This window comes from Streptomyces sp. NPDC093094, assembly GCF_044754345.1.
GTDB lineage: Bacteria > Actinomycetota > Actinomycetes > Streptomycetales > Streptomycetaceae > Streptomyces.
In genome coordinates this window covers 352,966-408,385 of sequence record NZ_JBIVOX010000006.1, presented here as the reverse complement: position 1 = coordinate 408,385, position 55,420 = coordinate 352,966, and the positions used below count along the sequence as shown (strand labels likewise).

52 protein-coding genes and 2 pseudogenes (2 of these 54 running past the window's edge) are annotated in these 55,420 nt (G+C 75.0%); 26 read left to right on the top strand and 28 right to left on the bottom strand.

Annotated elements, in window-relative coordinates; all coding sequences use genetic code 11:
• Positions 1–729 carry the 5' portion of an aromatic acid exporter family protein gene (locus ACIQGV_RS15405; protein WP_402494766.1) on the bottom strand. It extends 498 nt beyond the left edge of the window, so 729 of the gene's 1,227 nt are visible here — the first part of the coding sequence; it begins with the start codon at positions 727–729; the stop codon falls past the left edge of the window.
• Positions 730–768: 39 nt separating this feature from the next.
• The gene (locus tag ACIQGV_RS15400) at positions 769–1,263 is read right to left on the bottom strand and encodes an FBP domain-containing protein (RefSeq protein WP_402494765.1); all 495 of its coding nucleotides are present in this window, start codon (positions 1,261–1,263) and stop codon (positions 769–771) included.
• A 315-nt stretch (positions 1,264–1,578) separates the two neighbouring features.
• Here ACIQGV_RS15400 and ACIQGV_RS15395 point away from each other — a divergent pair, with 315 nt between their 5' ends.
• Both ACIQGV_RS15395 and ACIQGV_RS15390 read left to right on the top strand, forming a co-directional pair.
• Positions 1,579–2,868 (top strand): ROK family protein, encoded by a 1,290-nt coding sequence (locus tag ACIQGV_RS15395; protein WP_402494763.1) that lies wholly within the window; start codon positions 1,579–1,581, stop codon positions 2,866–2,868.
• Between the two features lie 98 nt (positions 2,869–2,966).
• Positions 2,967–3,254 carry a hypothetical protein gene (locus ACIQGV_RS15390; protein WP_402494762.1) on the top strand — a complete coding sequence of 96 codons (288 nt, stop codon included), beginning with the start codon at positions 2,967–2,969 and terminating at the stop codon, positions 3,252–3,254.
• A 19-nt stretch (positions 3,255–3,273) separates the two neighbouring features.
• Here the strand turns inward: ACIQGV_RS15390 and ACIQGV_RS15385 are convergent, their stop codons facing one another.
• On the bottom strand, positions 3,274–4,302 hold the full coding sequence (locus ACIQGV_RS15385; RefSeq protein WP_402494761.1) for an SDR family oxidoreductase: 1,029 nt from the start codon (positions 4,300–4,302) through the stop codon (positions 3,274–3,276).
• Between the two features lie 95 nt (positions 4,303–4,397).
• Here ACIQGV_RS15385 and ACIQGV_RS15380 point away from each other — a divergent pair, with 95 nt between their 5' ends.
• On the top strand, positions 4,398–6,032 hold the full coding sequence (locus ACIQGV_RS15380) for a helix-turn-helix domain-containing protein (protein ID WP_402494759.1): 1,635 nt from the start codon (positions 4,398–4,400) through the stop codon (positions 6,030–6,032).
• 200 nt (positions 6,033–6,232) lie between these two features.
• On the opposite strand, the pseudogene ACIQGV_RS15375 reads toward ACIQGV_RS15380, so the two are convergent.
• Positions 6,233–6,427 (bottom strand): annotated as a pseudogene (locus ACIQGV_RS15375) (oxidoreductase); the annotation flags it as partial.
• Between the two features lie 848 nt (positions 6,428–7,275).
• On the opposite strand from ACIQGV_RS15375, the gene ACIQGV_RS15370 reads away from it, so the two are divergent.
• Positions 7,276–7,512 (top strand): hypothetical protein, encoded by a 237-nt coding sequence (locus ACIQGV_RS15370; RefSeq protein ID WP_402494757.1) that lies wholly within the window; start codon positions 7,276–7,278, stop codon positions 7,510–7,512.
• On the opposite strand, the gene ACIQGV_RS15365 is transcribed toward ACIQGV_RS15370, so the two are convergent.
• Complete coding sequence (locus tag ACIQGV_RS15365) at positions 7,493–8,041, bottom strand: VanZ family protein (protein ID WP_402494755.1); 549 nt, start codon at positions 8,039–8,041, stop codon at positions 7,493–7,495. The genes ACIQGV_RS15370 and ACIQGV_RS15365 overlap by 20 nt on opposite strands.
• 225 nt (positions 8,042–8,266) lie before the next feature.
• Here ACIQGV_RS15365 and ACIQGV_RS15360 point away from each other — a divergent pair, with 225 nt between their 5' ends.
• The 6 genes from ACIQGV_RS15360 to ACIQGV_RS15335 are packed head-to-tail and all read left to right on the top strand — an operon-like array spanning position 8,267 to position 12,001.
• Positions 8,267–8,449 carry a hypothetical protein gene (locus ACIQGV_RS15360; protein ID WP_402494754.1) on the top strand — a complete coding sequence of 61 codons (183 nt, stop codon included), beginning with the start codon at positions 8,267–8,269 and terminating at the stop codon, positions 8,447–8,449.
• Complete coding sequence (locus ACIQGV_RS15355; RefSeq protein ID WP_402494753.1) at positions 8,446–8,898, top strand: monovalent cation/H+ antiporter complex subunit F; 453 nt, start codon at positions 8,446–8,448, stop codon at positions 8,896–8,898. Before ACIQGV_RS15360 ends, ACIQGV_RS15355 begins: the two co-directional genes overlap by 4 nt.
• Positions 8,891–9,151 (top strand): Na(+)/H(+) antiporter subunit B, encoded by a 261-nt coding sequence (locus tag ACIQGV_RS15350; protein WP_402494752.1) that lies wholly within the window; start codon positions 8,891–8,893, stop codon positions 9,149–9,151. The genes ACIQGV_RS15355 and ACIQGV_RS15350 overlap by 8 nt, the downstream gene beginning before the upstream one ends.
• A complete protein-coding gene (locus ACIQGV_RS15345; protein WP_402494751.1) occupies positions 9,148–9,888 on the top strand; it encodes an MnhB domain-containing protein in 741 nt (246 codons plus the stop codon). The genes ACIQGV_RS15350 and ACIQGV_RS15345 overlap by 4 nt, the downstream gene beginning before the upstream one ends.
• Positions 9,889–9,893: 5 nt before the next feature.
• Positions 9,894–10,244, top strand: a complete 351-nt coding sequence (locus ACIQGV_RS15340; protein WP_402494998.1) for a sodium:proton antiporter — start codon at positions 9,894–9,896, stop codon at positions 10,242–10,244.
• The gene (locus ACIQGV_RS15335; protein ID WP_402494750.1) at positions 10,244–12,001 is read left to right on the top strand and encodes a complex I subunit 5 family protein; all 1,758 of its coding nucleotides are present in this window, start codon (positions 10,244–10,246) and stop codon (positions 11,999–12,001) included. Before ACIQGV_RS15340 ends, ACIQGV_RS15335 begins: the two co-directional genes overlap by 1 nt.
• A gap of 42 nt (positions 12,002–12,043) precedes the next feature.
• Here ACIQGV_RS15335 and ACIQGV_RS15330 read toward each other — a convergent pair whose 3' ends face one another.
• Positions 12,044–12,706, bottom strand: coding sequence for a DUF4230 domain-containing protein (locus tag ACIQGV_RS15330; RefSeq protein WP_402494749.1), 663 nt, complete (start codon positions 12,704–12,706; stop codon positions 12,044–12,046).
• 67 nt (positions 12,707–12,773) lie between these two features.
• On the bottom strand, positions 12,774–13,154 hold the full coding sequence (locus ACIQGV_RS15325) for an anti-sigma factor antagonist (protein WP_402494747.1): 381 nt from the start codon (positions 13,152–13,154) through the stop codon (positions 12,774–12,776).
• A gap of 233 nt (positions 13,155–13,387) precedes the next feature.
• On the opposite strand from ACIQGV_RS15325, the gene ACIQGV_RS15320 reads away from it, so the two are divergent.
• Positions 13,388–14,242 carry a hypothetical protein gene (locus ACIQGV_RS15320; protein WP_402494745.1) on the top strand — a complete coding sequence of 285 codons (855 nt, stop codon included), beginning with the start codon at positions 13,388–13,390 and terminating at the stop codon, positions 14,240–14,242.
• 119 nt (positions 14,243–14,361) lie between these two features.
• Positions 14,362–14,751: a VOC family protein gene (locus ACIQGV_RS15315; protein WP_402494744.1), complete on the top strand. Its 390-nt coding sequence runs from the start codon at positions 14,362–14,364 to the stop codon at positions 14,749–14,751.
• A 464-nt stretch (positions 14,752–15,215) separates the two neighbouring features.
• On the opposite strand, the gene ACIQGV_RS15310 is transcribed toward ACIQGV_RS15315, so the two are convergent.
• Both ACIQGV_RS15310 and ACIQGV_RS15305 read right to left on the bottom strand, forming a co-directional pair.
• A complete protein-coding gene (locus ACIQGV_RS15310; RefSeq protein ID WP_402494742.1) occupies positions 15,216–15,527 on the bottom strand; it encodes a DUF4235 domain-containing protein in 312 nt (103 codons plus the stop codon).
• A gap of 40 nt (positions 15,528–15,567) precedes the next feature.
• Complete coding sequence (locus ACIQGV_RS15305) at positions 15,568–16,587, bottom strand: glutathione S-transferase family protein (RefSeq protein WP_402494741.1); 1,020 nt, start codon at positions 16,585–16,587, stop codon at positions 15,568–15,570.
• Between ACIQGV_RS15305 and ACIQGV_RS15300 the strand changes: the two genes are divergently transcribed.
• Positions 16,586–17,680 (top strand): cation diffusion facilitator family transporter, encoded by a 1,095-nt coding sequence (locus tag ACIQGV_RS15300; protein ID WP_402494739.1) that lies wholly within the window; start codon positions 16,586–16,588, stop codon positions 17,678–17,680. The genes ACIQGV_RS15305 and ACIQGV_RS15300 overlap by 2 nt on opposite strands.
• Before the next feature lie 84 nt (positions 17,681–17,764).
• Here ACIQGV_RS15300 and ACIQGV_RS15295 read toward each other — a convergent pair whose 3' ends face one another.
• Positions 17,765–18,217 (bottom strand): nitroreductase family deazaflavin-dependent oxidoreductase, encoded by a 453-nt coding sequence (locus ACIQGV_RS15295; protein WP_402494737.1) that lies wholly within the window; start codon positions 18,215–18,217, stop codon positions 17,765–17,767.
• Between the two features lie 239 nt (positions 18,218–18,456).
• Between ACIQGV_RS15295 and ACIQGV_RS15290 the strand changes: the two genes are divergently transcribed.
• Entirely contained in the window at positions 18,457–18,915 is a 459-nt protein-coding gene (locus ACIQGV_RS15290) for a nuclear transport factor 2 family protein (protein ID WP_402494736.1), read from the top strand.
• An 8-nt stretch (positions 18,916–18,923) separates the two neighbouring features.
• Here ACIQGV_RS15290 and ACIQGV_RS15285 read toward each other — a convergent pair whose 3' ends face one another.
• Both ACIQGV_RS15285 and ACIQGV_RS15280 read right to left on the bottom strand, forming a co-directional pair.
• A complete protein-coding gene (locus tag ACIQGV_RS15285) occupies positions 18,924–19,556 on the bottom strand; it encodes a LysE family transporter (protein ID WP_402494734.1) in 633 nt (210 codons plus the stop codon).
• 95 nt (positions 19,557–19,651) lie between these two features.
• Positions 19,652–20,227: a TetR/AcrR family transcriptional regulator gene (locus tag ACIQGV_RS15280; RefSeq protein ID WP_402494732.1), complete on the bottom strand. Its 576-nt coding sequence runs from the start codon at positions 20,225–20,227 to the stop codon at positions 19,652–19,654.
• A gap of 108 nt (positions 20,228–20,335) precedes the next feature.
• Here ACIQGV_RS15280 and ACIQGV_RS15275 point away from each other — a divergent pair, with 108 nt between their 5' ends.
• The 3 genes from ACIQGV_RS15275 to ACIQGV_RS15265 are packed head-to-tail and all read left to right on the top strand — an operon-like array spanning position 20,336 to position 22,347.
• A complete protein-coding gene (locus tag ACIQGV_RS15275) occupies positions 20,336–20,794 on the top strand; it encodes a nuclear transport factor 2 family protein (RefSeq protein WP_402494730.1) in 459 nt (152 codons plus the stop codon).
• A gap of 9 nt (positions 20,795–20,803) precedes the next feature.
• Entirely contained in the window at positions 20,804–21,337 is a 534-nt protein-coding gene (locus tag ACIQGV_RS15270) for a flavoprotein (RefSeq protein WP_402494728.1), read from the top strand.
• Positions 21,338–21,378: 41 nt separating this feature from the next.
• A complete protein-coding gene (locus ACIQGV_RS15265; protein WP_402494727.1) occupies positions 21,379–22,347 on the top strand; it encodes an aldo/keto reductase in 969 nt (322 codons plus the stop codon).
• 81 nt (positions 22,348–22,428) lie between these two features.
• On the opposite strand, the gene ACIQGV_RS15260 is transcribed toward ACIQGV_RS15265, so the two are convergent.
• Both ACIQGV_RS15260 and ACIQGV_RS15255 read right to left on the bottom strand, forming a co-directional pair.
• The gene (locus tag ACIQGV_RS15260) at positions 22,429–24,810 is read right to left on the bottom strand and encodes a SpoIIE family protein phosphatase (RefSeq protein ID WP_402494725.1); all 2,382 of its coding nucleotides are present in this window, start codon (positions 24,808–24,810) and stop codon (positions 22,429–22,431) included.
• A gap of 56 nt (positions 24,811–24,866) precedes the next feature.
• The gene (locus ACIQGV_RS15255; RefSeq protein ID WP_402494723.1) at positions 24,867–27,707 is read right to left on the bottom strand and encodes an ATP-binding protein; all 2,841 of its coding nucleotides are present in this window, start codon (positions 27,705–27,707) and stop codon (positions 24,867–24,869) included.
• A 104-nt stretch (positions 27,708–27,811) separates the two neighbouring features.
• Here ACIQGV_RS15255 and ACIQGV_RS15250 point away from each other — a divergent pair, with 104 nt between their 5' ends.
• The 5 genes from ACIQGV_RS15250 (at position 27,812) to ACIQGV_RS15230 (ending at position 33,357) form a co-directional block, all read left to right on the top strand.
• On the top strand, positions 27,812–28,264 hold the full coding sequence (locus ACIQGV_RS15250) for a pyridoxamine 5'-phosphate oxidase family protein (RefSeq protein ID WP_402494722.1): 453 nt from the start codon (positions 27,812–27,814) through the stop codon (positions 28,262–28,264).
• A 131-nt stretch (positions 28,265–28,395) separates the two neighbouring features.
• Positions 28,396–30,639, top strand: coding sequence for a glycoside hydrolase family 9 protein (locus tag ACIQGV_RS15245; RefSeq protein ID WP_402494720.1), 2,244 nt, complete (start codon positions 28,396–28,398; stop codon positions 30,637–30,639).
• A gap of 91 nt (positions 30,640–30,730) precedes the next feature.
• Positions 30,731–30,976, top strand: a complete 246-nt coding sequence (locus ACIQGV_RS15240; RefSeq protein ID WP_402494718.1) for a hypothetical protein — start codon at positions 30,731–30,733, stop codon at positions 30,974–30,976.
• A 3-nt stretch (positions 30,977–30,979) separates the two neighbouring features.
• Positions 30,980–31,357, top strand: a complete 378-nt coding sequence (locus tag ACIQGV_RS15235; RefSeq protein ID WP_402494717.1) for a toxin Doc — start codon at positions 30,980–30,982, stop codon at positions 31,355–31,357.
• 434 nt (positions 31,358–31,791) lie between these two features.
• Complete coding sequence (locus ACIQGV_RS15230; protein WP_402494716.1) at positions 31,792–33,357, top strand: RICIN domain-containing protein; 1,566 nt, start codon at positions 31,792–31,794, stop codon at positions 33,355–33,357.
• 68 nt (positions 33,358–33,425) lie between these two features.
• Here ACIQGV_RS15230 and ACIQGV_RS15225 read toward each other — a convergent pair whose 3' ends face one another.
• On the bottom strand, positions 33,426–34,595 hold the full coding sequence (locus tag ACIQGV_RS15225) for a lactate 2-monooxygenase (protein WP_402494714.1): 1,170 nt from the start codon (positions 34,593–34,595) through the stop codon (positions 33,426–33,428).
• 91 nt (positions 34,596–34,686) lie between these two features.
• The gene (locus ACIQGV_RS15220; RefSeq protein WP_402494712.1) at positions 34,687–35,211 is read right to left on the bottom strand and encodes a hypothetical protein; all 525 of its coding nucleotides are present in this window, start codon (positions 35,209–35,211) and stop codon (positions 34,687–34,689) included.
• A gap of 322 nt (positions 35,212–35,533) precedes the next feature.
• Between ACIQGV_RS15220 and ACIQGV_RS15215 the strand changes: the two genes are divergently transcribed.
• A complete protein-coding gene (locus ACIQGV_RS15215) occupies positions 35,534–35,965 on the top strand; it encodes a protease inhibitor (RefSeq protein WP_402494711.1) in 432 nt (143 codons plus the stop codon).
• Positions 35,966–36,129: 164 nt separating this feature from the next.
• Here ACIQGV_RS15215 and ACIQGV_RS15210 read toward each other — a convergent pair whose 3' ends face one another.
• From ACIQGV_RS15210 to ACIQGV_RS15195, 4 genes are all read right to left on the bottom strand, one after another.
• On the bottom strand, positions 36,130–36,375 hold the full coding sequence (locus ACIQGV_RS15210) for a CDGSH iron-sulfur domain-containing protein (protein WP_402494709.1): 246 nt from the start codon (positions 36,373–36,375) through the stop codon (positions 36,130–36,132).
• Positions 36,356–37,006 carry a HemK2/MTQ2 family protein methyltransferase gene (locus tag ACIQGV_RS15205; protein ID WP_402494708.1) on the bottom strand — a complete coding sequence of 217 codons (651 nt, stop codon included), beginning with the start codon at positions 37,004–37,006 and terminating at the stop codon, positions 36,356–36,358. Before ACIQGV_RS15205 ends, ACIQGV_RS15210 begins: the two co-directional genes overlap by 20 nt.
• Positions 37,007–37,120: 114 nt before the next feature.
• Positions 37,121–38,122: an iron-containing redox enzyme family protein gene (locus ACIQGV_RS15200; protein WP_402494706.1), complete on the bottom strand. Its 1,002-nt coding sequence runs from the start codon at positions 38,120–38,122 to the stop codon at positions 37,121–37,123.
• A 455-nt stretch (positions 38,123–38,577) separates the two neighbouring features.
• A complete protein-coding gene (locus ACIQGV_RS15195; protein WP_402494704.1) occupies positions 38,578–39,585 on the bottom strand; it encodes a Ppx/GppA family phosphatase in 1,008 nt (335 codons plus the stop codon).
• Between the two features lie 125 nt (positions 39,586–39,710).
• On the opposite strand from ACIQGV_RS15195, the gene ACIQGV_RS15190 reads away from it, so the two are divergent.
• On the top strand, positions 39,711–40,238 hold the full coding sequence (locus ACIQGV_RS15190) for an SRPBCC domain-containing protein (protein WP_402494702.1): 528 nt from the start codon (positions 39,711–39,713) through the stop codon (positions 40,236–40,238).
• A 10-nt stretch (positions 40,239–40,248) separates the two neighbouring features.
• Here ACIQGV_RS15190 and ACIQGV_RS15185 read toward each other — a convergent pair whose 3' ends face one another.
• From ACIQGV_RS15185 to ACIQGV_RS15165, 5 genes are all read right to left on the bottom strand, one after another.
• Positions 40,249–43,059 carry an NHLP bacteriocin export ABC transporter permease/ATPase subunit gene (locus tag ACIQGV_RS15185; RefSeq protein ID WP_402494700.1) on the bottom strand — a complete coding sequence of 937 codons (2,811 nt, stop codon included), beginning with the start codon at positions 43,057–43,059 and terminating at the stop codon, positions 40,249–40,251.
• Between the two features lies 1 nt (position 43,060).
• A complete protein-coding gene (locus ACIQGV_RS15180) occupies positions 43,061–45,256 on the bottom strand; it encodes an NHLP family bacteriocin export ABC transporter peptidase/permease/ATPase subunit (protein ID WP_402494699.1) in 2,196 nt (731 codons plus the stop codon).
• On the bottom strand, positions 45,253–46,059 hold the full coding sequence (locus ACIQGV_RS15175; protein ID WP_402494697.1) for an HlyD family efflux transporter periplasmic adaptor subunit: 807 nt from the start codon (positions 46,057–46,059) through the stop codon (positions 45,253–45,255). Before ACIQGV_RS15175 ends, ACIQGV_RS15180 begins: the two co-directional genes overlap by 4 nt.
• Before the next feature lie 121 nt (positions 46,060–46,180).
• Positions 46,181–46,396 (bottom strand): type A2 lantipeptide, encoded by a 216-nt coding sequence (locus tag ACIQGV_RS15170; RefSeq protein ID WP_402494695.1) that lies wholly within the window; start codon positions 46,394–46,396, stop codon positions 46,181–46,183.
• Positions 46,397–46,805: 409 nt separating this feature from the next.
• Entirely contained in the window at positions 46,806–47,219 is a 414-nt protein-coding gene (locus ACIQGV_RS15165; protein WP_402494693.1) for a PaaI family thioesterase, read from the bottom strand.
• A gap of 187 nt (positions 47,220–47,406) precedes the next feature.
• On the opposite strand from ACIQGV_RS15165, the gene ACIQGV_RS15160 reads away from it, so the two are divergent.
• Entirely contained in the window at positions 47,407–48,849 is a 1,443-nt protein-coding gene (locus ACIQGV_RS15160; protein WP_402494691.1) for a S1 family peptidase, read from the top strand.
• 273 nt (positions 48,850–49,122) lie between these two features.
• On the opposite strand, the gene ACIQGV_RS15155 is transcribed toward ACIQGV_RS15160, so the two are convergent.
• Positions 49,123–51,273 (bottom strand): SpoIIE family protein phosphatase, encoded by a 2,151-nt coding sequence (locus tag ACIQGV_RS15155; protein ID WP_402494996.1) that lies wholly within the window; start codon positions 51,271–51,273, stop codon positions 49,123–49,125.
• 207 nt (positions 51,274–51,480) lie between these two features.
• Between ACIQGV_RS15155 and ACIQGV_RS15150 the strand changes: the two are divergent.
• Positions 51,481–52,104: pseudogene (locus ACIQGV_RS15150) on the top strand (LuxR C-terminal-related transcriptional regulator); the annotation flags it as partial.
• On the opposite strand, the gene ACIQGV_RS15145 reads toward ACIQGV_RS15150, so the two are convergent.
• Together ACIQGV_RS15145 and ACIQGV_RS15140 are read right to left on the bottom strand one after the other, a co-directional pair.
• The gene (locus ACIQGV_RS15145) at positions 52,024–53,877 is read right to left on the bottom strand and encodes an ATP-binding cassette domain-containing protein (RefSeq protein ID WP_402494993.1); all 1,854 of its coding nucleotides are present in this window, start codon (positions 53,875–53,877) and stop codon (positions 52,024–52,026) included. The pseudogene ACIQGV_RS15150 and the gene ACIQGV_RS15145 overlap by 81 nt on opposite strands.
• An 88-nt stretch (positions 53,878–53,965) precedes the next feature.
• Positions 53,966–55,420, bottom strand: partial view of an ABC transporter ATP-binding protein gene (locus ACIQGV_RS15140; RefSeq protein WP_402494690.1) — the 3' portion only. Its footprint extends 222 nt past the window's final position; 1,455 of the gene's 1,677 nt are visible here — the last part of the coding sequence; the start codon falls outside the window, past its right edge; it ends in the stop codon at positions 53,966–53,968.

Genomic DNA, 55,420 nt, shown 5'->3' with positions numbered 1-55,420 from the left:
CACGATCCGGTGCAGCAGTCCCTCGCGGACGCGCGGGTTGAGCCGCAGGCTGTCCTCCGCCTGCCGCAGGGCCGCGTCCACCCCGACGATGTCGTGGTCGAGGCGCCGCGCCTCGTGCAGCCGGGCCGCCGCGCGCTCGGGAGGGGTGCGGCCCGCGGCCTCCTCGCCGATGTGCAGCATCAGCTGCCGGACCCGGCGGGCCAGTCCCTCGATGGACTCGCCCGCCTCGCCCACCCACACCGGCGGGGGCAGCAGCACATTGACGGCGAGCCCCACCACCGCCCCGATCAGCGTCTCCAGCACCCGCGCCCAGGCGTAGTCGCCGACGGCGGTGACGCCGAGGACCAGCATCGCGCTGATCGCCACCTCGGGGACGTACTCGTCGACCCGGACCAGATGGCCCACGGCCAGCGAGGCCACGATCAGCAGCGCCAGGCTCCACCAGGTCAGGCCCACCAGCAGGCTGAACGCGATGGCCACCAGGACGCCCGCGACCACGGAGTTCACCCGGCGGACGCTGTTGGTCAGGGTGGCGTAGAGAGTGACCTGCACGACCAGGAGCGCGGTCAGGGGAGCGGTGAGCGGGGCGGCCTCGGGACTGAGGTGCAGCGCGATGACATACGCGACCGTCGCCGCGGCCGTGGACCGCAGCGCCTGTACGACCACCGGTTCCCGGCTCCATCTCGCCATGCGCACCAGGGGCGCCGGCCACTCACGTACCACGTGCATCCCTTCGGCTGTTCCCGTCGAAGGGCGGTCGAACACCCCTCAGCTGTACAGCTTGTCCAGGAACGCGGTGAGATTCCCGGTCGTGCGGGCGATCTGCTCCTCCAGAGTGAGGCTCTCCTCGAAGCGGGCGCCGGTGTCGGGGTCCTTCTTGCCGCGGATGTAGAGCGAGCAGGCGAGGTCGGTGCACATGTACACGCCCACCGAGTTGCCCTCGCGGCCCGCCGTGCCCGCCTTGCGCGCGGTCATCAGGGACACGCCGCCGCCGCGGTGCGTGGTCAGACAGAGCGAGCACATGCTGCGGTGCAGGAAACCGCGCTGCGAGGCGGGAAAGCGCATGGAGAGGCCCACGAGCCGCCCTTCCCGCTCGGTCACGAGATAGCTCCGGTCGGGCGCCCCCGGGTCCCGCCAGCCCAGGAAGTCCAGGTCCCCCCAGGGGCGCTCCTCCAGGTCGCGCGGCACGGCGATGCGCTTCGCCTCGCCCTTGGAGCAGTTCACGAACGAGTCGCGGATGTCCTGCTCGGTGAGTGACCTCATGGCCCATCCTCCATAAACCTAAAGCCTTTAGGGACTGACCTAGAGTAGATAGACAGGGGGAAGGGATCCAGCGGATTTCGGCCGGGCGCACCGGCGATGCCGCCCGCGGCGGGTGCCGTGCGGTGCAGGGCCGGGCGGCGGCCCGGCGTACCCTCGACCGATCGGGCGTCCCGCCGGGCGGGGCCGGTCCCGCCCGAGGGGGCGCGGCGGGGCGGCGCCAGGCTTTGCTCATTACATGAATTAAGTGCTGTCGAATGTCGCGTGCGAGCCCGTCGTGAGGGTATGTTGCAGGTCGGCGGGGTTGAAGGGAGCCACATGGCGGGGCGGAACGGGCGTACGGTACGGGATCTGCGGCGGGCCAACCGCTCGGCCGTACTGCAACGGCTCTACTTCGACGGACCGCTCAGCCGCTTCGAACTCGGTCCGGCCACCGGGCTGAGTTCCGGCTCGGTCAGCAATGTCGTCGCGGACCTCGTGGCCGACGGGCTCGTCGAGGAGGCCGGCAGCGTCGACTCCGACGGCGGCCGCCCGCGCACCCTGCTGCGCGTCGCGCCCGGCAGCGGCCACATGATCGGCGTCGACGTCGGCGAGACCCGGGTGCGCGTCGAACTGTTCGACCTCACCCTCACCGAACTCGCCCGCACCGAGCGTCCGCTGGCGCCCCGGCGCTACGACGCCGATGTGGTCGCCGGCCATATCCGCGACGGTGTGGACGAGGTCCTCGCCGCCACCGGCATCGCCCCCGACCGGCTCCTCGGCGTCGGCATCGGGGTCCCCGGCATCGTCGAGCGCACCTCCGCGCAGGGAGCCGTGGTGCACGGCCAGACCATCGGCTGGAACGCCGTCCCCCTGGAGGCGCTGCTGCGCGAGGGCTCCCGGCTCCCGGACACCGTCTCCTTCTTCATCGACAACGGCGCCCGCACCCTCGGCCAGGCCGAGATGTGGTTCGGCGGCGGACGCGGCGCCCGCAACGCGGTCGTGGTCCTGTTCGGCTCCGGTGTCGGCGCCTGCCTGGTCACCCCCGAGGTGGAGCACGGCCGGGCCGTGGAGTGGGGGCATCTGACCGTCCGGGTGCGAGGACGCCGCTGCCGCTGCGGCGCGCTCGGCTGCCTGGAGGCGTACGCGGGCGCCGAGTCCCTGCTGGAGCGCTGGCGCGAGGCGGGCGGGCAGCCGCCCGAGGGCACCGACGAGGAGACCGCCCTCACCGCCATGCTCGGCGCCGCCTACCCGGCCGACGGGACCGAGCCGGACCCGGTCGCCCTCGGCGTGCTGGAGGAGACCGCCGAGTATCTGGGCGCCGGCCTGTCCGACCTGATCAACCTCTTCCAGCCCGAGCGGATCCTCATCGGCGGCTGGGCGGGCCTCCAGCTCGGTCCGCGCTTCCTGCCCGCCGTGCGCCGGCACGCCGTCTCCTACGCGCTGCGCCACCCGGCCGAGAAGGTCACCGTCGACCTCGGCCGCCTCGGCCCCGACGCGGTCACCGTGGGTGCCGCGATCCTGCCGCTGGCCGACTTCTTCGCCCGCGGCGGCCGCCGCCGCGAGCCCGTCCCCGAGGAGCCCGCTCCCGCTTGGCGCGCGGCACTGGAGGAGCGGGCCCTGCACTGATCCCCGGCGCCGGCTCCGCGCCGGGCGCGTTTCGCCGGGCGCGGGCCGCGGTACCCGCGTGTGGCCCGCCGCAGGACGCCGGGCGGAAGGAGCGCGCCATGGACGACCACCGGGAAGAGACACCGGGCGGCGAGGGCACGCCCGTGCCGCACGACATGCAGGACCAGGAGGCCGGGACCGGGGACCGCTGGGACGCCCGTCCCGAGCCGGCCGCCGCAGAGCCCCGGACGTCCGACGGCGACGTGCCGGACACCGAAGCGCCCGACGGCGACGTGCCGGACACCGACGTACCGGACACCGACGAGGCGGGCACCGGGCGCCGCGGCGCCCCCCACGCCGCGGGCACGCGCCCGGACCAGCCGGTGCCGGACGAGCCGACGGGGTAGCGCCCCGGCCCTCCTCCCCTCAGCCCGCCTTGCGGCCCCGCAGCGGCTCCGTGTCGGCACCCGCGCCCTCGCGGAGCCCCTGGAGGAACTCCCCGACCGCCTCCGCGGCGGTGCGGGCCGGCTCCCAGCCCAGCTCGGTACGCGCCCGTGCGCAGTCCATCAGGGGCAGCCGCAGCACCGCGTCGAACAGATGCGGCGACGCCGGCAGCAGCCGTACGTTCCAGGCGGCCGCGATGGCGGAACGGACGGCCGAGCGCGGCAGCCGCACCGGACGGGCGCCGAGCATCCCGCCCAGCAGTTCCGCGTCCACCGGCGGGTCCGCGGCCAGGTTGAACGCCCCGCGGACGTCGGAGTGCACCGCGAGCCGGTACGCCTCCGCCGCGTCGTCCGTGTGCAGCGCCTGCACCCGCAGCCCCGGGACGTCGGGCAGGAACGGCAGCAGGTCGGGACGCGCCAGCGACCCCGGCAGGAAGCGGCCGCCGAAGATGCGCAGCTGCTCGTCGGCGGCCTCCCGCTTGAACAGGAACGCCGGCCGCATCCGCACCACCCGCACCTCGGTGTGCTCCCGCTCGTACGCGTCCAGCGCACGCTCCAGATACGCCTTCTCCCGGCAGTACGCGGCGTCCGGCCAGCCGTGCGTCGGCCACGACTCGTCGACCGCGCGGTCCTTCGGCCCCGGTGAGTAGGCACCGACCGAGGACGCGTGCACCAGCACCGGCACCCCGGCGGCGGCCACGGCCTCGAACACGCGGATCGAGCCGAGGACGTTCGTCCGCCAGGTCGCGGCCGGGTCGTGCGTCGGCTGGAACGCCCAGGCCAGATGGATCACCGCCGAGGCGCCCGCGAACTCCCCGGCCGGATCCGCCCCCTCGTCGGCCAGGTCGAGCGCCGACCACTCGGTCTTCGCCGGCGACCACTCGGGACGCCGGCGGGCCAGCCCCCGCACCGACTCCACCCGTGGGTCCTCCGCGAGCAGACGCACCACGCTCGTGCCCACGTTCCCGGTGGCCCCTGTCACGACGATCCTGCTGCCCGCTGTGCTGCTCACTGTCGGCTCCTCTCGGCCGTACGCTGCGGCGGGTCACCGAGTACCCGGCGGCGGGGGGCGCACGCGGTGCGCACGAGGGTCGATAGGGTGGCCCGATGACCGGCTTCGACGCCATCGACGCCCTGCTGGCGAACGCCCGCCGGGAGGTGCCCCTGCCCCCGCCCGAGGAGCGGCGCCCGCTGCGGGAGCGGCTGAACGTCTCGCGCGCCCAGGTGGCCCAGGCCCTCGGGGTGAGCCCCTCCACGGTCGCCGGCTGGGAGACGGGCCGCGACCCGGGCGGCGAGGTGCGCGAGAAGTACGCGTACTTCCTGGAGGGAGCCCGTACGAAGCTGGCCGAGCGGACCGGCGTCGAGGAGGCCGGTGTCGAGGAGGCCGGTTCCGGACGGGTCGGCGCCGAGGAGGCCCACGGCACGCAGGCTCATGACGCGCAGGCCCACGGCACGCAGGCTCATGGCGCGCAGGCCGTCGCCGACGAGAGTCCCGACGACGTGGAGCCGCTCCCCGCTCCCCGCCCCTGTGTGCTCTGCGGCGCCCCCGCCCACCACCAGGTCGCCGGGTTCCCCCAGCACCTCGACCCGGCCGACTGCCGTGCGGCCGCGCCGGTCGCTGAAGCCCCTGTCACCCCCAGGACCCCCGTCACCCCCGGCCCCCCGGCCGCTCCCGGAACCCGGACCGCCTCCGGGGCCCGGGCGGCCGCGCGCCGGGCCCCGGGCAGGCCGGTCCGGCTCGTCCCGGTCGGCCGGCGTGTGCGTACCGCGGCCGCCGACGCGCCTGACCGGATCGGGGAGGCCGTCGCCGTGGCCCTGGACGAGCACGGCGGCGATCTGGAGGCGGCCACCGCGGCGCTGGTCAAACGGGCCATCCCGGACGCGATGGCGTTGCTCGACGAGAGCCGCAAGGGCGGCCGCTACGACGTCGTGGCGCATCCCTGGATCCCGGACGTCCTGCGCAAGCAGACCGCGCGCGGCGCGGACCAGATCTGGGAGGCCCGCCCCAAGTGGGCCCGCCCCGCGCTGCCGGAGGGCGCGCACGAGGTGACCGCGCTGGACGTCAACGGCGCCTATCTGTCGGCGCTGAAGACCCATCTGCCGATCGGTCAGCTGGAACACTCCACCGGCTTCGGGCACGACCGCCGCCGTGCCGGCGTCCACCTGATCACGCCGCCCGACTGGGAGCACGGCGACCGTCTGCCGAACCCCATCGGCAACCGCGACGAGCCGGGTCCGCTGTGGGTCACCGAGCCCACGCTGCGGCTGCTGCTGCGGCTGTCGGGACCGAAGTACGGGCTGTGCGACCCGCCGGAGATCCACGAGTCGTTCACCTCGGGCGCCACCGAGAGTCTGCTGGAGAAGTTCCGCGTCGCCCTCAAGGACGCCCGCGACCGGGCCATCGCCGAGGGCGACGAGGTGACGCTGGAGTACGTCAAGGCGATGTACTCCAAGTTCGTCTCCACCATGGGGGAGTCGAACTACAACCGGGAGCTGTACCGCCCGGACTGGATGCACATCATCCGCTCCCAGGCGTTCGCCAACCTCTGGACGAAGGCGTACAAGGCGCACGAGGAGGGCCTGCTCGTGGTCCGGGCGATGGGCACGGACGAGCTGCATGTGACCGGCGACTGGCGGAGGGTCTTCCCCGAGGGGCGCGGGGTCGCCGAGGTGAAGATCAAGGACGTCTACACCGTCGGCGAGGACCCCGTCCCCGCCGCCCCGGGCGAGCCGGAGGAGTGAGCGCGCGGCCGGGCGGGCCCCGGACCGGTCGGGCGAACGCGTCCACGCCGGTGCGTTCGGCCGACAGGGCCCACAGCCGGGCCGCCTCGTCCGGGTCGACCGCCCGGTCCCGGTCCCAGTCCCTGACCCCGGCCGGCAGGCCGCTGTCCGTGTCCGCGGGTCCGGCGATGTCGCAGTCCTCCAGGCAGACGGCGCCCATGCCGTCCGGCCGGGGCGAGGTCGCGGGCGCCGGCCCGTGCGAGGGCACGGGTGGTCTCCAGGCCGATCCCTGAGCAGCCGCCGGTCACGACGGCGAGCCGGCCGCCGAGGCCGATGCCCTTCAGGGCGTCGTCGGCGGTGCCGCGGGCTCCGAAACCCGAGTCGATGCTGTGCTGCGGTGTGATCGGTGCGGTCATGCCGGAACGCTGCGAACGGGAGCGCGCTCGAAGCCGAGGAGGCCGGGCATGAGGAGCCCCGGCCGCGACGGGGGAATCACGGCCGGGGCGGCACTGAGGTGGGTACGCACGGCGGTCGCCTCTCGGCGAAAGGCTCCACAAGGCTTCAGCCGGACGATCGTCCTCGTGGGCGAAAGGTGAGGCCCGGGGACACTGTCCCGTCCGCACCCACGGTCTGTTCAACGGACAACCACCCCTCTCTGTTCCGTCGAACGCACCGAAGAAGGGTGATCCCGGTCACCGCCGGCCGTCAGCCGCCCGCCCGGGCCGGCGGTTTCTCCTGTCGCCGGGCGGCGGTCACCCGCTCGGCGGGCGTCCCGGGCTCCTCAGGCCGGTGCGGCCGGGGGGTCGCCCGTCCGCCCGTTGCCCGTGCGCGCGTCCGTCCGCCCGTCCGGGCCGGCGGTTTCTCCTGTCGCCGGGCGGCGGTCACCCGCTCGGCGGGCGTCCCGGGCTCCTCAGGCCGGTGCGGCCGAGGGCCTGCGGGTCCGCCCGTCCGTCAGCGCGTTCGTCGCCCGTCCGGGCCCGGTGGCTTCTCCGGTGGCCGGGCGGGTGGCTCGGCGGCGGTCACCCGCTCGGCGGGTGTCCCGGGCTCCTCCGGCCGGGTGCGGCCGAGGGGCTGCCGGTCCGGGCGGCCGGCCGAGGGCGTGCGCGCCGGTGGGTGCGACCCGCTCCGGCGCCCGCACGGGGTCCGTGCCCGACCGCCGCCTTCCGCGGGCCGGGTCAGGGTTCCGTGTCCGGGGCCGCCCGGCATCCCGCGCCCCGCACCGTGGACCGGTCATATCGGTCGATTCCGCTCTACTCTCTATGACATGACCGAAATCGCGAGCCCTCACATCTCCCAGCCGAGGATCATGGTGCTCGGTGTCCAGCCGGGCACACCGCCGTTCCGGATCATGGAGATCGACGGCGAGGTCGTCGGTATGGCCCGGGCCGTCACCGACGTGCTGGAGACGGCGGCCGCCTTCGGCATCACGGTGCACGACCTGGACGACCCCGACGTGGTCCGCTGGGTCGGCGGCGACAAGTTCACCTGGACGCTCCGCTAGCCGGGCGGGTCCGCCGCCGGGCGTGCACGGCCCGGCCCAGCCTGCGGCCGAGCAGCAGGTGGCCGAGCAGCGCGCCGGTGGTGTTCAGCAGCACGTCGTCGATGTCGAAGGCGCGCCCGGTCACCATCGCGCCCTGCGCCAGCTCCACCAGCAGCATGACCGTGGCGGTGAGCAGCAGCACGCGCAGCAGCCCCCGCGCGCCGGGCGCCACCACCGGCACCAGCACCCCGAACGGGACGCCCAGCAGCACGTTCCCGCCGATCTGCCGCACGGCGTCCCCCGGCTCCGCGGTGTCGAAGTAGAAGCGCAGAGAGCTGCCGGGGCGCAGGTTGCTGTGCGTCAGCGCCTCCGAGGCGGGAGAGGGCTCCAGGGTGAGTCTCGCCAGCACCACCGCGAAACCCACCATGCACACGAACGCGAGCATCATCGCGAGCAGGCGTACCGGCAGGGGCAGCGGGCGTCTGTCGTCCACCGGGCCCGTCGGGCGCGGTCGGGCCCGCAGGCGGGCGGGCAGTACGGCACGGCCCATCAGATCCTCCCCATGTCAACTTCCGTACGTGAAAGCCCTGTTACCCGGGGCATGCGGACACATGCCCGGCCCCGCGCGGCCGCTGTTTCCTTTCCCGTCGGCGGGGCACTCCGGCCGGGACCCGCGCGCGCCGCCGCCCCGGCCGTCCCGGCCGGTGCTTGGATGACGCGCAGTGACCGACCGCGACGCGCGGTGACGAGCCGTGCACATGGAGGTGCGACGACCATGACCCGCCGCCCCGGTCTCCTCGCCGTGGCCGAGTTCCTGGCCTGGTGGACGGCGCTCGCCGCGCTGTGGCTGGTCCTGATCGGCACGGTCGACACGCTCGAACTGGCCGTCGGCGCCTGCGCCGCGGCCGTGGGCGCCCTCGCGGCCGGGGCGGCCCGGCGGGCGGTGGCCCGCCCGTGAACGGCTGGACGTGGACGGCTGCCGTCGTCCTCGGCTGCGGACTCGCCGGAGCCCTGTGGGGCGTGACGACCGGACCGCTCGCGCGCCGTGTCGCCGCCCAGAACCTGGCCACCGCGGCGATCTGCCCCGGCCTGCTTCTGCTGGCCCAGGGCTACGACCGGCCGTCCTACATCGACCTCGCGCTGGTCCTCGCCGTCCTCGGCCCGGTCGGCACCCTCGTCTTCGCCCGCCTCCTCGCCGACGAACTCACCGCCGCCGCACCGGCCGCCGAGTACGCCGGCCGGTGCCTGGCCGCCCTCGGCGGGGGCGTCGTTCTCGCCGTGTGCGCGGCCGCGGACCCGGGCCGCGAGACCCTGAAGATCCTCGTCACCGGCGCCCTCCTGATCGGCGGCAACCTCGTCGTGTCCCGCGCCCTGTCGGGCGGCCTGCGGGAGGTGCCCCGTGGGTGACCCCGTGGTCGTCGTCTCCCTGCTGGGTGTCGCGGCCGCCGCGACCGCCGCCGTCGCGGTGCGCGATCCCGTACGGCAGGCACTCGTCCTGTCCGTCCTCGGCCTCGCCCTGGCGGTGCTGTTCACCGCACTCCAGGCACCCGACGTGGCACTGTCCCAGCTGGCGGTGGGCACCGCGGTGACCCCGCTGCTGCTCCTGCTGACCGTCCGCAAGGTCAAGCGCCGTGCCCGAGGCGAGGGAAGGCGGGAGTGACCCGGCGCGCACGGCTGTGGCTGCTCCTCACCGGCGGCACGGGACTCGCCGTGCTGCTCGTCGCCGCCTGCCTCGACCTGCCCCGCTTCGGCGGCGCCCACCACCCCTACGGCGACCGGGCGGTGCACGAGTCCCTCGCCCGCAGCACCGCCAACACGATCGCCTCCGTCAACTTCGACCAGCGCGCCTTCGACACCCTCGGCGAACTGGCGATCCTCTTCGCCGCCGTCCTCGGCTGCGTCGTCCTGCTGCGCCAGACCCGCGACGAACACCGCGCCCGCCCCGAACCCGCCGAGGTCGCCCCGCCGGTGCGCCGCTACGCCCTCGCCGTCCTGCCGGTCGCCCTGCTCACCGGCCTCTACGTCGTCGCGCACGGCCAGCTCAGCCCCGGCGGCGGCTTCCAGGGCGGTGTGATCGCCGCGACCGCCCTGCATCTGCTGTACCTCGGTGCCGACTACCGCGCCCTGGAACGCGTCCGCCCCGTCGGCCTGTACGAGGCGGGCGACGCCCTCGCCGCCTGCGCCTACGTCGTCACCGGGCTGGCCGGCCTGCTCGGCGCGGCCGCGTTCCTCGCCAACACCCTGCTGCCGTACGGGACGTTCAACACCCTCTCCTCCGGCGGCACGGTCCCGCTGCTGAACGCGGCCATCGGCATGGAGGTCGCCTGCGCGGTCGTGGTCCTGCTGGCCCGCTTCCTCGACCAGGCCGTCGAGATCGACGAAAGGAGGGCCAAGTGAGCTCCGTGACGGACGCGTTCCCCTGTCTGGTCGCCGTGTGGGTGTTCCTGGCCGGCTGCCACGGCCTGGCGACCAGCCGCAACCTCATCCACGCCGTGGGCTGTCTGGCCGTGTGCCAGGCGGCCACCTATGTGCTGCTGCTGGCCGTCGGCTACCGCGACGGGGCCACCGCGCCGGTGTTCTCCGACGTGACGCCGGGCTCGCGGCCCGTGGTGGATCCGGTCGTGCAGGCGCTGGCGCTCACGGACGTGGTCGTCGGGGCCACCGTGACCGCCCTGCTGCTGGCGCTGGTGGTGCAGATCTCCAAGCGGCACGGCACGGTCGACCCCGACGCGCTGTCGGAGCTGCGCGGCTGATGCACCGACTGCTGCCGCTGCTCGTGGCCGTCCCGCTGCTCGGCGCCGCCCTGCTGGTCGCCGGAGGGCGGCGGATGCCGCGCTTCGCCGCCGAGACCACGGGCTGCGCGTTCTCCGCCGGCACCGCCGCCCTCGCGCTGACACTGCTGCCGGACTCCTCGCCGCCCATGACGGAATGGGTCGGCGGCTGGACCCCCGAGGGCGGCGAGACCGTCGGCATCGTCCTCGTCGGGGACGGCCCCGGGCTCGGCCTCGCCGCGCTCGCCTCCCTGCTCACCCTCGCGGCCCTGGTGTACTCCTGGCACTACTTCGACGAACCGCCCCGCCGGCACGCCGGGTCCTTCCCCGCGCTGCTGCTGGCCCTCCAGGCGGGCATGTGCGGATTCGCCGTCGCGGGCGACCTGTTCGACGCGTTCGTGTTCTTCGAGCTGATGGGCGTCGCGGCGTACGCGCTCACCGGCTACCGCGTGGAGGAGGCGCGGGCCGTGCAGGGTGCCCTGACCTTCGCGGTCGTCACCTCCCTCGGCGCGTACGCCATGCTGATGGGGATCGCGCTGCTGTACGCCCGTACCGGCGAACTGGGCATGGAGCGCATCGGGCGGGCGCTGGACGCGCACGGCCGGCCCGACGCGCTCGTCCTCGCGGCCTTCGTCCTCGTCCTGACCGGCCTGCTGGTCAAGGCGGCCGCCGTACCGTTCCACTTCTGGCTGCCGGACGCCCACGCGGTGGCGCCCACACCGGTGTGCATGCTGCTGTCCGGCGTCATGGTCGAGCTGGGCGTGTACGGCGTGTGGCGGGTGTACGGCACCGTGTTCGCCGGCCCCGGCGGAGTGCCCGCGGCCGAACTGACGCGTGTCCTGGTCGTGCTGGGCACGCTGACGGCGGCCGTCGGCGCGGTGATGTGCTGGTACCAGCGGCACATCAAACGGCTGCTGGCCTACTCCACCGTCGCCCACACCGGCCTGTTCCTGGCCGGCGCCGGCGTGCTGCGGCCCGGCGCCGACGAGGGCGTCGCCCTGTACGTCGTCGGGCACGCCGGGGTGAAGGCGGCCCTGTTCGCCTGCGCCGGCATCCTCCTCGACCGCTTCGGCAGCGTCGACGAGCACGCCCTGCACGGCCGCGCCCGCCGGCTGCCCGGCGTCGGGGTGATGTTCGCGGCCGGCGGGCTCGCCCTCGCGGGACTGCCGCCCTTCGGCACCGCGCTGGGCAAGACGGCCACGGAGGAGGCGGCCGGCGGGCCGCTCACCGTCCTGTACGTGCTCGCCTCGGCCGTCACGGCCGCAGCCGTGCTGCGGGTCACCGCCCGGGTGTTCCTGGGGCTCGGCCCGCCACCGCCGGACGAGAGCGCCTACGAGACGACGGGCTCCGGGGAGCGGCCGGAGACGGGCCGGCCGCTGCGGCGGGTCCCCGACACCATGACGGCCGTCCCCGCGGTACTGCTGGCGGGCGCGCTGGCCGTGGGCGCCCCCGGCTTCGGCGGCGTGGTGACCCGGGCGGTCGCCGCGGCCCGGCCCGGCACCGAGGCCGTGGCCGTGCACTGGTCGGCCCACGGCATCCTCCTCGGCCTGGTCCCGGCCGTGCTGGCCGTCGCCCTCGCCGCGGTGGCCGTCGTACGTCCCCGCGCCCTATCGGCGACCGACCGGATCCTGCCGCTGCGCCGTCTGCAGTCCGGTCACGTCGGCGACTACGTGGCCTGGCTGCTGGCGGGCGCGGCGCTGCTGGCCGCGCTGGCGGTGCCGGGTCTGCCGCTCGGCTGACGGCGGGGGCCGGAGGACCGCACGGCCGGCCGGGCGGAGCCGTCAGCGGCCGTAGACGACCTTCACCCGGCTGAAGCCGAGGGAACGCAGCAGGCCCTCCAGCATGTCCGTGGTGTTGCGCTCGGCGCGCGCGGTCAGGCCGCTCTCCTTCGCGGCGGCCGAGATGTGCCGTACGGCGAGCCGCTGCACGGCCTGTTCGCCGTTGGGGTTGTCGGAGAACAGGTCGCCGAGCCGGTCCAGCAGGCCGCGCTGCTTGGAGACGGCGTAGGAGCGGTCGGGGTCGAGGGCGGGCCTGCCGAGCGCCGCGTGCGGCAGCCGCAGTGTGGCCGAGGCGCGGTCCTCGTCGACCTGGACGTCGTCCTCGCCGACCTTGCCGAGATCGACGTAGGCGTCGACGGTGCCCGCGCCCACGTACAGGGTGCGGCTGCCGCGGACGGCGTCCGGCAGGAACTTCGTGTCCTTCTCCAGGTCCACCACCACCTGGAAGTTTCCCGAGGCCGCCTCGTAGCGGCTCATGTCCTGGACGGACTGCAGCAGGGCGGGGCCGGACCGGTCGCGGGTCTCGGTGCCGAAGACGTCCTTCAGCGCCGGCAGCGCGCTCAGACCGAGCCCCGCGGCCAGCAGGGCGAGCACCAGGACCGCGGTACCGGCGGCCCAGGCCCAGCCGGGCAGGCGCCGGGGCGTGCGTTCGCGGGTCGTCGTCACGGGGGGCCTCCTTCCTTCGTGCTCTCCGGATGCCCGCCATCACCCGCTCCAGACAAGCGGGTCGGCGTCAGAGGGAGCCGGACGCGGCCTCCCGCCGGCCGAGGGCCGCCTCCAGCGACGGCTGCGGCGGCAGCAGCCGGGCCAGGCCCGTGACCCGCAGCACGCGCAGGGTCAGCGGATGGACGCACACCAGGTGCAGCCGCCCGCCCCGCTCCAGCACCCGGACCCTGGCGCGGGCGAGCAGCCGCAGCCCGGAGCAGTCGAAGAACTCCACCCGCGTCAGGTCGAGGACGACACGCGCGCCGAGCGGGGCCGTGGCGGCGTCCACGTGCGGCAGGATCTCCGCCGCGGCGGCGATGTCGATCTCACCGAGGAACTCCAGGACCGTGTGACCACGGTCCGTGCGGACACGCAGATGCCGGGTGAGCGGCGCGGGACTCTGCTGCACGACGACTTCCCCTCCGACCCGGACGGCCTCAATTCCGTTCCCTGTTCCGCAAGTTACCCTCGAACGCATGCATTGCAGCATGTTCGATTGACATATGTCGTCGAATTGCGACCGGGATCGCCCCCGGCGTTCGCCCCGGGTTCGCGGACGGCGGCGCGAGGGGAGCCGGGACCGAACGTTTCCCGCCGCCGCGGCGTCGTAGGAGGACAGGACGGTGTCGGACAGGGGGAGACATGCGCGCAGGACTTCCGGCCGCCGGGGCGGCACTTGCGGCGGTCGCGGCACTCGCGGCGATGACGGGGTGCGGGTCCGGCGGCGAGGACGTCGTCGTCGACGGCACACCGCCCGCCACCCCCTATCGCGGGCCGCTGTCCGTGCCGGCCGTGAACCTCGACGAGGACGGCCCGCAGGCCGTGCGCGCCGAGTCCGGCGCGGCCGGCCGGGCCCTGGAGTGCGACGGGGAGATCTTCTCCGGCGGCCCGGGCGAGAGGTGGAGCGAGGGCGACGGCGGAGACACACCGGAGGAGGGGCTGGAGACGTACTTCGCCGTCGAGCAGCCGGACCTGCCCCGGCACGGCTACCGCGTCGAGCGCCGGGAGAAGGACCGGGTGCTGTTCTCCCTCGACGTCGGCGGCCGCACCAAGGTCGCGGTCGTCGTCGCCGAGGACCGTGCCGGCGCGCCCGGCTGGGGCCCGGAGACCAGCGCGGCCTGCGACCCGTCCGAGCTGCCGGACGACTTCGTGGCCGGTATGCCCTACGACCTGTGGACCGGCGCCGACGGCAGGCGGCTGCCGTACACCACGATCCACAGCCACCGGGGCGCGGAGCACTGCGACTGGCAGGACGCCGACTTCATCGCGCTCGGGCCGCACAGCTACGGCCGCGACCCGCACGGCGTCCTCCCCCCTGGGGGTCTCACCGGCCCCTACGACGCCGACGCCCGCCTGCCCGCCGACGCCCGGCCCACCGGCTACCACCACGGCGACGACACCCTCTGGCGCACGGACGACCCCTCCCGCGTCTACGTCCGCACACCGGACGGCGTACAGGCATGGCCGCGGGTCCGGGACGACTTCGGCTGCAAGTGACACGCGCGGGGCGCCGTCCGGACGGCGCCGGGCGCGGCCACGGGCCCGGGATACAACCGCGGGTGCGGGATATCCGGGACGACAGGGCGCGACCGCGTCCCGGACCCTTCGGAGGAGACATGCCCCTGGTGACCGCGGGCGTCGTGGTGCTCGACTGCGCCGAGCCCGAGCGACTCGCCGAGTTCTACAAGGAGTTGCTGGCGGCGGAGGAGACCCACACCACCGCCAACCGCATCGAGATCGAGAGCCCCGCCGGCACCCGGCTGGCCTTCCGGCGCGACGTCAACGCCACGCCGCCGAGCTGGCCGCGTCCCGAGAACTCCCTCCAGGTGCATCTGGAGCTGGAGGCCGACGACCTCGACGAGGCCGAACGCCGGATCGTCTCCCTCGGCGGACGCCCCACCGAGACCAGCGCCCCCGGCTCCCACGAGGAACGCGGCTACGCCGACCCCTCCGGCCACTCCTTCGTCCTGCGCCGGACACCACCGCTGGAACCCAAACGGGGCTAAGGGCCTGTCCGACCGTTCCCGTCTGCCGCGCGACGCCGTGCACGCGCTCTCGCCGCACCGGCCCCGGACCCGGGTACGTCCGGTACGAGGGCCTGGGGCCGGCACGCCGAGAGCACGCACCTGACGGCGCGCGGCCGCCCTTCGGGCGACGACGCGAAGGGGCGGACAGGCCCTGGCGGCTGCCGTCCGGATCAGGTCGGTGTCGCGACGCACGCACGCCGCACGGTGTGAAGGGCCAGGTGGCTCCGCCGCACGACCGTTCGCACCGCACGCCGCTCCCGCTCCCACGGAGATCCGTCGGAAGGGCCCCGGGGGCCGCTGTCCGGACCGGGCCGGCCGTGAAGGGGCCGCCTTCGGTGGCTCCGGGAACGAGGCGCGGCGTCCGGGGCGGGCCGGGGAGAGCCCGAAGGCCCCCGGCCCGCCCCGGACGGCTCCGTGCCCCGTCCGCCGGGTCCGGGTGCGGACTACGCCCGGCCTGTCTTCGGGTCGCCCGGCCAGACGCCCGTGGAGCGTTCGATGGCCTTCGCGCCGCTGCGGTCCACGGCGCTGCGGACCGCGGCGAAGATGGCGCCCTGGATGGCGGCGGCGAGGATGATCTCGCCCCAGCCGCGGTCGCGGTCCAGGGGGTCGGGGGCGTCGTCCTCGTGCCGGATGGCCCGCCAGGTCTGGCGGAACGCGAGACCGGACAGCGCGCCGCCGACCCAGCCCAGGGCGAACCCGAGCGGCTTGTACACCAGCGGGAGCTTCTGCTTCTTCTTCTTGTTCTTCTTGGCCACGTAGGACTCCTTTCCGGCACCGACCGGCGGCACCGCGCCGTCAGGGGCGCCCGGCCGCGGGGACCTTCTCACCGGCCGGGACGGGGCCGGGCGGCGTTCCGTCGCCGAAGGGGCTCCCGCCCAGCTTCTCCCGGTGGTGCGGGGTCAGCCAGCCGGACGGGTCCGGCCCGAGCGGCACCACCCGGGTCGGGTTGATGCCGGTGTGCACCTGGTAGTAGTGCCGTTTGATGTGGTCGAAGTCGACGGTGTCCCCGAACCCCGGCGTCTGGAACAGATCACGGGCGTACGCCCACAGCACCGGGTTCTCCGCCAGCTTCCAGAGATTGCACTTGAAGTGCCCGTGATAGACCGCGTCGAACCTGACCAGCGTGGTGAACAGCCGGATGTCCGCCTCGGTGACGGTGTCGCCGACGAGGTAGCGCTGCCGCTCCAGCCGCGCCGCGAGCAGCTCCAGCCGGCGGAACACCGCCGCGCACGCGGCCTCGTACTCCTCCTGCCCCGTGGCGAAACCGGCCCGGTACACCCCGTTGTTGACGTCCTCGAAGACGTCCGCGGCGACCTTGTCGATCTCGTCCCGCAGGTCCTCGGGGTACAGCCGCGGCGCACCCTTGCGGTGCAGGGCCGTCCATTCGGTCGCGAGGTCCAGGGTGAGGCGCTGGTAGTCGTTGGTGACCAGCTTCCCGCTGGGCACGTCCACGACCGCGGGCACGCTCACCCCGCCCGGCGGGTCCGTCTCCCGGCGGGCGTACGCCTCACCGAGGAACCGGATCCCGAGGACCGGGTCGCGGCCGCCCGGGTCCAGCGTGAAGCGCCAGCTGCGGTCGTCCTGGACCGGGTCGGCGACCGCCATCGGCAGGGCGTCCTCCAGTCCCAGCAGGCGCCGGGAGATCACCGCCCGGCTCGCCCAGGGACAGGCCCGGCTGACGACCAGCCGGTAACGGCCGGCCCGCACCGGCCAGCCGTCCCGGCCGTCCGCCGTGATCCGGTCGGTGAAGTGACTCCTCGACCGCCGGAACGACTTCCTGCCGTACGCGCTGTTGCCGTCGCCGCTGTCGCTCATGCCGGTTCCTCCCCGCACACGCTCCGCCGGTCCGGGCGGCCCGGCACGGCTTCTGCCAGGCCGGGTTCCCCCGTTCCGGCGGACGGAACGGTGTGATCCGCACCCGCCGGGGCAGTCGGCGGGGGTGACCGATGCCCCGAAGCCTCGGAAGGCCGACCGCAGGACCCGCGTCACCGTGCTGGTGGCCCTGGCCGCGAACCTGGTGATCGCCGTCGCCAAGGTGCTGGGGGGCCTCCTCGCGGCCTCGCCCGCCCTGCTGTCGGAGGCGGCGCACTCCGTCGCCGACAGCCTCAACGAGGTCTTCCTGCTCACCGCGCTGCGCCGCAGCCGCCGCCCCGCCGACCGCCGCCACCCCTTCGGCTACGGCAAGGAACGCTTCTTCTGGACGCTGCTCGCCGCCGTCGGCATCTTCGTCACCGGCGGCTGCTTCTCGTTCTTCCAGGGCGTGGAGGCGCTGCGCGGCGGCGGCCAGGAGAACTTCGACGGCTATGCCGTGGGCCTGGCCGTGCTGGCCGTGGCGTTCCTCGCCGAGGGCGCCTCACTGGTGCGGGCCCTGTACCAGGTGCGCACGCACGGTGCCCCCGGCGGGCTGCACGACCCCGCCCTGCGCACGGTCGTCGCCGAGGACGGCACGGCCGTGATCGGTGTGACCCTCGCCTTCGCCGGGATGGCGCTGCACCGGGCCACCGGGCAGGCCGTGTGGGAGGGGGCGGCCTCGCTCGCCATCGGCGCGCTGCTGGTGTTCGTCGCGTTCCGTCTCGGGCGCGACGCCCGGGACCGGCTGATCGGGCAGGCCGCCGACCCGGAGGCGAGCGGCAGGATCCGGGCCCTGCTGGCGGCGCAGCCGGAGATCGACAGCGTGGAGGCGCTGTTCACCATGCAGACCGGGCTGGATTCGGTCCTGGTCGCCGCCCGGATCGATCTGATGCCCGGGATCGACAGCGAGCGCGTCGAGCGGGTCTCGGTGCGCATCAAGCGCTCGATCGCCCACACGGTGCCCGAGGCCACGCAGATCTTCCTCGACGTGACCGACCGGACCGCGGGAGAGGCACGGGAGAGCCCCGCCGCGACGGGGGAGCGCGGCGGGGCCTGACACCCGGATGCCCGGCCCGATGGCCTTCATGCGCGCCCGGCGCGGAAAATCTCCGGGTCCCGCAGGACCGCCCGGGTCCGGGGGTCAGTCGTGGGCCACGACCGGTTCCAGCACGAAGACGGGGATCGTGCGGTCCGTCATCCGCTGGTACTCGGCGTACTGGGGGAAGGCTTCGACCGCCCTCTCCCACCACGCCTGGCGCTCCTCGCCGGTGACCTCGCGGGCCTTCATGTCCTGCTTCACCGGACCGTCCTGCAGCTCCACCCGGGGGTCGGCCTGCAGGTTGTGGTACCAGACCGGGTTCTTCGGGGCGCCGCCCACGGAGGCGACGGCCGCGTAGCTGCCCTCGTGCTCGACCCGCATCAGCGGCGTCTTGCGGATCCTGCCGCTGCGGGCACCGACCGTGGTCACGACGACCACCGGCAGCCCGGTGTCGAACAGGGTCGTGCCCTCGGTGCCGCCGGAGCCCTCGTACAGCTCCACCTGGTCGCGGACCCACTTGGTCGGGCTCGGTTCGTACTCGCCCTCGAGAGGCATGGAAACTCCGTTCCGTCGTCGGGTTCGGGGTGACGGGCACCGTGCTGCAACAGCGGGCGGCGCCGGAATCATCCCTACCGCTCCTGCCGTCCGCCACGGCCGGTTTCGGCCACCGCCGCAGGCCGGCGGGGGTGCGGCGGCGCGGCGCGATTGTCACCGGCGTGATCGCGCCGGACCGGACGGGTCGGGCACAGTCGTGATCATCGTGTGCGAGACCGGCCGAAGGAGAGCGAAAGCCCATGACCGCGACCACCGACCCGACGACCCGCGCCGTCGTCGGGGAACTGCTGCGCCGCATCGGCCAGGGCGACCCGGACCGCATCGCCGAGCTGTACGCCGGACACGTCGACTGGCGGCTCGACTGGCCGGAGGACGAGCACGGCGGGGCGCGGACGCCGTGGATCCGGCACCGCTCCACCCGCGCGGACGCCGCCGCCCACTACCGGGAACTGGCGGAGCACCATGTCGCCGACCAGGTGGCCACCCGGGTGGAACGGATCCTGGTGGACGGGGCGGACGCGGTGGTCCTGGGCGAGATCCGGCAGACCTCGAAGGCCACCGGGCGTCCGTATCGCGCCAGATTCGCCCTGCATCTGACCGTCGAGAACGGCCTGGTCGTCCGTCATCACGTGTACGAGGACAGCCTGACCGTGGCCCGCGCGTTCACCGCCGGACCGGCCGGGCCGGGGCCCGTCTGACCCGCGTGTCAGCCGGCGGGGGACAGCACCATCCGTACGGCCAGTGCGGCCATCACCGCGCTCGACACCAGGGCCGTCACCAGGCGGCCCCGGTGTCCGGTCAGCGCACGGCCCAGCAGGGCGCCGCCGCCGGCGAGGAGAAGCTGCCAGCTGGCGGACGCGGCGAAGGCCGCCAGCACGAACACCGCCTGCGCCGCGGCGCCCGCCTCCCGTGCCCCGCCCGCGCCCAGCACGAGCGCGGCGAAGTAGATCACGGTGGTCGGGTTGAGCAGGGTGATCCCCAGCAGCCCGAGATAGGCCCGTGCGGGGCCCGGTGGGGGCGGGTCGGAGCGGGTGGCGAGCCGGTGCCCGCGATAGCGCCGGACCGCGCCGGCGGCACCCACCGCGGCGAGGGCCAGCAGCACCAGCACCGACGCCCAGCGCAGCGGCGTCAGGGCGGGCCGCAGCGCCGCGGCGAGCGCGGAGCCGCCGAGCGCGGCGAGGAGGGCGTAGAGCCCGTCGGCGGAGGCCACACCGAGGGCCGCCGCGGTCCCTGTGCGCAGGGTGCTGCGGGCGGTGAGCGAGACGAGATAGGTGCCGACGGCGCCGACGGGTACGGCGATGCCGTAGCCGGCGACCAGCCCGGCCACGAGCGGTTCCATGTCCGGATCCTGGGGCTCGGGGCTCCTCGGGGGCAACCGAATATCACCGCAGTCTCCCCGAGGTCTCTCCGGTGACCGGGGGCCGGGCGGGGTTCCTACGGCGGCCCCTCCTGCGGTCCTTGGGAGGCGGCCAGCAGCCGCCGCGCCGCCTCTCTCGCCTGTGCGGCGGGGGCGGTCGTGGCGGTGATGCCCGCGGTGACCGTCGCGCCCTCCGCCAGGAGGAAGAGAGGGTCCGCGAGGGAGGCGGGGCGGCCGGCGGCGGCGACCAGGGCGGTGAGGTAGTCGCGGAAGGCCCGCTTGTGCGCGGTGACCTGGTCCGCCACGGGACGGGAGGTCGCGCCGAGCTCGCCGTACGCGTTGATCCAGGCGCAGCCCCGGAAGCCGTCCTCGGCGAACCACAGCTCCAGCCAGTCGTAGACGGCGACGATCCGCCGCTCGGGGTCCTCGTGCCGCTCGACATGGGCGGCGAGGCGGTCGCGCCAGCGGGCGTCACGGCGCTCCAGGTAGGCGACGACCAGCTGTTCCTTGGCCGGGAAGAGCTGGTAGAGACGCTTGAGGGAGACCCCGGAGGCGCCCCGGAGATCGTCCATGCCGACCGACTGGACGCCCCGCGCGTAGAAGAGCGCCTCGGCGGCGTCCAGGGCCCTCTCGCGGGCGGTCGCGCTGTCCATGGAAGGACCACTCCTTGACCTGAGAACGATCGTTCTCCTATGGTAGCAGCCAGACGGAGAACGCCCGTTCTCCCTTCTCGCAGCCGTCAGCCCGTCCCGGAGGACGCCATGACCAGCCGACCGCCCCTGCCGCCCTTCACCCGGGAGACCGCCGCACGCAAGGTGCAGGCCGCCGAGGACGCCTGGAACACCCGCGACCCGCACGAGGTGGCGCTCGCCTACTCCGAGGACTCGGTGTGGCGCAACCGCGACACCTTCGTCACCGGCCGCGCCGGGATCGTCGGGTTCCTCACCGCCAAGTGGGCGCGCGAACGGCGGTACGCCCTGCGCAAGGAGCTGTGGGCGTTCGACGGCAACCGCATCGCCGTGCGGTTCCAGTACGAGAGCCAGGACACCGACGGCCGCTGGTGGCGGTCGTACGGCAACGAGCTGTGGGAGTTCGACGAGCAGGGCCTGATGACCCGTCGTGAGGCGTCCGTCGACGACGTGCCGATCGAGGAGCACGAGCGCCGCATCCACGGCCCGCGCCCCGAGGCCGAACGCGGTCTGTCCTTCCCGCTCCAGTAGGGTTCCCGGGTGACCGAACAGGCCGGGAGACCCTTCCTCTACGTCGTCGTCTGCGCGGCGGGCATCGCCTCCGGCGTCGGCGAACTCGTCCGCGCCGCACAGGAGAAGGGCTGGGAGGTCGGTGTCCTCGCCACCCCGGCCGCCATGAACGGCTTCTTCGACACGGCCGCCGTCGAGTCCCTCACCGGACGCCCGGTCCGCTCGGCCTGGCGCTCGCCCGCGGACCCGCGCCCCTTCCCGCCCCCGGACGCCGTGGCCGTCGCGCCCGCCACCTTCAACACCGTCAACAAATGGGCGGCCGGCGTCGCCGACACCCTCGTCCTGGGCACCCTCAACGAGGCATGCGGCCTGGGTGTGCCCGTCGCGGTGCTGCCGTGCGTGGCCGACGCCCTCGCCGCCCACCCCGCCTACCGGGAGAGCCTGGCACGTCTGCGGGGCATGGGCGTGCGCTTCGGCGGTCCGTACACCGGCGAGCCCGAAGAGGACGGCAGCCGACCGGAGTTCGGCTGGACGCGGGCGCTGGAACTCCTCCACGCCGATTAGGCTCGCTCCGACAGCCACAGCCGACGGCGGGAGCAGCGACGATGCAGTACGTGAAGCTCGGTTCGACGGGTCTGGACGTGTCCCGGATCTGTCTGGGCTGCATGACCTACGGAGATCCCGCCCGGGGCACGCACGGGTGGACCCTCGACGAGGAGAGGTCCCGCCCGCTGATCCGGCAGGCGCTGGAGGCCGGGATCACCTTCTTCGACACGGCGAACGTCTACTCCGACGGCAGCAGCGAGGAGATCGTCGGCAGGGCGCTGCGCGACTTCGCCCGCCGCGACGAGATCGTGCTGGCCACCAAGGTGCAGGGCCGGATGCGGCCCGGCCCCAACGGCGGCGGGCTGTCCCGCAGGGCGATCCTGACCGAGATCGACCACAGCCTGACCCGGCTGGGCACCGACCACGTCGACCTGTACCAGATCCACCGCTGGGACCCGCACACGCCCGTCGAGGAGACCATGGAGGCGCTGCACGACGTGGTCAAGGCGGGCAAGGCCCGCTACATCGGGGCGAGTTCGATGTACGCGTGGCAGTTCGCCAAGGCCCAGCACACCGCCGAGCGGGGCGGCTGGACCCGGTTCGTGTCCATGCAGAACCACTACAACCTCCTCTACCGCGAGGAGGAACGCGAGATGCTGCCCCTCTGCGTCGACCAGGGCGTCGGTGTCCTGCCCTGGAGCCCGCTGGCCCGCGGCCGTCTCACCCGCGACTGGGGCACCGTCACCGGCCGCAGCGAGACGGACGGCTTCGGCAGCACGCTGTACCCGGACAGCGACCGCACCGTCGTCGAGGCCGTGACCCGCGTCGCCGAGAGCCGCGGCGTCCCCCGCGCCCAGGTGGCCCTCGCCTGGCTGCTGCACAAGGCCCCGGTGACGTCCCCGATCGTCGGCGCGTCCGAGCCCCGCCACCTCCAGGACGCCGTGGCCGCGGCCGAACTGCGCCTCACCGACAAGGAACTGGAGGAGCTGGAGCAGCCGTACACACCGCACGCCGTCTCCGGTCACTGAGGACCGCGGACGCCCGGCGGCCCCGGGCGGCATCCGCACAGTGGCCGAGAATCGACCGCTCCCAGGGATGACGCGAGGCCGTCAGACCGTCCCCGGCTCCTCGAACAGTCCGAGCTCGGCCCAGATCGTCTTGCCCTCGGCCGTGTGTCTGCTGCCCCACCGCTGCGTCAGCTGGGCGACCAGCAGCAGCCCGCGGCCGCCCTCGTCCCAGGTCTTGGCGCGGCGCAGATGCGGGGCGGTGTGACTGGTGTCGGACACCTCGCAGATCAGGGTGGCCGTGTCATGGATCAGCCGGAGCCTGATGGGGCGGGCGCCGTAGCGGATCGCGTTGGTGACGAGCTCGCTCACCACCAGCTCGGCCGTGAAGGACGCCTCGTCCAGCCGCCAGGTGGCCAGCTGCTCGACGACCTGCTTGCGGATCGGCGAGACCAGCGCGGGATCGGCCGGGATGTCCCAGGTGGCCACCCGGTCCGAGGGCAGCCCCCGGGTGCCGGCCACCAGCAGGGCCACGTCGTCGGCGATGCCGTCCGCAGGCAGCAGCGCGGCGAGGATCCGGTCGCAGGTCTCCTCCAGCGAGGCGGTGTGCCGCGCCAGCGCCTCGCCCAGCATGCCGCGCCCGGTCTCGGCGTCCCGCTCCCGCGCCTCGATCAGCCCGTCGGTGTAGAACGCCAGCAGGGTGCCCTCGGGCAGATACAGCTCGGTGCTCTCGAACGGCAGTCCGCCGAGCCCCAGCGCCGGACCGGCCGGCACCTCCACCTCGTGGGGCGTCGCGCCGGGCGGCAGCATCAGCGGTGCCGGATGCCCGGCCCGCGCCAGGGTGCACCGCCGGGACACCGGGTCGTACACCGCGTACACGCAGGTGGCGCCCAGCTCACCGGGCCGGCCGCCGTCCCCGTTCTCCTCCGCCAGCCGTACGACGAGATCGTCGAGGTGGGTGAGCAGTTCGTCGGGGGCCAGGTCGATGTCGGCGAGCGTGCGCACGGCCGTGCGCAGCCTGCCCATGGTCGCCGACGCCTGCACACCGTGGCCCACGACGTCGCCGACGACCATGGCCACCCGCATGCCGGACAGCGGGATCACGTCGAACCAGTCGCCGCCCACCCCGGCCCGCGCCGCCGGGAGATAGCGGGAGGCCGCCGTCACGGCGGCCGTCCGCGGCAGCCGGCGCGGCAGCAGACTGCGCTGGAGGGCCAGGGCCGTCTCCCGCTCCCGGGAGAACCGGCGGGCGTTGTCGATGCACACCGCGGCCCGGGCCGTGACCTCCTCGGCCAGCAGGACGTCGTCCGGGGTGAAGGGGTCGGGCCGCCGGAAGCGGGTGAACACCGCGACACCCAGGGTGGTGCCCCGGGCCTGGATGGGCACGGACATCGTGGAGTGGATGCCGTACTCCTGGATCCGCTCGCGGCGCGCCCGGGAGCGGGCCAGCCACGCCGCCAGGCGGCCGTCGGCCGCCGAGACGACCGTGGTGCGGCCCGCGACGAGCGAATCGGCCTGAGGCGAGCCGGCCGGGTAGGAGTCGAACTCACCGGGCTGCACCACCGCCTCCGGCGTGCCCGGGTTCACCGACCGGTGGGCGATCCGGCGCAGCCCGACCGGCACGGTGACCCGCGCCGGCGGGTCACCGCTCTGCTCGTCGGCGTCCAGCAGGTCGACCCTGACGAAGTCGGCCAGCGCGGGCACGCACACATCGGCGAGTTCCTGGGCGGTGCGGGTGACGTCCAGGGTGGTGCCGACCCGTACGCTCGCCTCGTTGACCAGCTGCAGCCGTTCACGGGCGAGGTAGTTGTCGGTGAAGTCGTGGGTCGCCATGCACACCCCGCGCACCTGGCCGGCACCGTCCACGACGGGTGTGATCCGGGCGTGCCAGGCGTGGGCCTGCTTCCTGCCGCCGCTGGGCATGTGCGTCTGCAGTTCGCGGGGCAGTCCGGTGGAGAGCACCTCCAGCGCACTCTTCTCCAGTTCCTCGCTCTGCGGCTTCCCGCCGACCTCGGACGGCCTCAGCCCCCGGATCTCCTCATGGGGCAGACCGAGTGTCCGGGCCATGGCGTCGTTGACCGAGTGCAGCCGCAGATGCTCGTCGTAGACGGCCAGCGCGCACGGGGTCTGGGCCAGCAACGACACCTCCAGCGGGTCGCCGGGCGGGCGCGGCGCGGGGCGTTCCAGCGGGGCGACGACGAGCCAGTGGGCCGATCCGGCCCCCGGACGCCACTGATGGTGCGCGAGCAGCCACACCGCGACCGTACGGCCGTCACGGTGCCGCAGGGCGAGAGACCCGTACCAGCGGTCGTCGCGGACCTGGGGAGCCGCGTCCGCGACGAGGTCCCGGGCCGGCCTGCCCAGGACCTCTTCCTCGGTCCAGCCCAGCAGCCGACGTGCACCCTCGTTCCACGAGGTCAGCGTGCCGTTCTCGGCGATGACAGCCCGGGCCGTCGCACCCTCGTCGAACGGGTAGACCAGGCTCATCGGCGCCACTCCATCGCGCACACTCACAGTGAACAGGTGCGTCCGTCCGTTCCAGCCTAGTGGCTCAGGCCCTCCCGGCGCGTGCTGCGGCCGCCTCCTCCCCGGCCGGCGGCCCCGGGCGCCAGACCCAGGTCCGCCAGCGCGGCCGCGCCCGCCGCGGTGTGCGGGCCTCCGGCGAGCAGCAGCGTGCGGGCCGACTGGTAGGGGCTGCCCGCGGCGTCGAGGGCGGCCGCGGCGGAGAGCTGCCCGGACAGGTCGCCCTCCAGCAGGGCCTCGGCCCGGTCCACCTGGGCGGCGGCGACGGGGTTCCCGGCGACCACGGCCCGGGCCGCGTCGATCCGGGCCCGCGCCTGCGGATGCCCGGCGAGCACCGCCGTCTCGGCGCGCAGTGCCACGTACCAGTGCAGCCACACCCAGGACACCCACTTCCACACCTCCTCCGGCTCCGGCGCGACCCGCTCCAGCGCCTCGTCCACGTCCCCGTGGTGCAGCAGGAACACGGCGTCGAAGACCGCGCCGTAGCCGTGCCGGTGCTCGGGCGCGCTGCCCGCCCGGCCCACGACACGGAGCCAGTCCGCCCGGGCGTCGTCGTCGCCGCGCAGCCCGTGGAGCATGGCGACGGCCGCCGCGGCGGGCCCGAGCGAGAAGGACCGCTGCCCCCCGCTCTGCTCCCACGCGTCGAGGAACCGCACGCTGTCCGCGAGCAGTTCGTCGGCGCGGCCGGCGAACGCGTCCGCGACCAGCAGCCACGACGTGGCGTGATGGCCCACCTCGGCGAGCAGCGGATGCCCGGCGAGCTGCCGGCCCCACCGGCGGGCCTCCGGCAGCCGGCCCGCCCCGACGGCGGTCCCGGCGGCCATCGCGAGCGCGTCCATCAGCTCGTGCGCGGCGGCCGGTCCCGGCGGTGCCGACGCCAGCACGTCGATCCGCCGCCGGGCGGCGGACGCCGCGGCGAACGGGTCGCCGTCCCAGCTGCGGGCGCCGGAGAGCGCGTCGAGCGCGGCCGACTCCGCCACCGGGTCCCCCGCGCGCCGGGCGAGCCGTACGGCCTCCTCGGCGCTCTCCACGGTCTCCCGCACGCTGTTGTCGGTGTCGCCCTGGACCGCGCCGAACGCGTCGAAGACCACCGCCGCCTCGGCCAGCGCGACAGCCGCCTCGGCCGCCGGGTCGGTCCCGGACAGCTCGCGCGCCCGGACCAGCAGGGAGGTCACCTCCTGCCGGGCCGGAACCTCGGTGAACGTGCTGGAGAAGCGGTACGCGATCGTCGCGGCCCGGGCGAGGTCCCGGCCCGCGCCGGCGAGGTCCCCGGCCCGTCGGGCGGCCTCGGCGGCGGCGCGGTGCAGCCGCAGCATGTCGTCGCCCAGCCTGCGGCACCCGGCCACCTCGGCGGCCCGGCGCAGCGCCTCGGCGCCCCCGGCGTCGTCGTCGGCGAGGGCGGCCGCCTGCTCGTACCGCTGCTGGGCCTCGCCGAGCAGCGTCCGGTCGAAGGCCGGCCCGGCCAGGGACAGCGCGAGCCGGTGCGCCTGCGGGCGCCGTCCGGGCAGCCCGGCGGTCCGGGCGAGGGCGGCCCGCAGATCGTCGGCGACGGCGTCGAACCGGGCACGCCAGCCCGCCGCCCCGCTGTCCCCGAGGGCCGCCGCGGCGGCCAGGCACCACTCGGCGTGCCGGTCCAGGACGTCGTCGAGCTCACCGGCGCCGGCGAGCATCTCCCGGCCGTACTGGCGGATGGTCTCCAGCGCCTGGTAGCGGGTGCCGGCCGGGCCCGGCGTCACGGTGAGCAGGCTCTGCTCGGCGAGCCTGCCCAGACCGTCGGCGACCTCGGCCGGGTCCAGCGGGGCGAAGCCGGCCACCTCGGCGGCGGCCTCGGCGGTGAACGGCAGCACGAACGCCGACACCCGGCGCAGCAGCGCCCGGTCGCATGGCCGGAGCAGGTCGTGGCTCCAGTCCAGCACGGCCCGCACCGACCGGTGGCGGTCGTCGGCGCGGGACCCGCCCGCGAGGATGCGCAGCTGGTCGGAGAGGCCGGCCGTGAGACCGTCGAGGCCGAGCGTGGGCAGCCGCGCCGCGGCCAGCTCGATCGCCAGGGCCATCCCGCCGAGCCGTTCGCACAGGGCCGTCACCCGCTCGCGCGCCCCGGGATCCGGCGAGGCCCCGACCGCCGCCGCCCGGTCCAGGAACAGGGCCACGGCGTCCGACCCGCCCCCGCCGTCCCGCGACAGCGGCGGCACCGGGAAGACCCGCTCGAACGGCACCATCAGCCGGGCCCGGCTCGTCACCAGCACCCGCACGCCGGGGCAGGCGGCCAGCAGCTTCTCCAGGAACGGCGCCACACCGTCGCGGACCTGCTCGCAGTTGTCCAGCACCAGCAGCGCCCGGCGGTCCGCCAGCGCGGTCGGCACCGCGTCGCCGGGGGAGCCCCCGGGCTGCTCGCCCACCCCCAGGGCCGCCGCGACCGCCGCCGGTACGCGCGCCGGGTCGGTGACCGGGACCAGGTCCACGAACCACACCCCGTCGGCGAACCCGGCGGCCGCGTCCGCCGCCACCGCCAGCGCCAGCCGGGTCTTGCCCACCCCGCCGGGGCCGACCGCGGTCACCTGCCGGTGCGTCGTGAGGGCCTCGGCCAGCTCCCCGCGCTCGTGGGCCCGTCCGACGAACGCCGTCAGCGGCGCGGGCAGGGCGGCCGCCGGGCGGGACCGTTCCTCGCGGGCGAGCGCGTTCGCGTGCCGGGACAGCGCCCGCCGGTCCGGCATCACCAACTTGCGCAGCAGCGCCGAGACATGGGACTCGACGGTGCGCACGGAGATGAACAGCCGCGCGGCGATCTCCGCGTTGCTGAGGTGCTCCCCGAGGAGCGCGAGCACGTCGGTCTCCCGGGCGGAGATCACTGGAGTGGCCACCTGATCATTATCCGTGGTGTCTTTCCGTGGTGGGCACGGAGGCGGCCACCGGCCTCGCGGGGAGAGGCTGTGACCACTGCCGAACCCGCCTTCCAGGAGGACCGATGACCGCCGCACCCCGCTCCCTCGCCCAGCGCCGCCACGACACCGGGCACCGGCTCGCCCACGACGTGGACGTCTGGGTGGCCAGCGCCTCGGCGGACGGTGTGCCGTACCTGGTCCCGCTGTCCTTCGACTGGGACGGCGAGACCCTGCTGCTCGCCACGCCCGCGGACAGCCCCACCGGACGGAACCTCGCCGCGGGCCGCGCCGCCCGCCTCGGCCTGGGCCCCACCCGGGACGTGACCCTGATCGAGGGCCGGGTCGAGGTGCTGGACCTCGACGCCCTGCCGCGGGAACGGGCCGACCGGTTCGCCGCCCGCACCGGCTTCGACCCCCGCACCCTGACCACGGTCTACCGCTGGTTCCGTGTCACCCCGCACCGCGTCCAGGCGTGGCGGGAGGCGGACGAGCTGACCGGCCGCGATCTGATGCGCGCGGGCCGCTGGCTGGCGTGACGGGCGTGCCCTCGCGCACACCAGGTGTGTCAGGACGGTTGACGGGGTGTCATGACTGCAACAAGCATGTGCCCCGACCGCCTGCTTGGGAGCGCTCCCATCGCGCACCCGACTCCTTGAGGAGCCGAGACGTGAACCGACGCAGAACCTCCTTGTTGCCTCTCACGGCACTTCTGGCCGCCGCCCTGACCGCTTTGCCGGCGCCCGCCGCCACGGCCGACGAGGCCGAGCAGCTCAGGAACGGCACCTTCGACAGCGGCACCGACCCCTGGTGGTCCTCCGCCGGCGTCACCGCGGGCCTGACGGAGGGCCGGATGTGCGCGGACGTGCCCGGCGGCACCGCCGACCGCTGGGACGCGGCCGTCGGCCAGAACGACGTGACCCTGGTGAAGGGGGAGTCCTACCGCTTCTCCTTCAGCGCCACCGGCACGCCCGAGGGCCACGTCGTCAGGGCGGTCGTCGGCCTGGCTGCGGCACCGTACGACACCTGGTTCGAGGTGTCGCCGCAGCTGGGCGTCTCCGGGAACGACTACGCGTACACCTTCACCTCGCCCGTCGACACCACCGGGGCGCAGGTCGCCTTCCAGGTCGGCGGCTCCGCCGACCCCTGGCGCTTCTGCATGGACGACGTCTCGCTCCTCGGCGGCGTACCGCCCGAGACGTACGAGCCGGACACCGGGCCGCGCGTGCGCGTCAACCAGGTCGGCTATCTGCCCGCCGGGCCGAAGAACGCCACGCTCGTCACCGACGCGACCGCGCGGCTGCCCTGGCAGCTGAAGGACGCGGCCGGTTCCGTCGTCGCGCGGGGCTGGACCGTGCCGCGCGGCACCGACGCCTCCTCCGGGCAGAACGTCCACTCGATCGACTTCGGCGCCTGGCGCAGGGCGGGCGAGGGCTACACCCTGGTCGCCGACGGCGAGACCAGCCGCCCCTTCGGCCTGGGCACGGACGCCTACGAGCGGCTCCGCCTCGACGCGCTGAAGTACTACTACACCCAGCGCAGCGGCACCCCGGTCCGCGACGACCTGCGCCCCGGCTACGGCCGCCCCGCCGGTCACGCCGGCACCGCCCCCAACCAGGGCGACACCGCCGTGCCCTGCCGGCCGGGCGAGTGCGACTACACCCTCGACGTGGCCGGCGGCTGGTACGACGCGGGCGACCACGGCAAGTACGTCGTCAACGGCGGCATCTCCACCTGGGAGGTGCTCAGCACCTACGAACGCGCCGGGCTGGCCCGCACCGGTGAGCGGGAGCGGCTGCGCGACGGCACCCTCGCCGTCCCCGAGAGCGGCAACAAGGTGCCCGACATCCTCGACGAGGCCCGCTGGGAACTGGAGTTCCTGCTGCGGATGCAGGTGCCCGACGGGCAGCCGCTGGCCGGCATGGCCCACCACAAGATCCACGACGAGCAGTGGACCGGCCTGCCCCTGATGCCGCACGCCGACCCCCAGAAGCGCGAGCTGCACCCGCCGTCCACCGCGGCGACACTGAACCTCGCGGCGACCGCCGCCCAGGCGGCACGGCTGTACGCGCCCCACGACCGCGCGTTCGCGGCCAGGGCCCTGACGGCCGCCCGCAAGGCATGGTCGGCGGCGCTCGCGCACCCCGCGGTGTACGCCTCCGAGAGCGACGGCGTCGGCGGCGGCACCTACGCCGACGGGAACGTCACCGACGAGTTCTACTGGGCGGCGGCGGAGCTGTATCTCACCACGGGCGAGAAGCGGTTCGCCGACCACGTCGTGAACTCCCCGGTCCACACCGCCGACATCTTCGGCCCGGTCGGCTTCGACTGGGCGCGCACCGCGGCGGCGGGCCGGCTGGACCTCGCGACCGTGCCCAGCTGGCTGCCCGGCCGGGACAAGGTCCGCCAGTCGGTCCTCCGGGGCGCCGACCGCTATCTCGCCGCCCTCCGGGCACACCCGTACGGGGTCCCGTACGCCCCCGACGACAACAAGTACGACTGGGGCTCCAACCACCAGATCCTGAACAACGCGGTCGTGCTCGCCACCGCGTACGACCTCTCCGGCGCCGCCCGGTACCGTGACGGCGCGCTCCAGGCCATGGACTACCTCTTCGGCCGCAACGCGCTGAACATCTCCTACGTCACCGGCTACGGCGAGGTCAGCGCCCACAACCAGCACGCCCGCTGGTACGCCCACCAGCTCGACCCGAGCCAGCCGAACCCGCCGCGGGGCACGCTGGCCGGCGGGCCGAACTCCAGCATCCAGGACCCCTACGCGCAGAGCCTGCTCCAGGGCTGCGTCGGCCAGTTCTGCTACGTCGACGACATCCAGTCCTGGTCCACGAACGAGCACACGATCAACTGGAACGCGGCTCTGGCCCGGATGGCGTCCTTCGTCGCCGACCAGGGCTGACGCTCTCCGGCCCATGACGACCGGTACCGTCTCGGGACACAGGTGACCTGGGAATATTTACGGTCGAGTACCCGAGCGGTACCGTGTCGTCATGCCAGCCCTGAATGTGGAGTTCAGCGAGCGCGAGCTCGAGGACCTGCGGCAGATCGCCAAGGAGCGCGGTACGTCGATGAAAGCGCTCGTCCGGGAGGCGGCCGCGGCCGACATCGCCCGGCACCGCGCGCTCCAGGAGGGCGCGGAGGCGTTCCGCCGCTTCTTCTCCGCCCACGCGGACGAGTTCGCCGCCGCGTTCCCGGACGACGAGACGCCCGCCAGGGGCGAGGGGCGGGTCGCCTGACCGATGACACCCGTCATCCACATCGACGTGCCCTGGCTGCTCCAGCGCCATGAGGAAGTGCTGCCGGACCAGCCCACGATCAACGACTTCTCCGCCCTGGTCGCCGCCGTGGCCCGGCATCGTGTGGACCCGCCCCGGCTGGGCGTGGACTCCGACCCGGCCTGGCGTGCCGCCGCCCTGCTGCACACCCTCGCCCTGCTCAAGCCGCTGCCGTCGGCCAACGCCCGTTTCGCCTGTGCCACCGCGGTGGCCTACATGTTCGTCAGCGGCGTCGGCATCGACCCGCCCTACGGCGCCCTGGTGGATCTCGCCCGCGCGCTCATCGACGGCAGGACGGACGTCTTCGGGGCGGCCGACCGGCTGCGCTCCTGGCAGATATAGCCGGCCGCGGACACGGCCCGTGGCGGGGCCGCCGGCCCCGCGGAGACCGTACCGCCTCCGGCCGGACGCTCGGGGCCGCCGGCCGAGGGCGGAGGAACAGGGCCGGCGGCCGTTTCGCGCGGGAGAGCCGCCGTCCCGCGCGGGCCTGCCGAGGAGGCCGGTACACAGTCCACTACGCGGTCCCCGGCGCCGGGAGCGTGCGCGGGGAGCCGGCGTGTGCGTGTGTTTCACACGGGGCGCATGCGAGAGCGAATAGCAGTGCGATCCGACCGGGGAATAGCGCTTGCTGACTTTCTTTCAGTAATGCGGATGTCGCCCGAGCGCCTTGTTGGCATTGTGAGCGCTGTGAAAAGGTGAACCGCCCGATGTCCGGGCTCCCATTCCAGTCGGCCGAACTCCTGTGTGCCGCATACGCGTGGGAAGGAATCCGCTCAGTGCCACCCACCCCCCACCCCGTCCGTCCGTCCTACCCGCCGCCCGGCGCGTTTCCCGGAGAATCCGACGAGTCGCTCGTCGGCCGGCTCCGGGGAAGCCCGGACGCGGAAGTCTCCCGTTCCACCGCCCTGCTGATCGCGCGGCACTGGCGTCCCGCGCACGAGTACGCCGTCATCTGCCTCGCGGATCCCGGGCCCACCGCGGCCATGGTCACCGCGGCGGCCGTCCACCAGCTCCTCGACCGTCTCACCCTCGGCGAACCCGGTGTCGCCCTGCGCCCGCGCCTGCTGGTCGCCGTACGGGACACCGTGCGGTTCTGGGCCGCCGAGGAACGGATATCCACCGTCCTGCCGGGCCTGCGCAAACCGGCCGGCGGCCGGGGCCTGAAGGCGGCCGTCGCCGTGACGCCGGAGAACCGCCGGCTCGCCGAGCGCGCGTTCCACGCGCTGTCACCCGTCGACCAGTGCCTGCTGTGGCACACCGAGGTCGAGGCGGAGCCCGTCGCCGTTCCCGCCGCGCTGCTCGGCATGGACGCGGGACTCGCGGCGGCGACCGTCGAACAGGCGCGTGAAAAACTCCGGGAAGGCTGTGTGCGAGCCCACCGGGAACTCGCGCCGACAAAGGAATGCCGCTTCCACAACCGCCTTCTGGACATACCGATCCGGCGCGGCGGGTCGCTCCTTCCGGATGTGCGGCGCCATCTCGCCGAGTGTCCCTACTGCCGTGCGGCGGCCGAACAACTGAGTTATTTCGACGGCGGCCTGGGTGATCTTCTCGCCGAGGCCGTGCTCGGCTGGGGCGCCCGCCGCTATGCCGACTCCCGCCCCGGCCGGGTCCGGCCGGGCCCGGGCCGGCGCGGTGCCAACCGGCACGGCGGCGGCCGGGCCCGGGGCGGGCGCGGCCGCCGCGGACCGGCCCGCGCACCCGCCGGCACCCGCCGCGCTCCCGGTGACGGGCGCTCACCGCGGGTGCTGCTCACCGGAGTGGGGCTCGCCTCGGCGGGACTGCTCGCCCTCGCCCTCACGGCCGGGCTGTGGGGCGGCGACCGGGCCGAGCCGATGTCCTCGACCGGGGCGAGCGAGCGTGATGCGTCCTCCGGCGACGACTCCGCCTCCCCGGGGACACCGTCCGCGCCGCCGGGAGACGCCCGGGTCCCGGTGGCTCCCGGCCGGTCCGGTCTGCTCAACACGGGCGCGGGCCTGTGCCTGGACATCGAGGGACCGGCCCGGGCGGGCGCGGCCACCGGGCTCGCGCCGTGCACATCGGCCCGGACCCAGCAGTGGTCCTACGCGGCCGACGGGCTGATGCGCAGCGCGGCCGCCCCCGGTCTCTGTCTGGACTCGCACATGGACGCGGGTGTCGTGCTCCTCGCCCGGTGCGCCGGCGCCGGCTCGCCGCGGGCCGACGACGTCCGCTACGGGATCACGGACCGGGGCGAACTCGTGCCCCGCTGGGACGAGAGCCTCGCCCTGGCGGTCACCACGCCCGACACCGGCGCCGACGTCGTGGTCAAGGTCCGGGACGGCTCGCCGGCGCAGCGCTGGCTGGCGGCCCGGCCCGGCTGACGAGGCGCGGGGAACCGCGCGACGGGCCGCGGCCGGCCCGCGAGGCGTCCGGCCGCGGCCCCTTCGGGTCAGTCCGTCCCGTCCGCCAGGTCGGCCGGGGACACGGTTCCGGGCGTCGTGTGCCCCGACAGGGCCAGCGTGAGGTCGAACTCCGCCAGCAGACACCGCAGGACGTGCTCGACCCCGGCCTGCCCGTCCAGGGCCAGCCCGTACACGTAGGGCCGCCCCAGCAGCACGGCACGGGCGCCGAGGGCGAGGGCCTTGAACACGTCGTCGCCCGTGCGCACCCCGCTGTCGAACAGCACGGTCAGCCGGTCCCCGACGGCCCCGGCGATCCGCGGCAGCGCGTCCGCCGCCGCGACCGAGCCCGCGACCTGCCGGCCGCCGTGGTTGGACACCACCACCCCGTCCATGCCCGCGTCGGCCGCGAGCCGGGCGTCGTCGGGGTGCAGGACGCCCTTGAGCACGATCGGCCCGTCCCAGTTCTCCCGCAGGAACGCCAGGTCCGGCCAGGTCTTGCCCGGGTCGGCGAACATGCCGACGAAGTGCATCACGGCGGCGTCGGGGTCCTCGTGCACCGGCTTGGCCAGGCCCGCCCGGAACGCCGGGTCGGAGAAGTAGTTCGCCGTGCCGACCCCGTGCAGGAACGGCAGATACGCCCGGTCGAGATCACGCGGCCGCCAGGCCAGCGCCGGAACGTCCAGCGTGACGACCAGCACCGAGAACCCGGACGCCTTCGCCCGGTCCAGGAAACTCCGGGTCACCTCGCGGTCCTTGGCCCAGTACAGCTGGAACCACCGCTCGGCGTCCCCCATCGCCTCGGCGACCTGCTCCAGGGGGGTGCTGGAGGCCGAGGACAGGATGTACGGCAGTCCCTGCGCGGCCGCGGCCCGCGCGGCCCCGGTCTCGGCCTCCGGGTGCATGATCGACAGCACGCCGACTGGGGCGAGCGCCACCGGGGCGGGCAGCGCCCGGCCCAGCACCTCGACCGAGAGGTCCCGCTCGTGCACGTCCCGCAGCATGCGGGGCACGATCCTGCGCCGCTCCAGCGCGGACCGGTTGGCGCGGACCGTGCTGCCGTCGCCCGCGCCGCCGGCCACGTAGCCGACCGGTCCTGGGCCGAGCCGCTGTTCGGTCAGTTCCTCCAGCCGGGTGAGATCGGTGGGCAGCCGGGGCACCGCGCCCGACATGCCGTTGAGATAGATCTCGTACTGGAAGTCCGCCCGGTGCCGTCCCATCCGTGGATCCCCGCCTCTCGTCGTCGGGCCGTCGTGCCGCCCCGATCCTGGCGGCCGCGGGCGGGCCCGTCCACCGTGCGGGCCGGGAGGATCAGTCCGCGTCCGGGCCCCGCTCCCTGACCTCGTGCACATGCTCCAGCGAGTCCTGCAGCTCGGTCAGCCAGTCGTCGGTGTGGCGGCGGACCAGACGGACGCACCAGGCGAGGGCGTCGCTGCGGCTGCGGGCCACGCCCGAGGCGACCAGGGTGTCCAGCACCTGCCGCTCGCTCTGCCGCAGCCGGGTCATCACCGGTGCGGCGAGATGGGTGAACAGGGCGCGGTCCGGCCCGCACTCCACACCCCAGGACACCTTCCTGCCGAAGCGGTGCTCGGCCTCGCGCGCGACCGCCATCCGGTCCTCGCGGGTACGTTCGCGGAATTCCTCGATCCGGCCCCGTACGGCCGCCTCGCGCTCGGCGGGCGGGGCGTCCTCGGCGAGCCGGGGTTCGGGGATGCGCCCGATGACGGTGATCTCCTCGCGGTCGGCCGAGACCTCGGTCAGCTCCTCGAAGAGGCCGTCGGGCAGACGGCCGGCGAACCAGCCGCGCAGTTCCTCCTGCTGCTGTTTCGTAATCATGTAATGACGATTACTCGCGGCTTCCATGAACGCAAGGGGCCGCAGGGGGGTCTTCGGGGGCTCGATCCGGAATGTTTCCGGCCGATTACTCAGCGTGAGAAAAGCGGCCATTCGGCCACTCCACATGATCATGGAGCGGACTAATCGGGGCCTGGAACGGTCGATTCCGTGACTTCACGCCACTGTTTCAATACGCAAGGTTACTGAAACCTATGGGTTCGATGTGAATTCCGGCGCCGTTCTCGGCAGACTCGCGCTCGCCGGTCCGGCACCGAACCCGGGGCCGTCCGGCACCCTCGAATCGAGCGGAAGGATGCACACAATGCGGAACACCGCGCGCTGGGCAGCGACCCTCGGCCTCACGGCCGGCGCACTCTGCGGACCCCTGACCGGGGCCGCCCTCTCGGCCCCCAGCGCACCGGAGTCCCTGTACGCCCCGTCGGCCCTGGTGCTGACGGTCGGCCACGGCGAGGCCGCGGCCGGCGTCACCCCCGAGCGGGCCGTGACGCTGGGCTGCGCCCCCGGGCCCTCCGGCACCCATCCCACGGCCGCCCCGGCCTGCGCGGAACTGCGTGCCGCCGGGGGCGACTTCGACGCCCTGAGCGGCGACGGGGACGTCATGTGCACACGGGAGTGGGACCCGGTGGTCATCACCGTCGAGGGCGTCTGGCAGGGCAAGCGCGTCTCCTACGAGCGCACCTTCGCCAACGAATGCGTGAAGAGCGCCTACGGATCCAGCGTCTTCGCGTTCTGAGACCGGGGCCGCAAGAACGCGTGAATCGCGGCCTGACCCGCGGATGGGGAGTGCGGGCACGGTCGCAGGGTTCCTGCGGTTCCCAGAACCGGGGACCGGCCGGGCGGAGTGGGGCCGCCCGGCCGGACCCCGGCTTCATGCCGTCCGGCGCCGGACTCCCGGCGTCACGTCCCCCGGCCGGAGCGCGAAGGCGGTTCGCGGCGCCGGTGGCTGGTGTCGCACCAGGGGAAACGGCGGCTGCGGCCGCAGGTGCACAAGGCCACCAGGAAGCGGTCGGAGGAGACCACCGACCCGTCCTCCAGCTCCACCTCGACAGGGCCCTCCACCAGCAGCGGCCCGCGCCGCCGGGCGGTGATCCTGCGCGGCGGGCCGGCGGGGGAGCGCGCCGGGTCAGCGGGGGAGTTCGGCACGGACGACCACCAGTTCCTCCGTCTCGTCGGCGGCGGACAGCGCACCCCGCTCGCGCAGCCACTCCAGCCGGCCCCGCAGCACCCGCCCGAAGGCGATCCGGCGGCGCCGGACCACGGCGGCCCGCAGGCCCGCGGCGGCCAGCCGCCCGAGGGTGCGGTCGGGACCGCTGAGCGCCGAGTGCACCAGCAGGAGCACACCGCCGGGGCGCAGCAGCGCCGGGGCCTCCCGGCAGATCCGGTCGAGCACGAGCCTGCCGTCCGGCCCCGCGTCCCAGGCCCGGGCCGCCCCGCGCGGCCGCCCGCCCCCGGGCGCCGGTACGTACGGCGGATTGGCGAGGATCAGGTCGAACGACTGGCCGCGCACGGGCGCGAAGAGGTTCCCGCGCCGCACCCGGACCGGAAGGCCGGCCCGCCAGGCGTTGACCCGGGCCGCGCAGGCCGCCCGCCAGGACACGTCGACCGCCGTCACGCACGAGCCCTGCCGTGCCGCGTCCAGCGCCAGTGCGCCGGTCCCGGTGCCGAGGTCGAGGACGGCCGCGCCGGGTGCGAGCGACTCGTCGGCCAGCACGTCGGCCAGCAGGGCGGTGTCCTCCTGCGGCGCATAGACGCCCGGCGGACTGAACGGGATCATGCGGGCCAAGTACCCGGCATCACCGTGAAGTACCGCATACGCCCCGGCTGTCTCCGGCGCCCCGACGCCCGTCAGGGCGAGACCCTCGAGGGAGATCTCTCAGGGCGAGACCTCTCAGGGCGAGCCCGTGAGCGGTGCGTACAGCGACGACGAGCCCGCGCGCCAGGCGCCCAGCAGACGGTCGGCCAGCAGGTCCTCCAGCCGGCCGGTGGCGTCGGCGCCGAAGACCACGTCCGCGGCGAGGTACGGCTCGGCCTCCAGCAGTCCGCCGACCACCTCGTGCCGTACGACCTGCTCGTGCACGGCGTCGGCCTCGACGTGCTCGTCGTAGAAGAACACCGCGTCCGGGCCGGCGCCCGCGCGGCGCATCGCCGTGGCCAGCCGCCGGGAGGCGGGGGAGGAGGTGACCTCGACGGCGGCGAAGTGCCCGACGAGCGCGCCGCGCAGGGAGCGGTGCAGACCGAACAGGGACATCAGGTTCACCGTGGCCAGGGCGGGCGCCGAGGCCGCGTCCGCGTAGCGGCCGTACGCCGTGTCCAGGCCCAGGTCGGCCATCAGCCGGGCGAACAGCCCCGCGTGCACCCGGTCGGCGCGGCCGCCGCCGTACTCGTCGAACTCGACCGCCGCCATCGCCGCCTTCGCCCGGCCGTGCAGCCGGGGCAGCACCCAGGCGTGCGGGTCGGCCTCCTTCAGGTGGTACACCGAGCGCTGGGCGGCGTACTCCCGCAGGTGCCACAGTTCGCCCTCCGCGCACAGGAAATGGCTCACGCCGAAGGCGTCCGCGGGCTCGGTGAGCAGTTCCTCCAGCACGCAGGCCACGTCGTCGCGGGCCGGGACATCGGAGCGCAACGCGGTCAGGAAGCGGTGCTCCAGGGCGGCCCGGGTGCGCAGCAGCTCAGGATCCCACTCGTGCTCGGGGGCGACCCCGGCCAGCCCCCGGTAGTGCAGCTCGTAGCACAGGTACAGCGCCAGCTGGAGATCGTCCCCGTAGGCCGGCGCGACCGCCACGGCGCCGGACGGCGGCAGCGGCCCCGTCCCGAGCAGATGGCTCAGCACGGCGGTGGAGACCGGGCCCCTGGGCGCCGGCGGGCGCGGCCCGGTGCGGTCGTGGTCCATGCGCCCCGGGTACCCGGCCGGCGGCGGGCCATCGCCCGGACGCGCCGGCCGGCCGCGGCGGGATGCTCCGGAGCGACAGGCCGGAGCGACAGGAGGGCACCCGGGGCCGACCGCGCCCCGAAGCCGCCGCCGGAGCGTCCGGCACCGGGTCCCCGGCTTGCACGGCACGGCCCGGGGGCCGGCCGAACGGTCCTGTCCGCGCCGCCCGGCCGGGGGGCGCGCACGGGGTCGGTCGCCCCGGGACTCCTCCCGGGCCCGGGTGCCCGGGGTGACGGCCTCTCCGGCCTCGTCCCGGCGGCCGCGTCGTGCGTCGTCCTCGCGGGTACGGCGTCCGGCGTCGCGGATCGCGCGCGGCACCTTTTCGCGTGCGGTCCCGGGGTGCTCCTCGGGCCGGGTGTTCCCCTCCGGCGCGGCGGCTCCTTCGTTCGTACGGGAGTGTTCGTGCGGGAACGGGGTCAGCTGCTCGCGGCGGCGACGCGCAGGGGCACCGGCTCCGTGGGGGCGAGGTCGTCGTCGGCGCGGGACACCGCCGCCCACCAGGAGGGACCGTCCTCGATGTGGCGCAGCAGGATGCCCTCGCGGATCGCCCAGGGGCAGATCTCGGCGGCCGGGACGCCCGTCAGTTTCATCGCCGTGTGGCCCACGACGGCGCCGGCCAGGCTCTGCGCGGCCCGCGGTGCCGAGATGCCCGGCAGCAGGGCCCGTTCGGCGGCGGGCAGGGCGGCCAGCCGCTCGGCGGCCGAGCCCAGGTCCGACCGCCGCAGCAGCCGCGGGGTGAACGGCCCCTGGCGGCCGGGCGCGGCGCCGCACAGCCGCCCGAGCTGCTGGAAGGTGCGGGACGCCGCCACCGCGGTGCGCGGCCCCTCCCAGCGGATCCGGGCCGCCACGTCCCGCAGCTGATGGCGCACCGCGCGCCGCAGGTCCCGCACCCGGGCCGGGTCCGGCGGGGCGTCGCCCGGGAAGTACTCGCGGGTGAGCCGGGCCGCGCCCAGCGGCAGCGAGGCCACGAAGTCCGGCAGCCGGCCCCGTCCGAAGGCCACCTCCAGCGAGCCCCCGCCGATGTCCAGCACCGCGAGCGGTCCCGCCCGCCAGCCGGCCCAGCGCCGCGCGGCGAGGAAGGTCAGCTCGGCCTCCACCTCGCCCGGCAGGGTGCACAGGCCGACGCCGGTCCGGGAGGCCACGGCGTGCTGCACCTCCGCCCGGTTCGGCGCGCTCCGCACCACGGCCGTCGCGAAGGCCAGCGGTGGCTCAGCGCCCCATCTGTGCGCGGTTCTGCGTGCCGCGCCCACCGCGGCCACCAGCTGTTCGACGGCCTCCTGGGGCAGGACGCCGTCCGGTTCGACGCAGTCCGACAGCCGCAGCCGCCATTTGGCGGTGTGCACCGGGAGCGGCACCCCGCTCCCGGCGTCCGCGACCATCAGCCGCACCGTCTTCGACCCCACATCCAGGACACTGATCCGCATGCCCGGGCGAGTACCCGGTGGCGGGCCTGCGAGAACGGGCGTCTTCTCGCCACTCAGGGGTGTACATGTGCCCTCATTGCGGGAGGAATGGGGCATAGTACGGCTCCCGAAGGAGTGATCACGCCATGCCCGCCGAGCTCACCGGTACCTTTCTCGCCCTGGACGACGGCCGCCCCGCCGTCGTGGTCGGCCGCGTCTACGCCCATCCCGCGGATCGTGTCTGGACCCATGTGACCGACCCCGGCGACCTCGCCCGGTGGTTCCCCTCCCGGGCCGAGTTCGAGCTGCGCCCCGGCGGCACGGTCCGCTTCGGCGGCGACCCGGACCGGCCCGACTCCACGGGCCTCGTCCTCGCCGTCGACGAGCCCCGCCATCTGTCCTTCGAGTGGGGCGGCGACGAGATCCGCCTCGACCTGGCCCCGGAACCGGCCGGCGGCACCCGGCTGACCCTCACGAACGTCCTCGCCGACGCGGAGGCGGCCGCCCGCAGCGCGGCCGGCTGGGAGGTGTCCCTGACCGCCCTGGACGCCATGACCCGCGGCGAGCCCCCCGAGCAGCCGCCCCGCGGACCCGGCCCCCTGTGGCAGGAGGCGTACGACGGCTACGTCCGGGCCGGCTTCCCCTCGGGCGCGCCCGTCCCCGGAGTCCGCTGACCCGGGCGGCTCAGGCCAGCTGCCGCCGCACCAGCTCGTGCAGCCGCCCGCCGGTGTCCGCGAGCAGCGCCGCCGGCGGGCCCTGCTGGACGACCTTGCCCTGCTCCATCACGATCACCCGGTCCGCGTCGAGCACCGTCGAGAGGCGGTGCGCGATCACCACCCGGGTCGCGTCGAGCGCCTTCGTCGACTCGATCACCCGGCGCTGCGTCTCGTTGTCCAGCGCGCTGGTCGCCTCGTCGAGGAAGAGGACCCGCGGGCGGCGGACCAGCGCCTGGGCGATCATCAGCCGCTGGCGCTGCCCGCCGGAGACGGCGCCGCCGGAGACGATCGTGTGCAGCCCCATCGGCATCCGCCGGATGTCCTCGGCGAGCCCCGCCAGCTCGGCCGCCGCCATCGCCTCCTCCGGCGTGTACGGCTCGGTGCCGCAGATGACGTCGAGGACCGAGCCGCCGATCGGCTGCGCGTGCTGGAGCACCACCCCGCACTGCCGCCGCACCGCCGGCCGGTCCAGCGCCGCGAGATCCTGCCCGTCGTACAGCACGCTGCCGGACACCGGCCGCTCGAAGCCGATCAGCAGCCGCAGCAGGGTCGACTTGCCGCAGCCGCTCGGGCCGACCACCGCCACGAACTCGCCCGGCCGCACCTCGAAGGACACGTCGTCCAGCACCAGCGGCCCGTCGTCGGACCAGCGGAACGACAGCCGCCGCGCCTCCACCGCCCCCGACAGCGGACCCGGCCGGGTGTTCGCCGTCCGCACCTCGGGGACCGCCGCCAGCACCGGCTCGATCTCCTCGTACAGCGGCAGCGCCGCCACCACCGACACGAACGCGCCCGTCAGCTGGGTCACCGAGGCCAGCAGCATGGTCACCGCCGTGTGGAAGGAGAGGAAGTCGGCGGCGGACATCGCCCCGCGCGCCGGTCCCGCCAGCAGCACGAACATCAGCAGCGAGCACAGCGGCAGACACACCGCCCCCAGCACCGCCGACAGGTTCTTGATCCGGCCGACCCGCTGCTGGAGCTCCCGGCTGCGCGCGAACTCGCCCGCCCACGCCGCGTACGCGTAGTTCTCCGCCGCCGCCACCCTGAGCTTCGGCAGCCCCCGCAGGGTCTGGAACGCCTGGTTGTCCAGCCGGTTGGTGAGCTTCACCAGCCGCCGCTGCCAGCGCACCTGCCACAGCCCGAGCCCGAGGAACACCACCGCCACCACGGCCAGCATGCCCATCGCGGCCAGCGCCATGGGCACGCTGTACCAGAGCAGCAGCCCCAGGTTCACCGCGCCGACGGTCACCGACTGCGCCACCGTCGGACCCACCCCCGCCAGCAGCCGCCGGATCGCGCCGATCCCCATGGCCGCGCTGGCCAGCTCACCGGTGGACCGGCCCGCGAAGAAGCCCGTCGGCAGCCGCAGCAGCCGGTCCCACACGGCCGGCTGGAGCGTGGCCTCGACCCGCCCCTCCAGACGCAGGATCGTCAGGTTCTGCAGCAGCGCGAACGCGGCCGCGACCAGCGCCCCGGCCATCACCGCCAGACACACCCGGCCGATCGGCCCGGACTGCGCCGTCGGCACGTACTCGCCGAGCACCTTGCCGGTGGCCACCGGCACCAGCGCGCCGACCGCCACCGTCACCAGACCGGCCCCGAGCAGCGCCCCGAGGTCGCCGCGCGTGCCGCGCAGCACGAAGCGGGCCAGGCCCAGGGGACCGAGCCGGCGCTCGGGCAGCGGACGGTAGAACATCACCGCACGCGCCTCGAACTCACCCGCGTTCGCCTTCTCCACCGGTGTCTCGCGCCCGGTGGCCGGCTGCACCGCCACATAGCCGCCGCGCCGCCACAGCAGCGCCACCGGCGCACCCGACAGCGCCCGCCGCCCGACCAGCGGGCCCACGTCCTCCCGCCACCAGCGGCCCTCCAGCCGCACCGCCCGGGTGCGCACCCGCGAGGCCAGCGCGATGCGCTCGACCGGGTCGAGCCGCTCGCTCTCCGCGCCGCCCCGCGCGGGCTCTGCCAGCGCGATCCCGGCCGCCTCCGCCACCAGCCGGCACGCCGCGTGCGTGGCGTCCGTGTCGGCGGCCGTGTGCCGCCGCGCCGACGCCCTGCCGATCGACGCCAGCAGCGTCCGGTCGGCCTGCGCGCGCACCGCCTCACCGGCCCGGATCCCGGCGGCCGTACGGGTCTCGTGGGCGCTCTCCAGCTGCTCGATCCAGCGGTCCAGCGTGGTCAGCAGCCGGTACTGCTGCTCGACCATGCTCTGCCACAGCGCCGGGTCCATCAGCAGATCGGCCGCCGCCTCGGCGCCGTGGAGGGAGCCGTGCACCACGCTGCCCGGCGGGACCTGCATCCAGAACACGTCGTCGTCGGCCGCTGCCGCCGGCTCACCGGCCATCGGCGCCTGGAACAGCACCGACAGCCCACGGCCCACCCCGAGGGCGAGCGCGTGCTCCAGCGGACCCGCCGCCGGGGCGACGTACTGCGCAGTGCCCCACTCGTCGTACGCCCAGTCCTGGGCCTGCGCGCCCCGGTACAGCTCGCGCAGCCCGATGCGGTGCACCACGCAGTCCCGCAGCGGCCGCGCCACCAGCGTGTGCCGGGCGCCCGTCACCGGCCCCAGCAGCAGCGCGCCCGCCTCCAGGCGGCCCACATGATGCCAGTGGCCCTGCTCCACCGCGTCCACCGCGAACAGGTCCAGCGCACCGGACGCCACCAGCCACAGCACCTGCGGACCCTCCAGGTCCAGCCTGCCGAAGCCCGCGCAGTCCGTCCGTGTGCCCATCGCGCCGAGCGCGGAGAGCACCAGGTCGCCCTCGTGCACAGCCGTCATCTCACCGCTCCCCGACCAGCGCCGCGTACGCCCCGCCGCGCGCCGTCAGCTCCTCGTGCCGGCCGCGCTCGACGACCGTGCCGTGCTCCAGCACGACGATCTCGTCGCTGTCGCGCACGGTGCTCAGCCGGTGCGCGATCACCACACAGGCGCAGCCGCGCCGCCGCAGGTTGTCCATCACCACCTGCTCCGTCTCCGCGTCCAGCGCGCTGGTCACCTCGTCCAGCACCAGGACGCTGGGCCGGCGCACCAGCGCCCGCGCGATCTCCAGCCGCTGCCGCTGGCCGCCCGAGAAGTTGCGGCCGTCCTGCTCCACCCGGCTGTGGATGCCGCCGGGGCGGCGCATCACCACGTCGTACAGGGCCGCGTCCCGCAGCGCCTCCACCACCGCGTCGTCCGGGATCGAGGGGTCCCACAGCGCCACGTTGTCCCGCACACTGCCCTCGAACAGGAACACCTCCTGGTCGACGAAGGAGACCGAGGCCGCCAGCGCCCCGCGCGGGATGTCCTCCAGCCGTCTGCCGTCGATGCGGATCACCCCCTCCCACGGCGTGTACAGACCCGAGATCAGCCGGGACACCGTCGACTTGCCGCTGCCCGAGCCGCCGACCAGCGCCACCTGCCGCCCCGGGCCCACCGTCAGGTCGAACCCGGCCAGCAGCGGCTCGTCCAGCGGGCTGTAGCCGAACGTGACGTCCACCAGCTCCACATGGCCGAGCAGCCGCCGCGCCGACTCCCCGCCCTGCCGCTCGTACAGCGGATCGGCACGGAAGTTCTCCACGTCCTTCAGCCGGGCCACGTCCGCCGCGAAGTCCTGGATCCGCCCGGCCACCCCGTTGAGCCGGGTCAGCGGCGCCGTGAACCGGGTCACCAGCGCCTGGAACGCCACCAGCAGCCCCACCGACACCTGCCCCTCGACGGCCCGCAGGCCCCCGATCCACAGGATCAGCGCGCTGTTCAGCGCCGCCAGCGCGGGCGCCACCACCCCCAGCCACGCCCCCGGCACCCCGAGCCGCTGCTGCTCCTCCAGTATGATCGCGTGCTGCCCCGCCCACTTGCGGAAGTAGCCGTCCTCCCCGCCGGTCGCCTTCATCGTCTCGATCAGCTGCAGCCCGGTGTACGCCGTGTTGGCCAGCCGCGCGTTGTCCGCCCGCAGCTTCGCCGTCCGGGTGGCACGCAGCCGTACGACGATCCGCAGCGCGATCACGTTCAGCAGGGCCACGCCGATGCCGACGCCCGTCAGCTGAGGGTCGTACGTGTACAGCAGGACCGCGTACAGCACCACCACGACCGCGTCCACGCCGGCCGAGGCCAGGTCGCGGGCGAGCGTCTCGGCGACCGCGTCGTTGGACTGCAGGCGCTGCACCAGGTCGGCGGGGCTGCGCTGGGCGAAGAAGGTGACCGGCAGCCGCAGCAGATGACGCAGGAACCGAGCGCTGGACAGGGTCGAGGAGATGATCCGGCCGTGGTGCAGGTTCGCCTGCTGGAGCCAGGTCAGCACCAGCGTCAGCAGCACACAGGCGCCCATCGCGGTGAACAGCGTCCCCAGCAGCGAGGTCCGGCCACCGATCAGGAACGAGTCGATGTAGGTGCGGCTCAGCGCGGGCACCGCCGCGCCGACCAGCACCAGCAGCAGGCTCGCCAGCACGGCCGCCGGAAGGGTGCCCGCGGTGCCGCGCAGCCGGGCCGGCATCGCGCCCCACACCCCGGGGCGGCGCCCGCCCCGGCGGAAGTCCGCGCCGGGCTCCATCACCAGCACCACACCGGTGAAGCCGCCGTCGAACTCCTCCAGCGGCACGAAACGGCGGCCCTTGCCGGGGTCGTTGACGAACACGCCGCGGCGTCCGAAGCGGCGGCCCATGCCGTCGTAGACGACGTAGTGGTTGAACTCCCAGAACAGGATCGCCGGCCCCCGCACCCCGGCGAGCGCCGCGAGGTCCATCTGCATGCCCTTGGCGGTCAGACCGTGACTGCGGGCCGCCTTCAGCAGATGGGAGGCGCGCGAGCCGTCGCGGGAGACACCGCAGGCGATGCGCAGCTCCTCCAGCGGCACATGCCGGCCGTGGTGGCCCAGCACCATCGCCAGCGAGGCGGCGCCGCACTCGACGGCCTCCATCTGGAGCACGGTCGGTGTGCGCACGGCCTTGGCACGGGGGACGGGCGGGGCCGCGGCGGCGCGGCGGCGGGTCGCGGTCACGGCAGCAGCCAGTCGACGGGGCGGCGGTCGGCCAGGCGTATCGAGCCGTCGGCCAGGGTCATCGACGCCAGGCGGTGCGGCGGGCCGTCGGAGGTGGACCAGCGGTAGCCGCTGCGGGTGCCCGGCGCCCGGTCCAGCCGCACCAGCACCGCCACCGGCCGGCCCTCCCGGGTGAACTGCTCGCCCAGCCGGGCGTCCCCGAGGAACACACCGATCTCCCGCGCCGACTGCGGGGAGCGGTCCACGGACGCCACATGCCCGCGCAGCACCCCGTACTGCCGGGCGGGCACGGTCTGCAGGGCCAGGTCCACCGCGGCGCCCGCCGGGACCGACGCCGCCTCCCGCGCGGGCACGTACACCGTCGCGTACAGCGGGGCGTCGGCGTCGGTGACCTTCTCCACCGCCGCGATGTCCGCGCCGGTCGGCACGATCTGCCCGACGGAGGCCGCGAGCGCGGTGACCCGGCCCGCGGCGACCGCCCGGACCACGGACTCGCCCTCGGCCGTACGCACCTTCAGCACCGGCGCGCCGGCGCCGAGTTGCTCGCCCTGCCCGGTCAGCACGGCGGTGACCTGCCCGGCCACCGGGCTCTGCAGGACGTAGCTGCCCCGGCCGTGGGTGAGCACGGCCGGCGCGCTCACGGTGGAGGACACCGAGCCCGTCACCGCCCACACGGCCGCGGCCGCCGTCGCGGCCAGTGTCACGAACAGCACGAGCCGGCCCTGCGGGCGGGCCAGCCGCACGGGGAGGTCCAGATCGTCGGGCGACCGGAGTCTGGAGAGGGCCTGTTGACGGAACTGCACGGGATCTTCCTCACCCTGTGGCGCGCGACCCTGCGGTGCGCGTCGGAACAGCAGGAAGTCCCGGGGCCGGTCGTCCGGCCCCGGGACTCAGGAGCACGTCAGGGTGTGCTCGCTGCGCGGGTCAGAGACCGGCGACCAGGTTCGCCACCGGGGCGGTGTGCAGACCGGTGACACCCTCGACGGTGCCGACGGCCGTGTTCAGCAGACCCGAGACCGGGGCGATGCCGTCCACCAGGCCGGTGACGGTGCCGAGGGCGTTCGCCGAAAGGCCGCCGGAGACGTTGTCGAGGTCGGCGTCGGAGATCTCGACGGTCTCTACCTGGGGGGTGGAGTTCATGAGGGAACTTCCCTTCGTATTGATATTCCGCAAGGGGGGAGAGCGGCCCCCTCCGTGAGACGGACGAACGGCCGCGGTGCGATGGATAAAAGCACGCACCTGTCCCGCGCTTCCACTCGACAAGGCCCCTCACCTGGGCTTTTGTGGGCCGTAGAAGACCTATTGGTGCAGGTGCGCGCACGGCTTGGTGGCGAGTTCTTCACACGGTGCGCGATATCGGGGTGAGGGGGCGGCGGGGCGGTACCGGTGAATTCCGGCACTCCCGTCCCAAAGGAGGCAACCGGGCGCGGGCGATTGTGCAGATCCGCCGGGCGCGGTGCGCCGGTTGGGCATGCGGTGTGCAGATTCGCCGAAGCGGGGATTCGGCCCCGTCCGGCGACGGAGCGTCGCCGGACGGTCGCCCGGTGTGTCAGCCGAGCAGGGCGTAGACCGTGCTCGCCCGCGCCGCGAGCTCACCGCTCGCCGCGTCCGTCAGCGCGATGTCGGCGAACGCCGTGCGGCGGCCCAGCTTGGTGAGCACCGCCTCGATCAGGACGTCCGAACCGGTCACCGCCCGCTGGAACGACGTCGACTGCTGGACCGTCGTCATCGGGACGAAACCGCCCCGTGCCGCCGACACCGCGATCACCGTCGCCGTGTCCGCCGCGGCCATCAGCGCCTGCCCCGACAGCGCCCCGCCCTCCCGTGCGAGCGCGGCCGACCAGGGCATCCGCAGCACGGCGCGGCGCTCGTCCAACGCCTCCACCGTCAGACCGAGTTCCAGGACCCAGGGGGCGAGGTTGGCGGAGAGGATCTTGTCGGCATCGGCCGTGGTCATCGTCATACGGGGGATTGTGACCGGCCCGGCCCCGACCGGCGAGAGGCGTGGCCGGATCGGCGTGGCGGACCGCCGCGCGCCGAAACGGAGTTGAACGCACCGCGCACCCGCTGCGTACCTCTGGCCATCCAGGCGCCCCGAACCGGCCGCCGTCCGGCGGCCCGAGACCCCGTCCCCCAGGAGGTCGAGAAGTTTGAGTCACAAGCGAATGCCGAAGCGCAAGGCCGCGATCGCGGCGGGCAGTGTGGTGGCGCTCGGAGCGGCGGCCCTGCTGCTGCCCCACGCCAACGCCTCCCAGGACGGCGCGGCGGACGCGGCGGCGCCCAGGACTCTGAAGTCGGCCGACGCCTCCTCCCTCGCCGAACAGCTCGCCGCCGCTCTCGGCGACTCCTTCGCCGGTTCCTACTACGACGCGGACAAGCAGCAGCTCGTCATCAACGTCGTCGGTGACAACAACCAGCTCGTGGTCCAGGCCAAGCAGGCCGGCGCGGTCGTGCGCCAGGTCGACAACAGCACGGCCGAACTGCAGGCCGCCGCGGGGACCCTGAAGTCCGAGGCGACCATCCCGGGCACGTCCTGGGCGGTCGACCCGCGCACCAACAAGATCCTCGTCACCGCCGACCGCACGGTCACCGGCGACAACTGGGACACGCTGGAGTCGACCGTCCAGAGCCTCGGCTCCGGCATGGCGACCCTGCGCAAGTCCTCCGGGACCTTCAAGCCGTTCGTCTCCGGCGGCGACGCCATCTTCGGCGGCGGCTCGCGCTGCTCCCTCGGCTTCAACGTCACCGCGGGCGACGGCAGCCCCGCCTTCCTGACGGCCGGTCACTGCGGGGTCGCGGTCGAGCAGTGGTCCGACTCCCAGAACGGCGCGCCGATCGCCACGGTCGACCAGGCCGTGTTCCCCGGCGAGGGCGACTTCGCGCTCGTCAAGTACGACGACCCGGCGACCCAGGCGCCCAGCGACGTCAACATAGGCAACGGGCAGACGGTCGAGATCGGCCAGGCCGCCGAGGCGACGGTGGGCCAGCAGGTCTTCCGGATGGGCAGCACCACCGGTCTGAACGACGGCCAGGTCACCGGCCTCGACGCGACGGTGAACTACCCCGAGGGCACGGTCACGGGCCTCATCCAGACGAACGTCTGCGCCGAACCCGGCGACAGCGGCGGCTCCCTGTTCACCCAGGACGGCAGCGCGATCGGCCTCACCTCCGGCGGCAGCGGCGACTGCACCTCCGGCGGCGAGACCTTCTTCCAGCCGGTGACGACCGCGCTGGAGGCGGTGGGCGCGACGCTGGGCGACGGCGGCGCGGGCGCCGGGGCCGGTGCGGGCGAGGAAGCCGGAGCCGGTGAAGAGGCCGGCGCGGGCGGAGAGGCCGGCGCGGGCGGCGACGCGATCGGCGGCGAGGAGGCCGGAGCAGGAGAGGGAGCGGGAGCCGGCGAGGGCGCCGGAGCCGGTGAAGAGGCCGGCGCGGGCGGAGAGGCCGGCGCGGGCGGCGACGCGATCGGCGGCGAGGAGGCCGGAGCCGGTGAGGAAGCCGGTGCCGGCCAGGGCCAGGGCCAGGGCCAGGGCCAGGGCCACGGCGCCGACGCCGGCCAGGAGGAGCAGCCCCCGGCGGAGGAGCCCTCGCACTGACGAGAGCCCGCCCCGGCGGGACACCACCAGCCCCGTCGGCCGTACCCACCAGCGGCCGGCGGACGCGGCCCGGTCCTCGGCGGGAGGACCGGGCCGCCATGCCGTACAGGGTCCCCCGCCGGTCACGGGGGACCCGTAGCAGCAGCAGTGCGACGTCGTCGAGGCGTTCCTCCGCCGCCGGGTGGCCGACCGGGATGTCGGCGAGGCGGTCCAGGGGCTGCTTCCCGGCCTCGGCGGGGTGTCGGCCGGGGGTGCGGTGAGGGTGTTCTCGGTTCAGCGGGGGACCCGTAGCAGCAGCAGTGCGACGTCGTCGAGGCGTTCCTCCGCCGCCGGGTGGCCGACCAGGATGTCGGCGAGGCGGTCCAGGGGCTGCTCCCCGGCCTCGGCGAGGCGCCGGCCGAGCGCGGCGAGGGCGTCCTCGATGTCGACGCCGGGGGACTCGATCAGGCCGTCGGTGTACAGCACGAGCACCGAACCGGGCGCGAACGCGACCTCCGTCGTCGGGTAGGCGGCCGAGCCGTCGATGCCCAGCAGCGGCCCGCCCGCCAGGTCCAGCACCCGCACCCGCCCGTCGGGGCGCAGCAGCAGCGGCGGCGGATGCCCCGCCCGCGCCATCACGGCCCGCCCGTGCGCCGGGTCGAGCCGCAGATACAGACAGCTGGCGAACAGATCGGCGCCGAGGTCGATGAGGAGCCGGTTGGTGCTCGTCATGACCTGCTCCGGCGCCTGGCCGACCGTCGTGTAGGCCCGTACCGCGGTGCGCAGCTGCCCCATCAGCCCGGCCGCCGTCACGTTGTGCCCCTGCACGTCCCCGATCACCGCGGCCGCCCCGCCCGGCGTGGGCACCAGGTCGTAGAAGTCGCCGCCGATGTCCATGCCGCGGGTGCCCGCCAGATACCGGGCCGCCGCCTCCACCCCGGGCATCGACGGCAGGGTGTGCGGCAGCAGCGCGGCCTGGAGACCGTGCGCGAGCTGATGCTTGGCGTCGTAGAGCAGCGCCCGCTCCAGGGCCAGCGCGATCAGGCCGCCCGCACTGGTGAGCACGGCCCGCTCCTCGGTGGGGAACGCGTGCGGCTCGGCGTAGGTGAGCACACAGGTGCCGACCGGGCGTCCCGAGGCGAGCAGCGGCAGATAGGCCCAGGCGGCGAAGCCGTCCGGGGTCGCGCCCCGCGCCGGGTACAGCCGCTCCAGCTCCGCGCGCGAGTCGAAGAACGCGGGCACCCCGCTGTTCAGCACATGCACGCCGGGGGTCTGCGCGGTCAGCGGCGTGCCGTCGAACTGCTGCACGAAGTCCGGGTCCGGATAGCCCCGCTGCCCCAGCACGTGCAGCCGCCCGGCCCGCGAGGCGAGCAGGACGACCGCCTGCGCCCCGGCCGCCGGGACGATCTCGTCGGCCACCAGCTGCACCACGTCCTGCACCCCGACGGCCTCGGTCAGCGCCCCGGCGAGGTTCAGCACCTGGGAGATCGTCACCAGCCGTGACGGGGGGTCCTGCGCCTCGCCGGACGCCGTCCCGGCCCTGCCCCGCCGGGCCACCCCGCGCGCCCGGGTGATCCGCACACTGAGCCCCGTCGTGCTCGGGTACAGCCGGAACGACAGCCAGTCGCCCGGCGGGCGCAGCGCCACGAACGACGCCACCTGCTGGCTGAGCAGCGCCGCCCGGTACCGGTCCTCGTACACGGGGTCGTTGAGCCAGGGCACCGACGCCCACAGCTGGGTGCCGAGCAGCCGGTTGACGGGGACCCCGATCAGCTCGGACGCCGCCGCGTTGGCGAAGGCGACCCGGCCGTGCAGATCGAGCGAGCACAGCCCGTACGGCAGCCGGGACACCATCCGTGCCGCCTCCACCGCGCCGAGGGTGGCGGACGCGCCGCTCACCGCCGGGGCGCCGACGAGATCCGGCTCGGCGGCCGGCGGCATGCTCCGCTCGGCGGCGCGCTCCAGCCGCACCGCGAGCCGCCCGCAGGCCGCGGTCAGATGATCGCGCTCGTGGTCGGACATCTCCGGCGGATGCGCGCCGGGCCAGGTGACGAACACCGCCCCGTAGACGGTGGCGGGCGTGGCCACCGGCAGCGCCGCCAGCGCGAACGGATAGGGCAGGACGACGGAGATCCGCGGATAGATCCGCGCCATCTCCTCCTCGCCGCCCACCCACACCAGCCGCCGCTCACGGGCCGCGTCGGCCACCGGGATCGGGGCGCTCAGCCCCACCCGCTCCCAGGGCGCGGCGAACGCGCGCGGCAGCCCCGCCATCACCGCCATCTCCAGCACCGGCGCGTCGGGCGAGAGCAGATACACGGCGCCGGAGTGCGCGTGGACCTCGTCCATCATCGCCGCGAGGGCCAGGGACAGCAGCGGCCGGCCGACCGGTGCCGTGGGAGCCGTCGGCGCCTGTCCGTCGGGCCCGTCGGACACGCCGACCACCTCCTCGCCCGCGCGGTACGGGATCCCGCACGCCAAGCGGGTCCCGGCATTCAAATCTCCCTCCACCGGGCCGACCTCGCACGGCGAGAGGCAGGGGCGGGGCGGCCGCGAAACGCGTACGGGTACCCGCGGTGCCCGGCGCCATGCCCCCAGACCCGTTGCACGCGCGGGTGCGCGAACGCCGTCCACGCGCCCCCGCGCACCCCGATGGCCGGATCTTCGCGCGCGCCGACGGCTGCAGACACCAACAATGGGCACGCGCGCAACACCGTGGTTGCACATCGGCAGGCTGAAGGGGCGGCAGTGATCCGGGTACTTCTGGTGCACGACGCGAGTCTGGTGCGATCGGTCCTGGCCGACTGGCTGGGACGGGTCCCCGACCTGCGGGTGGACGACACGGCGTGGCGCGGGGCGCCCGGCCGGCTGCGCTCGGCGCGGCCGGACGTGTGCGCGGCGGACCTGGAGTGCGAGGGCACGTACGGTCTGCCGCCCCTGGGCGAGCTGGGCCCGTGCGGGGCCGGGCAGGGGGCGACGAGGCTGCTCGTGCTCGCCGCCGCGCACCGGCCGGGGCTGCTGCGGCGGGCGCTGGAGGCGGGGGCGACGGGCTACGTCGACAAGGGGAGCTCGCCGGAGCGCCTGGTGGACGGCATAAGGCGGGTCGCCGCGGGGGACCGGTTCGTCGACGACGCCCTCGGGTTCGGGTTCCTCAAGGCCGCCCAGATGCCGCTGACCCGGCGTGAGCTGAGTGTGTTAACCCTGGCGGCGGAAGGTGCCTCCGTCGCCGAGATCGCCAGGAGTCTTCATCTGTCCCACGGGACCGTGCGCAACTACATGGCGGCCATCACCCGCAAGACCGGGGCCCGCAACCGTGTCGACGCCATCCGCGTCGCGCAGGGCGAGGGCTGGCTGTGACACCGACCAGCCGCCGACCAGGTCGCGGTACAGGGCCGAGCCGTCCAGGAGCTCGTCGTGCGTGCCGTACGCCGTGCGCGGGCCGTCCAGCACCAGCACCCGGCCGGCCCGGCGGGCCGAGCTGATCCGGTGCGCGACCACGACCAGCGTGCCCCCGGGCCGCTCGGCGAAGGCCCGCTCCGCGCGTTCCTCGGCGGCCGGGTCGAGATGGCAGGTGGCCTCGTCGAGCAGGGCGAGCGGGGCGTACGACAGGTAGGCCCGGGTGAGCGCGACGAGCTGGCGCTCACCCGCGGACAGCGCGGCGGGGTCGACGGGTGCGTGCGGTCCGCCGAGCTTCTCCAGCAGCGGGGTGAGCCCGACGGCCTCGGCCGCCGCGAGCAGCTCCTCCTCGGGGACCGGGCCGGGGCGCAGCAGTCCCAGGTTCTCGGCGAGCGTCCCGCTGTGCACGTACGCCTCCTGCGGCACCAGCACCCGCCGCCGTGTCGCCCCCGCGCCCGGCACCTCGTGCCCGTACACCCGGATCTCCCCGTCCCCGGCCGGCAGCAGCCCCGCCACCAGCGCGGTCAGCGTCGACTTCCCGACACCGCTCGGTCCCACCACGGCGAGGTGCCCCCCGGCCGGAACGCGCAGGGCGAGCCCGTCCAGCACGGGGTCGGAGGCCGGTCCGTACGCGAAGACGAGGCCCTCGACGTCGAGCGCGGCGGAGTCCGGGCGCGGCGCCTCGCAGAGCCCGGCCGCGCCCTCCTGGTGCGGCAGCCCGGGCCGGTCCCCGTCCTCGTCCCGCGCCCCGGTGAGGCGGCGGAGGACCACCGTCAGCCGGGCGCCGCTCGTGCCGAGGCCGTGGACGAGGTCGCGCAGGGCGGGCAGCAGGGACTGGCCGACGTACGAGAGGGCGCCGAGGAGGGCGCCGGCGGTGACCCCGTGGGCGAGGAGCCAGGGAGCGGCGGCGAGCAGCAGCACCAGGGGGAGCTGCCCGCCGACGGCGAGGGCGGCCACCCGCAGCACGGACCAGCGGGCCAGTGCGCGCGCGGCCCCGAGCTCATGCTCGACCAGCGTCCCGGTGTCGGCCGCGACCCGTGTCTCCGCCCCGGCCGCGGTGATGTCCCGCAGCCCCGGGCAGACCGTGCCGAGCCGTTCGGCGAGGGCCTCGTCGGCGCGCAGGAACGCCTCCTGGCGGCGGGCGAGCGGCCGCAGCGACACCACGAACAGGCCCACCCCCGCGGCCAGCGGAAGCCCGACGACCAGCAGCAGGACCGGGGCCAGCGAGCACAGCCCGGCCAGTGCGCCCACGGCCGTGAACAGGAACGACCGGGACACCAGCACCAGCCCGGCGAAGGTGTCCCGCGCGATCTCCACCTGCTGGGTGAGCCCGGACAGCGCGCCCCGGTCCGCCCGGCGCACCCCGCGCCCGACCACGTGCTCCACGAGCCGGTCCCGCAGCGGCTCCACCAGCTCGGCGACGGCCCGGTACACCCGCGCGGTGCCGTACGCGCCGACCACGACCCCCACCGCGGCCACGCCGAGCCAGGCCAGCCCGGTCTGTGTGCGGCCCGCCAGGAACCCGTCGTCCAGCGCGCGGGCGGGCGCGTAGCCGACGAGGAACGCCTGCCCCGTCTCCAGCACCGACCACCCGCACAGCCGTCCCACGACCCGCCGGCGGTCCCGGGCGAACCTCAGCCCCCGCCGCCACAGCGGTTCACCGGTCACGGCCTTCGTGCCCACGGCCTTCGTGTCCGCGGCCTCTGCGCCCACAGCCTCTGCGTTCACGCCGTCCCCTCGCTCAACGCGGCTCCCCGCCGTCCCCGAACACCGCCCGGTACTCCGTGTGCGCCCACAGCTGTGTGTGCGGTCCGACCGCGCGTATCCGCCCCCCGTCCAGCCATGCGACCTTGTCCGCGCGGGCCGCCGTGGACGCGCGATGGGCGACGAGGAGCCGGGTGGTGCCGGACCCGTCGCCGAGCAGGGCGTCCGTGACACGGGCCTCGGTCACCGTGTCCAGGCTGGACAGCGCGTCGTCCAGGACCAGCAGCCGGCCGCCGTGGGCGAAGGCCCGGGCCAGCCCGAGCCGCTGGGCCTCGCCGCCGGACAGCGGCGTCCTCGCGAGCGCGGTGGCGTAGCCCTGCGGAAGCCGCCGTACGAAGTCGTCGGCGCGGGCCGTGCCGGCGGCCGCGCGGATCCGCGCGGGGGAGGCGACGCCCGGCCCGAGGCCGATGGTGTCCTCGACGGTGTCGCCGAGCAGGGCGGGCCGGTCGAAGGCATGGGCGACCGCACCGCGCAGTGCGTCGTGGGTGAGGTCGCGCAGCGGCACCCCGTCCAGCAGCACCTCCCCGGCGTCGGGGTCGGCGAGCCGGCCGGCGAGCGCGGCGAGCAGCGACTTGCCCGAGCCGGAGCGGCCGACGACGGCGAGCGTGGTCCCGCCGGGCACGACCAGGTCGATCCCGTCCAGGACGACCCGGTCGCCGTGCCGGGCCGTCACCCCGCGCAGCTCCAGCCGGCCGGGCCCGGGCGGCAGCCGGCACGGTCCGTGGGCGGGGGCGGGCTCGGCCAGCACCTCCGCCAGCCGCCCCGCGGACGCCCGCGCACGGGCCAGCCCCGACAGATGGCCGACCATCATGCCGACGCCGGTCGCCAGGAGGGCGTACCGCGCGGCGGCGAGCAGCTCGCCCACCGACAGCCGGTGCCGGGCGAGCAGCACCCCGGCCGTGGCGACCACCGCCAGGTGCAGCAGCGGAGCCACCGCGACGGCCTGTCCGGCGGCCCGTCCCTGCACCCGCCACATGCGGTGCCCGGCCCGGGACAGCTCGGGCAGCGGGCGCAGGACCCGGGCCGTCTCGGTCCGTTCCACGCCCGCCGCGCGGATGGTCCGGTGGCCCGACACGGCCTCGGCGAGCGCGCCCGCGATCCGCCCCTGCACCCGCTGGTAGTCCGCCACGCACGCGGAGGTGTCCCGGGCGAGCACGCGCAGCAGCAGCGCCAGCACGGGCGCCCCGGCCAGGAACACGGCCGCGAGCCGCAGGTCGAGCAGGGCCAGCGCCACCACGCCCCCCAGGGGCCCGGCGAGCGCGGCGACGAGAGCGGCGCGCGCGGCGGGCCCGGTCCCGGCCTGGGCGGCGTTGCCCACCGTCCGGGCGACCAGGTCCCCCGGCCCGAAACGGGCGGCGGCACGCGGCCCCACCGTCAGTACGTGCGCCAGCAGCCGGTGACGCAGCAGGGCGGTCGTCCGGGCGTCGACGGT

Excerpts from the sequence above, each read along its gene's own strand:
- ACIQGV_RS15400 (WP_402494765.1), bottom strand. The coding sequence starts at position 1,263 with ATGAGGTCACTCACCGAGCAGGACATCCGCGACTCGTTCGTGAACTGC.
- ACIQGV_RS15395 (WP_402494763.1), top strand. The coding sequence starts at position 1,579 with ATGGCGGGGCGGAACGGGCGTACGGTACGGGATCTGCGGCGGGCCAAC.
- ACIQGV_RS15390 (WP_402494762.1), top strand. The coding sequence starts at position 2,967 with ATGGACGACCACCGGGAAGAGACACCGGGCGGCGAGGGCACGCCCGTG.
- ACIQGV_RS15380 (WP_402494759.1), top strand. The coding sequence starts at position 4,398 with ATGACCGGCTTCGACGCCATCGACGCCCTGCTGGCGAACGCCCGCCGG.
- ACIQGV_RS15370 (WP_402494757.1), top strand. The coding sequence starts at position 7,276 with ATGACCGAAATCGCGAGCCCTCACATCTCCCAGCCGAGGATCATGGTG.
- ACIQGV_RS15365 (WP_402494755.1), bottom strand. The coding sequence starts at position 8,041 with ATGGGCCGTGCCGTACTGCCCGCCCGCCTGCGGGCCCGACCGCGCCCG.
- ACIQGV_RS15360 (WP_402494754.1), top strand. The coding sequence starts at position 8,267 with ATGACCCGCCGCCCCGGTCTCCTCGCCGTGGCCGAGTTCCTGGCCTGG.
- ACIQGV_RS15335 (WP_402494750.1), top strand. The coding sequence starts at position 10,244 with ATGCACCGACTGCTGCCGCTGCTCGTGGCCGTCCCGCTGCTCGGCGCC.
- ACIQGV_RS15320 (WP_402494745.1), top strand. The coding sequence starts at position 13,388 with ATGCGCGCAGGACTTCCGGCCGCCGGGGCGGCACTTGCGGCGGTCGCG.
- ACIQGV_RS15315 (WP_402494744.1), top strand. The coding sequence starts at position 14,362 with ATGCCCCTGGTGACCGCGGGCGTCGTGGTGCTCGACTGCGCCGAGCCC.
- ACIQGV_RS15300 (WP_402494739.1), top strand. The coding sequence starts at position 16,586 with ATGCCGGTTCCTCCCCGCACACGCTCCGCCGGTCCGGGCGGCCCGGCA.
- ACIQGV_RS15305 (WP_402494741.1), bottom strand. The coding sequence starts at position 16,587 with ATGAGCGACAGCGGCGACGGCAACAGCGCGTACGGCAGGAAGTCGTTC.
- ACIQGV_RS15295 (WP_402494737.1), bottom strand. The coding sequence starts at position 18,217 with ATGCCTCTCGAGGGCGAGTACGAACCGAGCCCGACCAAGTGGGTCCGC.
- ACIQGV_RS15290 (WP_402494736.1), top strand. The coding sequence starts at position 18,457 with ATGACCGCGACCACCGACCCGACGACCCGCGCCGTCGTCGGGGAACTG.
- ACIQGV_RS15285 (WP_402494734.1), bottom strand. The coding sequence starts at position 19,556 with ATGGAACCGCTCGTGGCCGGGCTGGTCGCCGGCTACGGCATCGCCGTA.
- ACIQGV_RS15280 (WP_402494732.1), bottom strand. The coding sequence starts at position 20,227 with ATGGACAGCGCGACCGCCCGCGAGAGGGCCCTGGACGCCGCCGAGGCG.
- ACIQGV_RS15275 (WP_402494730.1), top strand. The coding sequence starts at position 20,336 with ATGACCAGCCGACCGCCCCTGCCGCCCTTCACCCGGGAGACCGCCGCA.
- ACIQGV_RS15265 (WP_402494727.1), top strand. The coding sequence starts at position 21,379 with ATGCAGTACGTGAAGCTCGGTTCGACGGGTCTGGACGTGTCCCGGATC.
- ACIQGV_RS15260 (WP_402494725.1), bottom strand. The coding sequence starts at position 24,810 with ATGAGCCTGGTCTACCCGTTCGACGAGGGTGCGACGGCCCGGGCTGTC.
- ACIQGV_RS15250 (WP_402494722.1), top strand. The coding sequence starts at position 27,812 with ATGACCGCCGCACCCCGCTCCCTCGCCCAGCGCCGCCACGACACCGGG.
- ACIQGV_RS15240 (WP_402494718.1), top strand. The coding sequence starts at position 30,731 with ATGCCAGCCCTGAATGTGGAGTTCAGCGAGCGCGAGCTCGAGGACCTG.
- ACIQGV_RS15235 (WP_402494717.1), top strand. The coding sequence starts at position 30,980 with ATGACACCCGTCATCCACATCGACGTGCCCTGGCTGCTCCAGCGCCAT.
- ACIQGV_RS15225 (WP_402494714.1), bottom strand. The coding sequence starts at position 34,595 with ATGGGACGGCACCGGGCGGACTTCCAGTACGAGATCTATCTCAACGGC.
- ACIQGV_RS15220 (WP_402494712.1), bottom strand. The coding sequence starts at position 35,211 with ATGATTACGAAACAGCAGCAGGAGGAACTGCGCGGCTGGTTCGCCGGC.
- ACIQGV_RS15215 (WP_402494711.1), top strand. The coding sequence starts at position 35,534 with ATGCGGAACACCGCGCGCTGGGCAGCGACCCTCGGCCTCACGGCCGGC.
- ACIQGV_RS15205 (WP_402494708.1), bottom strand. The coding sequence starts at position 37,006 with ATGATCCCGTTCAGTCCGCCGGGCGTCTATGCGCCGCAGGAGGACACC.
- ACIQGV_RS15200 (WP_402494706.1), bottom strand. The coding sequence starts at position 38,122 with ATGGACCACGACCGCACCGGGCCGCGCCCGCCGGCGCCCAGGGGCCCG.
- ACIQGV_RS15195 (WP_402494704.1), bottom strand. The coding sequence starts at position 39,585 with ATGCGGATCAGTGTCCTGGATGTGGGGTCGAAGACGGTGCGGCTGATG.
- ACIQGV_RS15190 (WP_402494702.1), top strand. The coding sequence starts at position 39,711 with ATGCCCGCCGAGCTCACCGGTACCTTTCTCGCCCTGGACGACGGCCGC.
- ACIQGV_RS15185 (WP_402494700.1), bottom strand. The coding sequence starts at position 43,059 with ATGACGGCTGTGCACGAGGGCGACCTGGTGCTCTCCGCGCTCGGCGCG.
- ACIQGV_RS15170 (WP_402494695.1), bottom strand. The coding sequence starts at position 46,396 with ATGAACTCCACCCCCCAGGTAGAGACCGTCGAGATCTCCGACGCCGAC.
- ACIQGV_RS15165 (WP_402494693.1), bottom strand. The coding sequence starts at position 47,219 with ATGACGATGACCACGGCCGATGCCGACAAGATCCTCTCCGCCAACCTC.